Origin of the sequence: Streptomyces olindensis (genome assembly GCF_040645895.1) — a bacterium.
GTDB classification, from domain to species: Bacteria; Actinomycetota; Actinomycetes; order Streptomycetales; family Streptomycetaceae; genus Streptomyces; species Streptomyces olindensis.
In genome coordinates, this window is the sequence record NZ_JBEYZD010000037.1 from 1 (window position 1) to 55625 (window position 55625).

At 73.7% G+C, this 55625-nt stretch carries 54 protein-coding genes and 2 pseudogenes (1 of these 56 running past the window's edge); 25 read left to right on the forward strand and 31 right to left on the reverse strand.

Features of this window, described 5'->3' with window-relative positions:
* Window positions 1–127 precede the first annotated feature (127 nt).
* Both ABZ948_RS23460 and ABZ948_RS23465 read right to left on the reverse strand, forming a co-directional pair.
* Window positions 128–802 (reverse strand): response regulator transcription factor, encoded by a 675-nt coding sequence (locus tag ABZ948_RS23460; protein WP_359762492.1) that lies wholly within the window; start codon window positions 800–802, stop codon window positions 128–130.
* A gap of 99 nt (window positions 803–901) precedes the next feature.
* Entirely contained in the window at window positions 902–1807 is a 906-nt protein-coding gene (locus ABZ948_RS23465) for a hypothetical protein (protein WP_359762494.1), read from the reverse strand.
* A 366-nt stretch (window positions 1808–2173) separates the two neighbouring features.
* On the opposite strand from ABZ948_RS23465, the gene ABZ948_RS23470 reads away from it, so the two are divergent.
* Window positions 2174–4045, forward strand: a complete 1872-nt coding sequence (locus tag ABZ948_RS23470) for a caspase family protein (protein ID WP_359762496.1) — start codon at window positions 2174–2176, stop codon at window positions 4043–4045.
* A 32-nt stretch (window positions 4046–4077) separates the two neighbouring features.
* Here the strand turns inward: ABZ948_RS23470 and ABZ948_RS23475 are convergent, their stop codons facing one another.
* From ABZ948_RS23475 to ABZ948_RS23495, 5 genes are read right to left on the reverse strand one after another with little or no spacing between them, the layout of a single operon-like run.
* A complete protein-coding gene (locus ABZ948_RS23475) occupies window positions 4078–6933 on the reverse strand; it encodes a CHAT domain-containing protein (RefSeq protein WP_359762498.1) in 2856 nt (951 codons plus the stop codon).
* Window positions 6930–7610: an RES family NAD+ phosphorylase gene (locus tag ABZ948_RS23480; RefSeq protein WP_359762500.1), complete on the reverse strand. Its 681-nt coding sequence runs from the start codon at window positions 7608–7610 to the stop codon at window positions 6930–6932. Before ABZ948_RS23480 ends, ABZ948_RS23475 begins: the two co-directional genes overlap by 4 nt.
* Before the next feature lie 3 nt (window positions 7611–7613).
* Entirely contained in the window at window positions 7614–8255 is a 642-nt protein-coding gene (locus ABZ948_RS23485; RefSeq protein WP_359762501.1) for a hypothetical protein, read from the reverse strand.
* On the reverse strand, window positions 8252–9382 hold the full coding sequence (locus ABZ948_RS23490) for a macro domain-containing protein (RefSeq protein WP_359762503.1): 1131 nt from the start codon (window positions 9380–9382) through the stop codon (window positions 8252–8254). Before ABZ948_RS23490 ends, ABZ948_RS23485 begins: the two co-directional genes overlap by 4 nt.
* Before the next feature lie 41 nt (window positions 9383–9423).
* Window positions 9424–10707, reverse strand: a complete 1284-nt coding sequence (locus ABZ948_RS23495; protein WP_435857581.1) for a sensor histidine kinase — start codon at window positions 10705–10707, stop codon at window positions 9424–9426.
* A 170-nt stretch (window positions 10708–10877) separates the two neighbouring features.
* Here ABZ948_RS23495 and ABZ948_RS23500 point away from each other — a divergent pair, with 170 nt between their 5' ends.
* Window positions 10878–11078, forward strand: coding sequence for a hypothetical protein (locus tag ABZ948_RS23500; RefSeq protein ID WP_359762505.1), 201 nt, complete (start codon window positions 10878–10880; stop codon window positions 11076–11078).
* A 34-nt stretch (window positions 11079–11112) separates the two neighbouring features.
* Here ABZ948_RS23500 and ABZ948_RS23505 read toward each other — a convergent pair whose 3' ends face one another.
* Window positions 11113–11508 (reverse strand): guanyl-specific ribonuclease, encoded by a 396-nt coding sequence (locus ABZ948_RS23505; protein ID WP_359762506.1) that lies wholly within the window; start codon window positions 11506–11508, stop codon window positions 11113–11115.
* A gap of 148 nt (window positions 11509–11656) precedes the next feature.
* Entirely contained in the window at window positions 11657–12283 is a 627-nt protein-coding gene (locus ABZ948_RS23510) for a dihydrofolate reductase family protein (RefSeq protein ID WP_359762508.1), read from the reverse strand.
* A 180-nt stretch (window positions 12284–12463) separates the two neighbouring features.
* Here ABZ948_RS23510 and ABZ948_RS23515 point away from each other — a divergent pair, with 180 nt between their 5' ends.
* Window positions 12464–13219, forward strand: a complete 756-nt coding sequence (locus ABZ948_RS23515; RefSeq protein WP_359762510.1) for an SDR family oxidoreductase — start codon at window positions 12464–12466, stop codon at window positions 13217–13219.
* An 89-nt stretch (window positions 13220–13308) separates the two neighbouring features.
* Here the strand turns inward: ABZ948_RS23515 and alc are convergent, their stop codons facing one another.
* Together alc and allB are read right to left on the reverse strand one after the other, a co-directional pair.
* Window positions 13309–14424, reverse strand: a complete 1116-nt coding sequence (alc, locus tag ABZ948_RS23520; RefSeq protein WP_359762512.1) for an allantoicase — start codon at window positions 14422–14424, stop codon at window positions 13309–13311.
* A 37-nt stretch (window positions 14425–14461) separates the two neighbouring features.
* Window positions 14462–15802 carry an allantoinase AllB gene (allB, locus tag ABZ948_RS23525; RefSeq protein ID WP_359762514.1) on the reverse strand — a complete coding sequence of 447 codons (1341 nt, stop codon included), beginning with the start codon at window positions 15800–15802 and terminating at the stop codon, window positions 14462–14464.
* 163 nt (window positions 15803–15965) lie between these two features.
* Between allB and ABZ948_RS23530 the strand changes: the two genes are divergently transcribed.
* Together ABZ948_RS23530 and ABZ948_RS23535 are read left to right on the forward strand one after the other, a co-directional pair.
* The gene (locus ABZ948_RS23530) at window positions 15966–16763 is read left to right on the forward strand and encodes an IclR family transcriptional regulator (protein WP_114256243.1); all 798 of its coding nucleotides are present in this window, start codon (window positions 15966–15968) and stop codon (window positions 16761–16763) included.
* Window positions 16760–17446 carry a DUF6304 family protein gene (locus ABZ948_RS23535; RefSeq protein WP_359762517.1) on the forward strand — a complete coding sequence of 229 codons (687 nt, stop codon included), beginning with the start codon at window positions 16760–16762 and terminating at the stop codon, window positions 17444–17446. The genes ABZ948_RS23530 and ABZ948_RS23535 overlap by 4 nt, the downstream gene beginning before the upstream one ends.
* Window positions 17447–17508: 62 nt before the next feature.
* On the opposite strand, the gene ABZ948_RS23540 is transcribed toward ABZ948_RS23535, so the two are convergent.
* Window positions 17509–17838: a DUF5955 family protein gene (locus ABZ948_RS23540; RefSeq protein WP_435857582.1), complete on the reverse strand. Its 330-nt coding sequence runs from the start codon at window positions 17836–17838 to the stop codon at window positions 17509–17511.
* Between the two features lie 223 nt (window positions 17839–18061).
* Between ABZ948_RS23540 and ABZ948_RS23545 the strand changes: the two genes are divergently transcribed.
* Both ABZ948_RS23545 and aceB read left to right on the forward strand, forming a co-directional pair.
* Complete coding sequence (locus ABZ948_RS23545; RefSeq protein ID WP_359762519.1) at window positions 18062–18676, forward strand: nucleotidyltransferase family protein; 615 nt, start codon at window positions 18062–18064, stop codon at window positions 18674–18676.
* Window positions 18677–18880: 204 nt separating this feature from the next.
* Complete coding sequence (gene aceB, locus ABZ948_RS23550; protein ID WP_359762521.1) at window positions 18881–20506, forward strand: malate synthase A; 1626 nt, start codon at window positions 18881–18883, stop codon at window positions 20504–20506.
* A 4-nt stretch (window positions 20507–20510) separates the two neighbouring features.
* Here the strand turns inward: aceB and ABZ948_RS23555 are convergent, their stop codons facing one another.
* The 3 genes and pseudogenes from ABZ948_RS23555 to ABZ948_RS23565 form a co-directional block, all read right to left on the reverse strand.
* Window positions 20511–20780, reverse strand: coding sequence for an Rdx family protein (locus ABZ948_RS23555; protein ID WP_359762522.1), 270 nt, complete (start codon window positions 20778–20780; stop codon window positions 20511–20513).
* Window positions 20777–21682 (reverse strand): HipA family kinase, encoded by a 906-nt coding sequence (locus ABZ948_RS23560; protein ID WP_359762523.1) that lies wholly within the window; start codon window positions 21680–21682, stop codon window positions 20777–20779. The genes ABZ948_RS23555 and ABZ948_RS23560 overlap by 4 nt, the downstream gene beginning before the upstream one ends.
* 21 nt (window positions 21683–21703) lie before the next feature.
* Window positions 21704–22529: pseudogene (locus tag ABZ948_RS23565) on the reverse strand (hypothetical protein).
* 216 nt (window positions 22530–22745) lie between these two features.
* Between ABZ948_RS23565 and ABZ948_RS23570 the strand changes: the two are divergent.
* The 4 genes from ABZ948_RS23570 to secD all read left to right on the forward strand — a co-directional run bounded on the left by ABZ948_RS23570 (window position 22746) and on the right by secD (window position 27170).
* Window positions 22746–23699: a HAMP domain-containing sensor histidine kinase gene (locus tag ABZ948_RS23570; RefSeq protein WP_359762525.1), complete on the forward strand. Its 954-nt coding sequence runs from the start codon at window positions 22746–22748 to the stop codon at window positions 23697–23699.
* Window positions 23696–24361: a response regulator gene (locus ABZ948_RS23575; protein WP_359762527.1), complete on the forward strand. Its 666-nt coding sequence runs from the start codon at window positions 23696–23698 to the stop codon at window positions 24359–24361. The genes ABZ948_RS23570 and ABZ948_RS23575 overlap by 4 nt, the downstream gene beginning before the upstream one ends.
* 79 nt (window positions 24362–24440) lie before the next feature.
* Window positions 24441–24845 carry a hypothetical protein gene (locus ABZ948_RS23580; RefSeq protein WP_359762529.1) on the forward strand — a complete coding sequence of 135 codons (405 nt, stop codon included), beginning with the start codon at window positions 24441–24443 and terminating at the stop codon, window positions 24843–24845.
* Window positions 24846–24914: 69 nt separating this feature from the next.
* Complete coding sequence (gene secD, locus ABZ948_RS23585; protein ID WP_359762531.1) at window positions 24915–27170, forward strand: protein translocase subunit SecD; 2256 nt, start codon at window positions 24915–24917, stop codon at window positions 27168–27170.
* 19 nt (window positions 27171–27189) lie between these two features.
* Here the strand turns inward: secD and ABZ948_RS23590 are convergent, their stop codons facing one another.
* The 5 genes and pseudogenes from ABZ948_RS23590 to ABZ948_RS23610 form a co-directional block, all read right to left on the reverse strand.
* Window positions 27190–27807: an Rv1733c family protein gene (locus ABZ948_RS23590; protein ID WP_359762533.1), complete on the reverse strand. Its 618-nt coding sequence runs from the start codon at window positions 27805–27807 to the stop codon at window positions 27190–27192.
* 60 nt (window positions 27808–27867) lie between these two features.
* Window positions 27868–28659: a rod shape-determining protein gene (locus ABZ948_RS23595; RefSeq protein ID WP_359762535.1), complete on the reverse strand. Its 792-nt coding sequence runs from the start codon at window positions 28657–28659 to the stop codon at window positions 27868–27870.
* A complete protein-coding gene (locus ABZ948_RS23600; protein WP_359762537.1) occupies window positions 28656–29030 on the reverse strand; it encodes a TraR/DksA family transcriptional regulator in 375 nt (124 codons plus the stop codon). Before ABZ948_RS23600 ends, ABZ948_RS23595 begins: the two co-directional genes overlap by 4 nt.
* Window positions 29031–29101: 71 nt before the next feature.
* The gene (locus tag ABZ948_RS23605) at window positions 29102–29437 is read right to left on the reverse strand and encodes a TraR/DksA C4-type zinc finger protein (protein WP_359762539.1); all 336 of its coding nucleotides are present in this window, start codon (window positions 29435–29437) and stop codon (window positions 29102–29104) included.
* A gap of 308 nt (window positions 29438–29745) precedes the next feature.
* Window positions 29746–30297: pseudogene (locus ABZ948_RS23610) on the reverse strand (DJ-1/PfpI family protein); the annotation flags it as partial.
* Between the two features lie 152 nt (window positions 30298–30449).
* On the opposite strand from ABZ948_RS23610, the gene ABZ948_RS23615 reads away from it, so the two are divergent.
* The 3 genes from ABZ948_RS23615 to ABZ948_RS23625 are packed head-to-tail and all read left to right on the forward strand — an operon-like array spanning window position 30450 to window position 34383.
* The gene (locus ABZ948_RS23615) at window positions 30450–31319 is read left to right on the forward strand and encodes an ABC transporter ATP-binding protein (protein WP_359762541.1); all 870 of its coding nucleotides are present in this window, start codon (window positions 30450–30452) and stop codon (window positions 31317–31319) included.
* Window positions 31316–32296 carry an iron-siderophore ABC transporter substrate-binding protein gene (locus ABZ948_RS23620; protein ID WP_359762543.1) on the forward strand — a complete coding sequence of 327 codons (981 nt, stop codon included), beginning with the start codon at window positions 31316–31318 and terminating at the stop codon, window positions 32294–32296. The genes ABZ948_RS23615 and ABZ948_RS23620 overlap by 4 nt, the downstream gene beginning before the upstream one ends.
* Before the next feature lie 8 nt (window positions 32297–32304).
* A complete protein-coding gene (locus ABZ948_RS23625) occupies window positions 32305–34383 on the forward strand; it encodes an iron ABC transporter permease (protein WP_359762545.1) in 2079 nt (692 codons plus the stop codon).
* On the opposite strand, the gene ABZ948_RS23630 is transcribed toward ABZ948_RS23625, so the two are convergent.
* Window positions 34378–34788, reverse strand: coding sequence for a (2Fe-2S) ferredoxin domain-containing protein (locus ABZ948_RS23630; RefSeq protein WP_359762547.1), 411 nt, complete (start codon window positions 34786–34788; stop codon window positions 34378–34380). The genes ABZ948_RS23625 and ABZ948_RS23630 overlap by 6 nt on opposite strands.
* 139 nt (window positions 34789–34927) lie before the next feature.
* Between ABZ948_RS23630 and ABZ948_RS23635 the strand changes: the two genes are divergently transcribed.
* Window positions 34928–35833, forward strand: coding sequence for a GHMP family kinase ATP-binding protein (locus ABZ948_RS23635; protein ID WP_359762548.1), 906 nt, complete (start codon window positions 34928–34930; stop codon window positions 35831–35833).
* Here ABZ948_RS23635 and ABZ948_RS23640 read toward each other — a convergent pair.
* Window positions 35824–37365, reverse strand: a complete 1542-nt coding sequence (locus tag ABZ948_RS23640; RefSeq protein ID WP_359762550.1) for an IucA/IucC family protein — start codon at window positions 37363–37365, stop codon at window positions 35824–35826. The two genes, ABZ948_RS23635 and ABZ948_RS23640, sit on opposite strands and share 10 nt — an antisense overlap.
* Before the next feature lie 101 nt (window positions 37366–37466).
* Here ABZ948_RS23640 and ABZ948_RS23645 point away from each other — a divergent pair, with 101 nt between their 5' ends.
* From ABZ948_RS23645 to ABZ948_RS23655, 3 genes are read left to right on the forward strand one after another with little or no spacing between them, the layout of a single operon-like run.
* Window positions 37467–38960, forward strand: a complete 1494-nt coding sequence (locus ABZ948_RS23645; RefSeq protein ID WP_359762552.1) for an IucA/IucC family protein — start codon at window positions 37467–37469, stop codon at window positions 38958–38960.
* A gap of 44 nt (window positions 38961–39004) precedes the next feature.
* Window positions 39005–40270 (forward strand): VWA domain-containing protein, encoded by a 1266-nt coding sequence (locus ABZ948_RS23650; protein ID WP_359762554.1) that lies wholly within the window; start codon window positions 39005–39007, stop codon window positions 40268–40270.
* A complete protein-coding gene (locus ABZ948_RS23655) occupies window positions 40270–41061 on the forward strand; it encodes a hypothetical protein (RefSeq protein ID WP_359762556.1) in 792 nt (263 codons plus the stop codon). Before ABZ948_RS23650 ends, ABZ948_RS23655 begins: the two co-directional genes overlap by 1 nt.
* Window positions 41062–41097: 36 nt before the next feature.
* Here ABZ948_RS23655 and ABZ948_RS23660 read toward each other — a convergent pair whose 3' ends face one another.
* A complete protein-coding gene (locus tag ABZ948_RS23660; RefSeq protein WP_359762558.1) occupies window positions 41098–41724 on the reverse strand; it encodes a winged helix-turn-helix transcriptional regulator in 627 nt (208 codons plus the stop codon).
* Window positions 41725–41812: 88 nt separating this feature from the next.
* On the opposite strand from ABZ948_RS23660, the gene ABZ948_RS23665 reads away from it, so the two are divergent.
* The 3 genes from ABZ948_RS23665 to ABZ948_RS23675 all read left to right on the forward strand — a co-directional run bounded on the left by ABZ948_RS23665 (window position 41813) and on the right by ABZ948_RS23675 (window position 44237).
* Window positions 41813–43021: a pyridoxal phosphate-dependent aminotransferase gene (locus tag ABZ948_RS23665; protein WP_359762560.1), complete on the forward strand. Its 1209-nt coding sequence runs from the start codon at window positions 41813–41815 to the stop codon at window positions 43019–43021.
* A 98-nt stretch (window positions 43022–43119) separates the two neighbouring features.
* Entirely contained in the window at window positions 43120–43749 is a 630-nt protein-coding gene (locus ABZ948_RS23670) for a hypothetical protein (RefSeq protein WP_359762562.1), read from the forward strand.
* A gap of 65 nt (window positions 43750–43814) precedes the next feature.
* A complete protein-coding gene (locus tag ABZ948_RS23675) occupies window positions 43815–44237 on the forward strand; it encodes an acyl-CoA thioesterase (RefSeq protein ID WP_359762564.1) in 423 nt (140 codons plus the stop codon).
* Here the strand turns inward: ABZ948_RS23675 and ABZ948_RS23680 are convergent.
* The 8 genes from ABZ948_RS23680 to ABZ948_RS23715 all read right to left on the reverse strand — a co-directional run bounded on the left by ABZ948_RS23680 (window position 44234) and on the right by ABZ948_RS23715 (window position 51670).
* Window positions 44234–45871 carry a serine/threonine-protein kinase gene (locus ABZ948_RS23680; protein ID WP_359762566.1) on the reverse strand — a complete coding sequence of 546 codons (1638 nt, stop codon included), beginning with the start codon at window positions 45869–45871 and terminating at the stop codon, window positions 44234–44236. The two genes, ABZ948_RS23675 and ABZ948_RS23680, sit on opposite strands and share 4 nt — an antisense overlap.
* An 81-nt stretch (window positions 45872–45952) precedes the next feature.
* Window positions 45953–47341: a nucleobase:cation symporter-2 family protein gene (locus ABZ948_RS23685; protein WP_359762568.1), complete on the reverse strand. Its 1389-nt coding sequence runs from the start codon at window positions 47339–47341 to the stop codon at window positions 45953–45955.
* 218 nt (window positions 47342–47559) lie between these two features.
* Window positions 47560–48939 carry an 8-oxoguanine deaminase gene (locus ABZ948_RS23690; RefSeq protein WP_359762570.1) on the reverse strand — a complete coding sequence of 460 codons (1380 nt, stop codon included), beginning with the start codon at window positions 48937–48939 and terminating at the stop codon, window positions 47560–47562.
* Between the two features lie 108 nt (window positions 48940–49047).
* Window positions 49048–49995 carry a factor-independent urate hydroxylase gene (gene pucL, locus ABZ948_RS23695; RefSeq protein WP_359762572.1) on the reverse strand — a complete coding sequence of 316 codons (948 nt, stop codon included), beginning with the start codon at window positions 49993–49995 and terminating at the stop codon, window positions 49048–49050.
* 4 nt (window positions 49996–49999) lie between these two features.
* Entirely contained in the window at window positions 50000–50395 is a 396-nt protein-coding gene (uraH, locus tag ABZ948_RS23700; RefSeq protein ID WP_359762574.1) for a hydroxyisourate hydrolase, read from the reverse strand.
* 2 nt (window positions 50396–50397) lie between these two features.
* Window positions 50398–50910 (reverse strand): 2-oxo-4-hydroxy-4-carboxy-5-ureidoimidazoline decarboxylase, encoded by a 513-nt coding sequence (gene uraD / locus ABZ948_RS23705; RefSeq protein ID WP_359762576.1) that lies wholly within the window; start codon window positions 50908–50910, stop codon window positions 50398–50400.
* Between the two features lie 143 nt (window positions 50911–51053).
* Entirely contained in the window at window positions 51054–51422 is a 369-nt protein-coding gene (locus ABZ948_RS23710; RefSeq protein WP_114256191.1) for a helix-turn-helix domain-containing protein, read from the reverse strand.
* Entirely contained in the window at window positions 51419–51670 is a 252-nt protein-coding gene (locus ABZ948_RS23715) for a hypothetical protein (RefSeq protein ID WP_359762579.1), read from the reverse strand. The genes ABZ948_RS23710 and ABZ948_RS23715 overlap by 4 nt, the downstream gene beginning before the upstream one ends.
* Before the next feature lie 175 nt (window positions 51671–51845).
* Here ABZ948_RS23715 and ABZ948_RS23720 point away from each other — a divergent pair, with 175 nt between their 5' ends.
* The 4 genes from ABZ948_RS23720 to ABZ948_RS23735 all read left to right on the forward strand — a co-directional run.
* Window positions 51846–52931 (forward strand): lytic transglycosylase domain-containing protein, encoded by a 1086-nt coding sequence (locus ABZ948_RS23720; protein WP_359762581.1) that lies wholly within the window; start codon window positions 51846–51848, stop codon window positions 52929–52931.
* Window positions 52932–52985: 54 nt separating this feature from the next.
* The gene (locus ABZ948_RS23725; protein WP_359762583.1) at window positions 52986–54065 is read left to right on the forward strand and encodes a sigma-70 family RNA polymerase sigma factor; all 1080 of its coding nucleotides are present in this window, start codon (window positions 52986–52988) and stop codon (window positions 54063–54065) included.
* A 139-nt stretch (window positions 54066–54204) separates the two neighbouring features.
* Window positions 54205–55134 (forward strand): ABC transporter ATP-binding protein, encoded by a 930-nt coding sequence (locus ABZ948_RS23730; protein ID WP_359762585.1) that lies wholly within the window; start codon window positions 54205–54207, stop codon window positions 55132–55134.
* On the forward strand, window positions 55131–55625 hold the 5' portion of the coding sequence (locus ABZ948_RS23735) for an MlaE family ABC transporter permease (protein WP_359762587.1). 276 nt of this gene lie beyond the right edge of the window; the window shows 495 of its 771 coding nt (coding positions 1–495); it begins with the start codon at window positions 55131–55133; its stop codon lies beyond the right edge, outside the window. Before ABZ948_RS23730 ends, ABZ948_RS23735 begins: the two co-directional genes overlap by 4 nt.

Consider the following 55625-nt stretch of genomic DNA (forward strand, 5'->3'; position numbering starts at 1 on the left):
CCCCAAGCTCTCGGCTGCGCTCGAGCAGGGAGGTACCCCCATGGCCCCGCTCACCGGCGCTGATGAGGTGCCGTCGGTTCCCTGCGACCTGATCCCAACGACAGGCCCTACCCGTGACGGCGGGCGGTCAGCCGCGTTCCTCCTCGTCCAGGAGCCCCGCGTCGTAGGCGAGCAGGGCGATCTGCACCCGGTTGTTCAGGTCGAGCTTGGCCAGGACGCGGGAGACGTGCGTCTTGACGGTGGCGACGCTCATGAAGAGGCCGGTGGCGATCTCGGCGTTGGACAGGCCCCGGCCGACGGCGACGGCGACCTCCCGCTCGCGGTCGTTGAGGACGGCCATGCGGTCGCGGGCGCGCGTGCGGCGGGTGTCGGCGGCGGTGCCGGCCGCGTGCCGCATCAGCTGGCGGGTGACGGTGGGCGACAGGACCGGGTCGCCGGCCGCGACCCGGCGCACCGCCGCGAGGATCTCGGCCGGCGGGGTGTCCTTGAGGACGAAGCCGGCGGCGCCCGCCCGCAGCGCCCGCAGCACCTGCTCGTCGGCGTGGAAGGTGGTGAGGACCACCACCTGCGGGGCGTCCTCGCGGGCCCGCAACCGCTCGGTGGCCGCGAGACCGTCCACCGTCGGCATCCGGATGTCCATGAGCACCACGTCGGGACGGGTGCGGTCGACGAGCGCCTCCACCTCGCCGCCGTCGGCGGCCTCGCCGACGATCTCGATGTCGTCGGCCCCGCCCATCATGAAGGACAGCCCGGCCCGCACCAGCGGATCGTCGTCGACGAGCAGCAGTCTGATCGCAGTCATGGGCCTTACGTAATCACGGTCGGGGGCGGGCCGGGGCGCGGATGTGCGAGGGCTGGGCGCGGACACTCCAGTGGCTGCGCGGAGTTGACGGTCCGTCGGTCAGGCGCGCAGCGTCACCCCGTGCTGGGCGCGCAGGCGGCGGATCTCCCACCAGGCCACCGCCGTCACGGAGGCCGGGCCGCCGAGGACGGCGAGGACCTGGATCACCGGCGGCCCGGGCGGCAGACCGCCCGCGAGCAGGCTGATGACCGCGAACTCCCACACCAGCGTGCCGGTCAGCAGGGCCGGGAGCGCCGCGTGCACGGCCGCGGTGTTGAAGCCGGTGCGGATGGCCGGTCCGGTGGCGAACCCGACGAAGAACAGGAGCCAGACCAGGGGCAGGGCCGCCGCGATGATCAGCCAGGGGGCGGCGCCGGGCGACCCGTTGGAGGCCTCCTGCTTCCGGCCGAGCAGGACGATCGCCCCGCCGAGCAGCGGGAGGGCCGTCACGGCGCCGATGTACCAGCCGGCCGACCGCAGCGCGGCCCGCACCCGTACCCGCATGGCCGACCGCGTCTGCGCCGACGCCCACCGGAACAGCACCGCGATCACGACGGGCGCGCTGAGCAGCAGCAGGGGCGGGGTGACCGCCAGTCGCATGATGTACAGCTCGCGGGCCTCGACGGCGTCCTCCGGGGTGCCGTACGCGGCGAGCAGCAGCAGGGACATGACGGCCGCGACCCAGGCCCGCGTCTTCTGCACGCGCACCACCTGCCGGTCGTCGGCGGTCCGGGGCCCGTGCGGCGGGAACAGCCGGTGGGCGCGGACGCGGGCCGAGCGCGCGAACGAGTAGCACGCCACCAGCGGGACGATCGTGAACCAGGTGCACGGGGCGAGCAGCACCAGCCACATGCAGCCGGAGATCCTCCCCTGCCCCTGCCGCAACAGCTCGCGCACCGAGGGCCATTCGGCACCGCGCAGGCCGCCCCGTCCCGGCCCCCAGGAGCCGGGCCGTCCCTGAGGCACGTACGGGTGAGGCTGCGGTTGGGGCTGAGGCTGCGGGTAGGGCTGCGGAGGGTACGGGTGGGGCTGCGGGTGGCCGTACGGTGCCGGGCCCGGCTGGGGCGGCACGTAGGGGCCGGTGGCCGGAGGCGGCGGGTGGGGTCCGCCGTTCGGCGGCCGGGGCGGCTGGTACGGATTGGTGGGTCCCCCGAAACTCACGTGCGTGTTCCCTCCGTTACGCGTGGTGCTGAAGGCGGCACAAACATCAGCCATCGCCGCGTTCAAGTCAACCGGCCGCGGAGCGAAGGGTCATGGGGTTGCGCGCGGGCGCCCGGCATGCGCCCCGGAAACGCCCTGCCCGCGCCCCGGCACGCCTGAAAGGATCAGCGCATGCGCACCGTGTACGCCCTGCTCGTGGGCATCGACGACTACCCGGGACGGCCGCTGAGCGGCTGCGTCAACGACGTGCGGGCCGCGGAGAACTGGCTGCGGAGCAGGAGCGGCCCCCCGGCGCGCATCCGGACGCTGTACGACGAACAGGCGACGCGGGCGGCCGTGCTCGCGGGCCTGGAGGAGCACCTCGGGCGCGGCGGCCCGGGCGACACCGCGCTGCTGTGGTTCAGCGGGCACGGCAGCCAGAGCCCGACCGCCGACCCGGGCGAGGCCACCGGCTGGTCCCAGGCGCTGGTGTGCCACGACAGCCTCGTGCCGGGCGGGCAGCCGGTGCTGCGGGACACCGAACTCGGGGCGCTCCTGGACCGCGTCGCCGCCCGCGGCACCCATGTCGTCGCGGTGCTGGACTGCTGCCACTCGGGCGGTGCGACACGGGAGGACGGCGCTGTGCCGTCGGGTGCCGCGGTGCGGGGTGTGCCCTGGCAGTCGTGGTGGCGCGGGGCGTCCCGCGAGGGCGGAGGGCCGGGGGCCGAGCCGGGCCGGCACGTGCTGCTGGCCGCCTGCCGGCCGCAGGAGCGCGCCTACGAGCACTTCCTCGACGGCCGGATCCGGGGGTGCTTCAGCCATGCGCTGCTGAGCGCGCTGGACCGGCTCGGCCCCACGGCCACCTACGGCGAGGTGCACGCGCTCGCCGAGGGCGGGGTGCGCGCGCTGAGCCTGCTCCAGCATCCGGAGCTGCGCGGCCCGGAGGACGGCGGTTTCCTGTCCGGCGAGCCGGTGCCGGCCTCGCCGTTCCTGCTGCGGCACACGCCCTGGGGGTGGGAGGTCAACTGTGGTGCGGCGCACGGCCTGCGGTCGGCGGGCGCCGAGTTCGCCCTGCTCGGCGACGCCGGGGCGCGCACGGTCGTGGTGCGGGAGGTGCGCCCCGAGTCGGCCCGGGTCGATCCGGTCGGCTGGCGACCGACGGCGGACGACGAACGGACGGCGCACGCCGTGACGCCGTCGGCGCTGGCGTTCCCGCCGGCCGTCGTGACGCTGTCCGGTGAGGCGGTCGCCGTGCGCCTGGTCGCCGAGGCCGTCGAGACGGTGCCCGCGCTGGCCCTCGCACCTGACGAACCCCAGTCGGAACCAGCGGAGGCGGGCCTCCTGCGGCTGCGGGTGGAGGCCGGGGGCGGCCGGGCGCGGGTGTCGGGCGGGGCCGGTCACCCCCTGCCCGACCTGCCGCTGCGGTCCCCCGCGGACGCGGCCCGCGTCGCCGACTGCCTGGCCCACGTCGCGCGCTGGCACCACATCCGGGACCTCGCCAACCCCGATCCGCTGCTGTCGTCGCTGGTGCGGATCACCGTCGAGGAGACACCGGTGGGCAGCCTGCGGCACGCGGCGGACGGCGAGATCGTCTGCGATTACGCGCCCGACGGCCGGGAACCGCAGGTGCGGGTCGGGATCCACAACTCCTCCGGGCGTGACCTGTGGGCGGTCCTGCTCGACCTGACGGACAGCTACGGCTCGTCCCCGCACCTGTTCGAGGGCGAGTTCATCGGGGACGGCAGGGCCGGTTGGGCCCGGCGTGGCCGGCCGGTGTGGCTGCGGCTGCCGCAGGGGCGCGCTCCGGTGCCGGGCGCCTTCACCCGGGACTGGCTGAAGGTGATCGTCGCGGAGGACGAGCTGAACCTCGCCCCGTTCCGGCTGCCCGCCTGGTCCCCCGCGGCGCCCTCCGGCGCACGCCTGAGCCCGGCGCCGGCCGGTGGGGACGGCGGTCTGCTGCGGCTGGTCGGCGCGGGCACCGAGGGCGGCCGGGACGCGGGCGGTCCGGCGTACGGGGCGAGCCGGTGGGGGACGGCACAGGTCGTCGTCCGCACGCGGGTCTGAGGAGCCGTCACCAGCCGAGGTGGCTGGAGCCGTCACCAGCCGAGGTGCGTGAAACCCGCCCAGGCGGTGAGGTCGTCGCCGCGGATGTCGCCGACCCGGGCCCGCAGCCGGTCCGGCATGCCGGGCGGCGCCGCGCGGCGGTCGTTCAGCATCCACGACTGGGCGCTGCGCAGCGCCTGACCCGGCGGCAGGCCCTCCTGGCTCATGAAGTGGTGGGTCATGTACATCAGCAGCGACGTCGCCTCGTCGGGCACCGGCCACAGGGAGCCGATGACCGCGCGGGCACCCGCGACGAGGAAGGCGGTGGACAGGCTGTACGCCTCGTCGTAGCCGTGCCCGGAGACGTTCGTACGGCAGGCGGCCAGCACCACCAGGTCCAGGCCGCGGTAACGGGTCGCGCCCTCGGTCAGTTCCTCCGCGGCCAACCGCCCGCCGGACAGGGCGAGATAGGCGCTGTGCCGCTCGCCCTGGCGCACCACGCCGTGGCAGGCCAGGTGCAGCAGACCGCCCCGCTGCCGGCGCAGCCAGTCGGTGACGGCCGCGGGCGTGGCGGTGCCGGGGCCGAGGAGGTCGCCGTCCGGGTGGAAGACGCGGTGGACGGCCTCGGCCTCCTCGCCGGCGTGGTGGAGATCGCGGGTCGGGTTGCCGACGACGAGGGTCTGCCGGGTGCCGGCGGCGGGCCGGGCGGCCACCTCGCACAGCAGCCGGGCGGACGGCGTGTAGGAGATGTTCGCCTCCTCGCACGCGTATCCGCGTGAACGGCGCCGGCCCGGCACGCGGGCCGCGTGCCAGGGCACGACACCCAGGTCGCCCATGGGGACGAGCACCAGCGAGGGCACCCGGCCGAAGCCGCGCGGCAGGTGGTCCAGCAGGGGGCGCATCACCGCCGTCCCGGCCCAGGCGCACAGCTGCTCCAGGGCCTGTCGGCTCGCGCCCGGGTCCGGGGCGGGCGCGGGCGGCGGCTCGGCGACGGGCGGGCCACCGGCGTCGCGGCCCGGGGCGCCGGTGGCGCGGTAGGCGGTGAGCGGGGGTGCGTCCAGGGTGAGGTGGGGCAGGTCGAGGGAGCGGGTGGTGCCGTCGGCGGCGACGACGACCGCCGCGCCGGAGCCGGACCGCCGACCGAGGAGTCCGGGCACGGCCCCGTCGCCGGGCACGAGGTAGACGAGCGCGGTCGCGCCCAGCGCGCGCAGCGCGGCGCCGATGTCCGCGGGTGAGGGCACGTCCAGCAGGGCCTGGTGCCGTGGGGAGCCGGCCAGCGCCTCCAGGACCCGCCGGCGCAGCCGGCTGGAGGGCCCGGCGACCGCGGCCTGGGCGGCGAACAGCATCTCCTCCCCCGGCTCGGGCACGCTGCCCGCGCTCTGCCACTCCCGCGCGAGCTCCGGCAGGCCGAGCTCCCTCAGCATGTCGGGCACGGTGGCGGCCACGGTCGCCGCGTGCAGGACGAGTCCGCGCCCGGCGTCGAGGGCCCGTACGGCGTCGCTGTGGGCGCCGTCGGCCAGGCACCAGCGGGCCACGTCGAGGGCCTGGCCGCCCGCCATCCGGGCGGTCTGCGCGGCGTGGGCCGTACCGGACTGGAGCAGGGAGCTCCAGGCCGCCGCGCGCAGGCACTCGAGGCCGACGCGGCGGGAGGCGTCGTAGTTCAGGCGTCTGACGCGGGCGTCGTGCGCGTGCGCGTCGCCCCGCAGGCGGTAGGCCCTGGCCAGGTGGAAGCCCGTGCCGCCCCACAGCGGGTGGTGGGGTCCGCCGGCGAGCTTCAGGGTGTGCCGCAGCCAGGAGATGCCCTGGTCGAGGTGGAGGGCGCGGTCGGCGGGCGGCGCGAACTCCAGGTCGGCCATGATGCAGTGGCTGACGCCCAGCCCGCCTGTGACGCGGATCCACCGGTCGTCGTCGGGTTCGAGCAGTTCCAGCGCGGCCTCCCGCAGGGCCAGGGACTCCAGCATCCCCTGGTGGTCCATGGCGAGCAGGGCCCGCTGCCCCACCGCGAAGGCCGCTTCGCCCAGTCGGTCGGCCTGGGCGTTGACCGGCAGTCCGGCGATCCGGCGACGGATCTCATGGGTGGGCGTCGCGGCGTCCGCCCCTTCGGCGGCGGGTTCGAACCGGCCGGTGCGCTGGGCCCGCAGGTAGGTCAGGGAGCCGCGGGCGGCTTCCAGGTGCGACTCGAACGCGAACCGGTCCACGTGGTCGGCCGGCAGCCGGGCGAGGGCGAGTTCGAGTACCCGGATCTGCTCGGCCAGGGCCGGCTCGTCCTCGCTGCGGAAGGCCTGGTGGATGCGGAACAGGGCGACCTGCGCGCCCATGACCAGCCGCTGGTCCGGGGTCAGGGCCGAGGACTCGGCGAGCCGGGCCATGTCGTCGACGGCCGAGTCGAAGTCGTCCTCACCGCCGCCCAGTTGGCCCAGGTGGGTGCGCAGCCCGGCATGGACCATGTCCAGGTTCTCGCGCATCCGGGTGCCGGGCGGATGCGCGGCCCGGGCCCGCTCGATCCGGGCCAGCGCCGCCTCCAGCCGCGCGGGGTCGGTGAGGTGCCGCAGGCCCCACGCGCTGTGCTTGACGACGACGTTCGCCTTCCACGTCTCGTCCGCCGGCCCGTGCTCCCACATCGCCTGCCACAGTTCCTCCTCCTGCCGCGCGTCGGCGAGCGGCCCTTCGAGCCGCAGCAACGGAAGCAGGCTGAGCACCTGGCCGGCCCGCAGCCCGGACGCGACACCGCCCCGGGGCAGTGCGGCCCAGTCCGCGTACAGGCGGTCGTACGCCTCGCGGCCCGTCGTACAGCCCAGCCGCTCCAGCACCAGCCCGGCCAGCCCGGCGAGATCCTCACCGCTGACGACGCCCCGCGTCCGCTGCTCGATCTCCCACAGCAGCGCCTGCGGGTCGTACGGTGTCGTCACCTCACGCCCCCCGGTTTCTGCGGCCGCGGCGCGGTCCGCGTGCGGTACGGCGCCAGCACGCCGTTGAGCCACCGCTCCCCCTCCTCGGTCCCGAAGTCGACGGCCGGCGCGCCGGTCGGCTCCAGCGCGGGCGCCCCGCCCCGGTCGTCGAAGAGGATCGCGACCCGGTCGGCCGGCTCGCGTTTGGACGGCCACACGAACCCCTGGGCCCAGGGTGCGGTCCGCCGGCGGATCCAGTGGCCCCAGTCGCGGGTCTGGGGGTAGTCCGCGCCCTCGGTGTGGACGAGCCATGCGTCCTGCGCCACGGCGGCGAGATCCGCCCCGGACATCAGCGAGACGACCTCGACGTCGGCGGCCAGCCGCAGGAAGGACAGGCTGCGGCGTTCGAACGCCACGCGCGGCAGCAGCCGGTGGCCGGCGTCGGAGTCGAACGGCAGCGAGCGCAGCAGCACTTCGCAGACGGCGGCACCGACGCCGAAGCCGACGTACAGGTAGCCGTAGCGGTCGTAGGGGGTGCTGTCGAAGCGGCCGCCGTAGTAGAAGGCGTGCGCGGGGCGGTCGTTGTACGCGGCGGGTGCGCGGTGGGTGGAGTGGACGCGGTACACGGGTGTCCCGGCGCGCAGCACGGCCCGGGTCGGTTCGCCCGGCAGGGAGTCGGGCGGCGGGTACTTGCCCATGGGTCAGTCCTCCCCGTCCGGGGCGGCCAGTTCCCGTGCCGCGCCGAGGAGTTCGGTGTCGCGGCCCCGGCCCAGCAGGGCCGCCGGGGTGCCGTCCCACCAGGTGGTGCGGGTCAGCCACCAGTCGGCGGCGCCCCACGGGTCGGTGTCGGCGTGCAGGACGGAGTTGACCTCCAGGACGATCCGCCACGGCATGGTCCCGGCCTCGAACTGGAAGAGGGGCATCCGCCGGTGGCCGTCGGTGCCCGTCAGGGTGATCAGCCGGGGGTCGGCGCCCTCGGTCCACGGCGTGGCGGGTGCCCGGAGCAGGCGGTCGCGGACGGGCCCGAGGACGGGTCCGACCATGGGGTTGCCGTCGAGGACGAGCAGGCACAGGTCGGCCGCCGCGAATCCCGCGTACTGCTGGGCCGGGGGAGCGCCGGTGAACCGCCCGGTGTCGCCGTGCTGTCGCAGCCGGGCGGACTCGTCGGCGGGGAGGGCGTCGAGGAGGGCCCGGGCGGCGAGGGCGGCGGTGTCGCGGTCGTCCGTCCCGGTGCGCAGTCGGGACAGGTGCGCGGTCAGCGGCGGCCGTCGGTCCGGTGCGAGCAGCGCCGACAGTCTGTCCCAGTCGGCCGCGGCGGCGGCGAGCACCATGAAGGGGTTCACCCGCACCCGTGCCCTTTCCCGTCGGCGTCGGCCGACGCGTGGGCGGCGGGGGACCGTTCGCGCGCGCCGAGCGTCTCGGCCAGCAGGTCGGCGGCCAGGGGGCGGCGGACGACGAGGTGGAGGTCCGGGCCGGCGCCGCTGCCGGTGTCCAGTGCGGCCCACAGGGCGCTGACGCTGGTCTGCGGGGGCAGTCCACCGCGGCCCGCGCCGAGCAGGGGGAAGCAGATCGACCGCAACGGCGGCGTGAAGGCGGCGCGTTCCTCGGACAGCAGGGCGAGCGCGCGGGCGGCGGCCGTGGCGACGTCCTGGGCGGCGACGTCGTAGTCGTCGGTGCCGGGCCTCGGGACGGCGACGGCCGCGTGGTAGATGCGGCGGACGCCCCGGGCGGCGAGGGCGCCCGGATCGGTGGGGGCGACCGTGCCGGGCAGGGCGGGACGGCCCAGCAGCCCGTGCGCCGTACGCCAGTCGAGGAGGGCGTCGTGCACCGGGTCGGCGATGACGTCCCCGGCCACGTCGCGCACGGCGCCCGCCCGGCGCAGGGACGCGGAGACGGAGGCCTTGTACAGCGCGGGCAGCGCGAGGTGGGTGTTGGTCGGGGAGACGATCACATCGACGTTCCGGAGGAGTTCGACGGGGTGCACGTGCAGCAGGACGTCCCGGGATCCTACGCGCAGGGAGCGGTGCTGCAAGTGCGGTGCGAGCAGGGGTGGTTGCGTGGTACGGGACCGCCGTGGGGCGGTACCGGCCAGCCAGCACACCTGTTCGGCGATCTGGGCGAGGACCATCTCCTCCTGGCTCTTGCGGAAGCGCTCGACGCTGACGCTGTACACCTGGGCGGCGAGTCTGCGCCGGTCCGCCGCGGGGCGGTCGCGCAGGCCGGGCGCCAGGCCGAGGGAGTAGCCGGCCGCCGCCTCCAGGTCGCCCCCGCCGAGCCGGGCCACGGCCGCGCGCAGCAGGTTCTCCACCTCGACGGGCCAGGCGTCGGTGACGGCGGCGGAACGCGCGGCGGCCGCCCGGCGGAGCAGCGGGACGTCGAGCTCCCGGATCCGGACCAGGCCCTCGGCCCGGACCGTCTTCACCTCCCTCAGCACGGACGCGACCTCGAACTGCGGTGCACCTGGCGACATATGCCCATGATCCGCCGGTCACCTCACCGGCCACAAGTGCCTCACCCCCACGGCAGCCAGGCCCGCACCTCGAACCCGCCCTGCGCGGTGCGGCCGTGCTCCAGGCGGCCGCCCGCGAGGGTCGCCCGCTCCGTCAGGCCGATCAGGCCCTGGCCGGAGCCGGGCACGGGCGGCACCTCGCCCTCGGGCGGCGGATTGCGCACGGCGACGGCGAGCCCCTCGCCCGGTGCGCCGCTGACGGACACGGTGACCTCCGCGCCGGGCGCGTGCTTGCGGGCGTTGGTCAGGCCCTCCTGGGCGATCCGGTAGGCGGTGCGGCCGACGGAGGAGGGAACGGCGGCGGGGTCGTCGACGCACTGGTGGAGGGAGACCTTCATGCCGGCCTCCCGGGACTCGGCGACCAGCGTGTCCAGCGCCGCGAGGGTCGGCTGCGGCCGGCCCGTGTCGTCGGGCTCGGCCGCCCGCAGGACGCCGATGATCTCCCGCAGGTCCTGCAGTGCCTCGTGCGCGCTCTCCCGGATCACGCCGGCCGCGCGCGCCGTTTCGGCCGGGGGTGCGTCGGGCCGGAACTCCAGGGCACCCGCGTGCACGCTCAGCAGCGTCAGCCGGTGGGCGAGCACGTCGTGCATCTCCCGCGAGATGGCCTCGCGGGCCAGCCGCTGCGCCTGCTCGGCCCGCAGCCGCGCCTCCGTCTCGGCCCGCCGGGCCCGGTCCCTGAGGCTCAGCAGCAGGTGCCGCTTGGCCCGTACGAACATGCCCCAGCCGACGATCGCCACGGTGAGCAGCACGGCGAACGGCACGATCACCATGTACGGGATGTCCGCGTCGGGACGCAGCCAGTAGTACAGCGGTGCCAGCGCCGCGTTGACGCCGCCCACCCAGGCCACGTACCGGAAGGGGCGGTGCACGGCGAGCGTGAACAGGGCGATCATGCCCGCGCCGCCCGCGGTGTCCGAGACGAAGGTGACCGGCGTCATCGCCACGGCCAGCCCCAGCGGCCAGCGGCGGCGCAGCCAGACCGCCGCGCAGGCCAGTGCGCCGACCATCTGGTCGATGGCGGCCAGTCCGGGCGATACGTAGGGGTTCTGGTTGAGCGCCTCGACGGCGATCAGGCCCACCACGACGGCCAGCAGGAAGCAGGAGAAGTCGACGACCCAGTCCCGGGCGGTGCGCCGGGGCCGCCGCCCGGCCCGCCGGGCGTCGGGGTCGAGTTCGTGGAGCAGCGCCGACGGGATGAACCATCTTCGCCCGGTGAACAGCGCGGGCGTCTCTCCCCACGGCACCGGGGATACCTGCCCCACGTCGTCACGCTTCACGGTCGACAAATCTACGCAGCCGCGGCCCGTTCCACCTCTCCATGGGGGAGATCGTCGACCAAAGTCGCCGCACCGCAGACTTTCGGCGCGGCCGGCGCAGCCGGAGAGGGAACTTCCGTTCCGGGGTGCTCGCCCCGCGGCCGATGCGCGTGGGGGGTCCGCGGGGCGAGGCTCGGGGGATGAAGCAGGTGCTGGAGATTCTCGGCTTCCTCGCCCTCGTGCAGGGCGTGGCGGGCCTGGTGCACGAGTTCACCGACTGGAACTGGGGCCTCGTGCAACGACTGGGGTTCCTCGACGGTTTCGAGGTCTACGCGAGCGTCGCGCTGCTGGTGCTCGGCGTCGCCCTGTTCGCGGCGGCCGGGAGCCGGAAGTCCGCCTGAGCCGCGGGCGGACTCCCGGCGGTGGCCGGTGGGGTCAGCAGCCGTAGTCGACCAGGTCGAACGACGCGTAGTGGTCGGCCGTGTAGTAGTCCTCCTGGTGCTCCTCACCGGTGACGATGCGCCGCGCGCCGCGCGTGGAGGAGCCGGGGGTGATGACCGTGTACTCGTGGTAGTAGCCGGAGGGCTGGCCGGGCAGGATCCGCTCCCGGTTCTGGAAGACGGTGCCGTCCTGGTCGAACGGGTACGGGCCGCCCTGCTCGATCAGGTCGAGCGTGTCGTGGGCCTGGGACGGCAGGTCGCCGTAGCAGATGCTGCCGACGGCGGTGGGGGCCGCGTCGGCCGTGGTGGCGGAGACGGTACCGCCGACGAGGAGGGCGGACAGGAGGGCGGCTGCTGCGCCGAGCCGCGAGGCGCGTGGGGGGAAACTCATGGGCTCATGATGACGCGCGTAGACAGTGGCATGTCAATGACAAGCCCGGAGAATTTCCCGTCAAGTCCGATGAGTTAGCGGGAAGTTAACCTGCCCTCCGGCGCCCGCCCGCGCTGTTCACCAGGGGCGGCGGGCGCCGGGCGGGGCGCTACGCGTCCTCCGGCAGGGTGTACTCGCCGTACTGCGGGCGGCCCGCCAGGTCGTACGTCTGGATCGAGACGCCCGCGCCGGTGACGCTCCCCCCGGTGTGTTCGAACGCGGTCGGCACGGAGCCCTCCGGGAACAGCCGGAACCCGCTGCCGAGCACGACCGGGAAGGTCAGCAGATGCAGGGTGTCGACGAGATCGAGCGCCAGCAGCGACCGGAGCAGGGCGCCGCTGCCGTGCACCTGGACCTCGCCGTCGGTGCGCTCCTTCAGCGCGGTGACCTCCTTGGCGAGGTCACCGGAGAGCACGGTGGTGCCCGCCCACGCGGGGTCCGTCAGAGTCGAGGAGACGACGTACTTCGGCAGGGAGTTGAGCCCGGAGGCGACCGGGTCGGCGGGGTCGGTCACCTTGGGCCAGAAGGTGGCGAAGATGTCGTACGTCCGGCGTCCCAGCAGGAAGGCGCCCGGCCGGGTGAAGACCTCGCTGATGAACCGGCCGAAGTCCTCGTCGGCGTACGGGAAGCTCCAGCCGCCGTGGGTGAAGCCCCCGCGGGTGTCCTCGTGCGGCCCGCCGGGGGCCTGGTAGACGCCGTCGAGGGTGACGAAGAGGGTGGAGACGAGCTTGCCCATGGCGGGTGCCTTCCTTGCGGGGGTGTCTGCTTGCATCGGTTCAGACTCCGCCGAGGCCCGCAACTCATCGCTGGGCCGTACGGCTCCCGGGCGGGTCGTTTCGCGGACACCCCCGGTGCTCACGATCTCGATGTCCGTTCGCCGCCAGCGTCGCCGGTGGCCGGGCGCTGGGATGGAGCCATGACTTCTCACGGAACTCTCGAAGGAACTCTCGACGGCAAGGTGGCTCTCGTGACGGGCGGGAGCCGTGGCATCGGCGCGGCGACGGCCCTGCGGCTGGCCCGGGAGGGCGCGGACGTGGCCGTCGGTTATGTGCACGGCAAGGAGGCGGCCGAGGACGTCGTACGGGCCGTGGAGGCGCTGGGGCGCCGGGCGGTGGCGCTGCGCGCGGACGCGGCGCAGGCCGCCGACGCGGCCGGTGTCGTGGACGCGGCGGCCGGGGCGCTCGGCGGGCTCGACATCCTGGTGAACAACGCGGGCGTGGGCGTGCTCGGGCCGTTGCAGAGCCTGTCGCTCGCGGACGTGGAGCGGGTCCTCGCCGTCAACGTGCGTGCTGTCTTCCTGGCGTCCCAGGCGGCCGCAGCGCGGATGCCCGAGGGCGGGCGGATCATCACGATCGGCAGTTGCATGGCCCGGCGGGTGCCGGGGCCCGGCGGCACGCTCTACGCGATGAGCAAGGCCGCGCTGGCCGGCCTGACCAAGGCCCTGGCGAGGGAGCTGGGCGACCGCGGGATCACCGCGAACCTGGTCCATCCCGGCCCGATCGACACGGACATGAACCCGGCGGACGGCCCGTACGCGTCCGCTCAGGCGGCGGCGACGGCGCTGGGCCGGTTCGGGACGGCGGACGAGGTGGCGTCGACGGTCGCCCACCTGGCCGGGGCGGCCTACGTGACCGGGGCGGAGTTCGCGGTCGACGGCGGCCACGCGGCGTGAGCGACGTGGGGCGCACCGGTGCTGTCCGGCCGGTGCGCCCCACGGGCCAGGTACGCCCCACGGGCGGGTGGGCCCCACGGGCGGGTGGGTCAGCCGCCCAGCTCCTGGTGGCGGGCCGCCAGCCGGCTCGTGCCCTCCTGGGTCAGGGAGCCGAACAGGCGCAGGCGGGAGATGCCGCCGTCCGGGAAGATGTCCACGCGCGCGTGCGTGCCGACGGCCGGTTCCGGGAGGACGAAACGGTGGTTGGTGTCGGGCTGCAGACGGGTGCGGGGCAGGATCTCCCGCCAGTCGCCGTCCTCGCCGTCCTTGACGGACACGGACGCCCAGCCGGCGCTGTTGCCCTTGAGGTAGGCGGTGTCGATCTCCAGGGCGCGGATCTGCGCCTGGGCGGCGAGCCGGTAGCGGATCCAGTCGTGCCCCTGGTCGCGGCGGCGGCGCGTCTCCCAGCCGTCGTCCATCTTGCGGGAGCGGCCCGGCTGGATGGTGTTGGTGGCGGGCGAGTAGAAGCGGTTGGAGGCGTCCTCGACCTGGCCGCCGTTCTCCAGGGCGACGACGTCGAAGGTGCCGAGCGCCTCCAGCCACGCCGGGTCGGGGACGGTCTCGCCGTACACGCGCAGGCGGGCGATGCCGCCGTCGGGGTGCTGGTTGACCCGCAGGTGGGTGAAACGCTGCTCGACGGAGACGGCGAAGCCGTTCGCCGCGTGGCCGCCGACCGCGGTGCGCGGCACCAGGGTCGTCCACTTCACGTCGTCCCCGAGGAGTTCCTCCGGCGACGGGGAGCCGGCGACGCAGGTGCCCTCGACGGACACGGCCTGCGGGTAGTTGCCCCGGAAGTGGGCGGTGTCGACGACGATCCCGCGGATCACGCCGGGGGCGCCGAGGCGGACCAGCGCCCAGTCGTGGTCCTCGGCGGTGGGCCACGGGTGCTCGGCGGAGGCGCCCCGGCGGCGGCGCGTCTCCCAGCCGTCCATGATCTTGCCCTTGTGCCCGAAGTGCTCGGGGTCGAACTCGGCGCGCCCGGGCACCAGCAGGTTCTCGCGCTGGGCGAAGAACTCGTCGTTGGCGGCGATGACACCGGCCCCGAGGTGCCGGTCGGCGAGGTTGGCGTACTGGGTGAAGGGGAAGTCGGCGGTGCGGTAGTCCGCGTAGGGGTCGCCGCCTCCGTAGGGGTTCGCGTCGCCGGTGAAGCTGGGAATCGCCGTCACGATGATCAGGTCTTCCTTTCGGTGTCCGGGATGGGATTCAGTTGGTCCGGGTGAGGAGCCGCCCCTTCGGTTCGGTGAACTCGCCGTCCGCGACGATCCGCTGTCCGCGCAGCCAGGTGGACTTCACGACGCCGTACAGGGTCCTGCCGGCGTAGGCCGTGACGCGGTTGCGGTGCTGCAGGGAGGCCGGGTCGACGGTGAAGGTCTCGTCGGGGGCGAGGACCGCGAAGTCGGCGTCGCGGCCGGCCGCGATGGCGCCCTTGCGGTCGTCGAGCCCGACCAGTTCGGAGGTCCGCGCGGACATCCAGCGGACGACGTCCTCCAGGCCGTGCCCGCGCCTGCGGGCCTCCGTCCACACCGCGGCGAGGCTCAGCTGGAGCCCGGAGATGCCGCCCCAGGCCGTCGCGAAGTCGTCGGTCTTGAGATCGGCGGTGGACGGGGAGTGGTCGGTGACGACGCAGTCGATGGTGCCGTCGGCCAGCGCCTGCCAGAGCAGGTCCTGGTTGGCGGCCTCGCGGATCGGCGGGCAGCACTTGAACTCGCTGGCGCCGTCGGGGACTTCCTCGGCGGTGAGGGTCAGGTAGTGGGGGCAGGTCTCCACGGTGATGCGGACGCCCTCCGCGCGGGCCTCGGCGATCATCGGCAGGGCGTCGCTGGAGGACAGGTGGAGCACGTGCACGCGCGCGTTCAGCGCCTTGGCCTCGCGGATGAGCTGGGCGATGGCGCTGTCCTCGGCGTCCCGGGGGCGGGAGGCGAGGAAGTCGGCGTACTTGGGGCCGGGTTGCTGCGGGGCGGAGGCGAGCAGGTGGGGGTCCTCGGCGTGCACGATGAGCAGGCCGTCGAAGGCGGCGATCTCGGCCATCGTGCGGGCGAGCGGGTCCCGCTCCAGGTGCGGGAACTCGTCCACGCCGGACGGCGACAGGAACGCCTTGAAGCCGAAGACGCCGGCCTCGTGCAGCGGGCGCAGCTCCTTGATGTTGTCCGGCAGGGCGCCGCCCCAGAAGCCGACGTCGATGTGCGCCTTGTCTGCGGCGACCTGCTGCTTGGTGCGCAGGTGGGCGACGGTCGTGGTCGGCGGGAGGGAGTTGAGGGGCATGTCGACGAGGGTCGTGATGCCGCCGGCCGCGGCGGCGCGGGTGGCGGTCCAGAAGCCCTCCCACTCGGTGCGGCCGGGGTCGTTGACGTGCACGTGGGTGTCGACCAGGCCGGGCAGCAGGACGTGGTCGCCCAGGTCCTCCAGGCGGGCCCCCTCCGGCACGGGGGCGTCGTACGGGAGGACGGCCGTGATCGTGCCGCCGGAGACCGCGACGGATGCGGCGCGGGTCCCCTCGGGAGTGATGACACGCGTCGAGCGGAGCACCAGTTCAGCGTCGGACACCCGAACCCCTTTCTTCAACGTTCTGTTGAAGGAGTCTTCACTCCCGTTTCGGCCCCGTCAAGGGCACACTGCTACTGGGCACGCCAGCACTCCACCCCTGGACTTTTCCACGAAGCGGAATTAAAATCCCGGGAAGCGAAATGCTACCCGAAAGGAACGCCCCGTGCCGACGTCCAGCGCCAGCACCACCGACTCCGCCCGGTCCTCCGCCAACGGCGGGGTCCAGTCCCTCGAGCGCGCCTTCGACCTGCTCGAACGGATGGCGGACGCGGGCGGCGAGGTCGGCCTGAGCGAGCTGTCCGCGAGCAGCGGACTGCCCCTGCCGACCATCCACCGCCTGATGCGCACGCTGGTGGCCTGCGGATACGTACGCCAGCAGCCCAACCGGCGGTACGCGCTCGGCCCGCGCCTGATCCGCCTCGGCGAGTCGGCCTCCCGGCTGCTGGGCACCTGGGCGCGCCCGTATCTCGCCCGGCTGGTCGAGGAGACCGGCGAGACGGCGAACATGGCGCTGCTGGACGGGGACGAGATCGTCTACGTGGCGCAGGTGCCGTCGAAGCACTCGATGCGGATGTTCACCGAGGTCGGCCGCCGTGTGCTGCCGCACTCCACGGGCGTGGGCAAGGCCCTGCTCGCCGGTTTCCCGCCGGAGGAGGTGCGGGCCCTGCTCGCCCGCACGGGCATGCCCGCCGCGACGGACAAGACGATCACGACGCCCGACGGGTTCCTCGCGGCGCTGGAGGACGTGCGCCGTCAGGGCTACGCGATCGACGACAACGAGCAGGAGATCGGGGTGCGCTGCCTCGCGGTCTCGGTGCCCGACTCCCCCACCGCCGCCGCCATCTCCATCTCCGGCCCGGCGGGCCGGGTCACGGAGTCGGCGACGGAGAAGATCGTGCCGGTGCTCCAGCAGGTCGCGGGCGAGCTGTCGGAGGCCCTGGCCAGCCAGAGCCCCGCGTGACGGGCTTACAGCGCTGGCCCGGGCGGTACACCGACCGGCACGGCTCGCAGGACGTCGTCTTCGAGACCGACGGCCGGCAGCTGATCCGTACGACGATCCGGGACGTCCTCTTCGAGGGCTCCGGCATGGACGATCTGGGCGCCCTGGCCGGTGAGCCGCCCGAGGCGATGTTCCGCTTCCTCGACGGCGCCCTCTGCGCCTGCCTGCTGGAATGGCGGCTGCCCCTGCCCGTCGCGCACGCGGGGCAGGGCGTCCGGGAAGGGGTGCTGCACTGCGCCCTGCGGCTGCCGGACCCGGCCGCGGGCTCCGCGCCCGGCCCGGACGGGGAGAGCCTGGTCCTCACGCTGCGCCTCGACGGGCGGGAGTACGGCGGCGGGGACGACTGCGGGGACTTCGAGAACGGTCTGTACGCGATCCAGCGCGAGCTGCCCCCGGGCATCCGGCTCACGGCGTGCATCGCGTGCGCCTGGTCCGACTACAGCCCGGTCGGCCACGGCCTGATGGCCGGTCTGGCCTGCTTCCGGGACGTCAAGGCCCGCTACCGGCGGGTCGACGGCAAGCACGGCCCCCATGGCGTCTTCGCGATCTGGCCGGCCCACACGGAACTGGTCCAGGAGACCTGGCTCTGCCGCGACTTCGAGCCCCGCGCCGCGCACACCGGCTACCGGGGCACGTTCCCGTAGCGCCCAGGCGCCCTAGGGGGTGTCCGGCAGGCGGGACTTTGCGGACACCACCTAGACACCACCTAGCCCTGCCCGCGCACCGGCCCGCCGAAGAGGTCCACCGCCCGGCGGACCTCCGCCACCCCGGGGGACAGCGCGCTCACCGAGCCGATCGCGCCGGCGATCAGCAGCAGGGAGCGGCGCAGCCGCGGGATCTCGGGGATGCCGGCGGCGGCCATGGCGTCCAGGGCGGCGAGTTCCTCCTCGGCGATGCTCCGGTCGGCGAACTCGCCGGGGTGGGCGGCGAGTCGGCGGCGCAGCCGGGACACGGCGGAGCGCAGCTCCGTCACGCGCGGATCCGCCTCGCCCCCGGCCACAGGCCCCTGCCGCTTCTGCTCCACGCTCCGCAACACAGTCCTCCCCCTCGCACCTCGTCGTGCGCGTGCCCTTCCGACGCGAAGTCCCCCACACCGGGCACTCGTCCGCCGCCCGGCCGGTCGGTGCGGGCGACAGTAAACGACGCGGGCCACCGGGCGCCAGTCCATTGCGTCATCGACTTGTTTCGCTGCGTGACTTTCCGGCCCGGGGGCGCGAGAGACCCGGGGCGCGGCAGCCCTGCTGCGGTATGCAGGTTCCATGACGACAAGGGAGACGACGGACGGGACGGGTGCGGTTGCGGGGTTGCTGCTGGCCGCGGGTGGCGGGCGGCGGCTGGGCGGACGCCCCAAGGCACTGCTCCCCCACCGCGGGCGGCCGCTCGTGGAGCACGCGGTGCGGGTGCTGCGCGAGGGCGGCTGCACACGTGTCCACGTGGTTCTGGGCGCACAGGCGGACGAGGTGCGCGCACGGGCCGCCCTGCCGGGCTGCGTCCTCGTCGACAACCCCGACTGGGAGCAGGGCATGGGGACGTCGCTGCGCGCCGGGCTGGCCTCGCTCACCGGCACGGACGCCCGGGCCGCCCTGGTAGCGCTGGTCGACCAGCCCGGCATCGGGCCGGAGGCGGTGGCGCGGGTCCTGGGGGCGTGCACGGGCGAGGAGTCGCTCGTCTCGGCGGCCTACGAGGGGGTGCGCGGCCATCCCGTGCTGTTCGGCGCCGCCCACTGGGCGGGGGTCGCCGCGACTGCGACCGGGGACCGGGGGGCACGCGCGTACCTGAAGGAGCACGAGCCGGCGATCTCGCTCGTCGAGTGCGGGGACGTGGCCCGGCCCTTCGACATCGACACCGAGGCCGATCTGGCCCACCTTGAGTGAGCGGGATGGCACGGAGCGCCACCTTGCCTCGATCCAGAGAATCTCGACATCAACAATCGATTGAACTTCCACTATGAGGAAACTAGTATCCACTGTTCAGAAGCGCCCGAGGGCTCCGCGGGCGCCGAACGCCGTATCCGGGAAGACTGGCACCCGGTGCCGAACCGGCTCGTCTTCACAGCTCGCTGAAGGAAGTGACCGTTCATGTCCGCTCCAGCGCCGTCCCCGCTGGCCATCGTCGACGCCGAGCCCCTGCCCCGGCAGGAAGAGGTCCTCACCGAAGCGGCGCTCGCCTTCGTGGGCGAGCTGCACCGGCGGTTCACGCCCCGGCGTGACGAGCTCCTCGCCCGCCGCGCCGAGCGCCGCGCCGAGATCGCCCGCACCTCCACCCTCGACTTCCTCCCGGAGACGGCCGCGATCCGCGCCGACGACTCCTGGCGGGTCGCCCCGGCCCCGGACGCCCTGAACGACCGGCGGGTCGAGATCACCGGCCCCACCGACCGCAAGATGACCATCAACGCGCTCAACTCCGGCGCGAAGGTGTGGCTCGCGGACTTCGAGGACGCCTCCGCCCCCACCTGGGAGAACGTGGTCCTCGGCCAGCTCAACCTGATCGACGCCTACACCCGGAACATCGACTTCACCGACCCGAAGTCGGGCAAGTCCTACGCCCTGAAGGCGAACGAGGAACTCGCCACGGTCGTCATGCGCCCGCGCGGCTGGCACCTGGACGAGCGTCACCTCGTCGACGCGGACGGCACCCCGGTGCCCGGCGCGCTCGTCGACTTCGGCCTGTACTTCTTCCACAACGCCAAGCGCCTGCTGGGCCTGGGCAAGGGCCCCTACTTCTACCTGCCCAAGACGGAGTCGCACCTGGAGGCCCGCCTCTGGAACGAGGTCTTCGTCTTCGCGCAGGACTACGTCGGCGTCCCGCAGGGCACCGTGCGCGCGACCGTGCTGATCGAGACGATCACGGCCGCGTACGAGATGGAGGAGATCCTCTACGAGCTGCGCGACCACGCCTCCGGGCTGAACGCGGGCCGCTGGGACTACCTGTTCTCCATCGTCAAGAACTTCCGTGACGGCGGCGCCAAGTTCGTCCTGCCGGACCGCAACGCGGTGACGATGACGGCCCCGTTCATGCGCGCCTACACCGAACTCCTCGTCCGCACCTGCCACAAGCGCGGCGCGCACGCGATCGGCGGCATGGCGGCGTTCATCCCGTCGCGCCGGGACGCCGAGGTCAACAAGGTGGCCTTCGAGAAGGTCCGCGCCGACAAGGACCGCGAGGCGAACGACGGTTTCGACGGCTCCTGGGTCGCCCACCCCGACCTGGTGCCGATCGCCATGGAGTCCTTCGACAAGGTCCTCGGCGACAAGCCGAACCAGAAGGACCGGCTGCGCGAGGACGTCGACGTCAAGGCGGCCGACCTGATCGCCGTCGACTCGCTGGACGCCAAGCCGACGTACGCGGGTCTGGTCAACGCCGTGCAGGTCGGCATCCGGTACATCGAGGCCTGGCTGCGGGGCCTCGGCGCGGTCGCGATCTTCAACCTCATGGAGGACGCGGCCACCGCGGAGATCTCCCGCTCGCAGATCTGGCAGTGGATCAACGCCGGTGTCGTCCTCGACAACGGCGAGCAGGTCACCGCCGACCTGGCCCGCAAGGTCGCCGCCGAGGAACTCGCGAACATCCGCGCCGAGATCGGGGACGAGGCCTTCGCGGCGGGCAACTGGCAGCAGGCGCACGACCTGCTGCTGAAGGTCTCCCTCGACGAGGACTACGCCGACTTCCTGACGCTGCCGGCGTACGAGCAGCTGAAGGGCTGAGCGGTCAGCGCTCCGAGTGGCCCAGGGACTTCCCCGGGGCCACTCGGTCGCGTACGGCCTGCTTCACGGCCGTCGGCTCCGGGAAGCCCTGCTCGCGGCGGTCCCAGACGACCTCGCCGTCGACGCGGACGACGAACACGCCGCCCTTGCCCGGCTTCAGGGCCAGTTCCGTCAGTTCGGCCTCGAAGGTCGTGAGCAGCTCCTGCGCCAGCCAGGCCGCGCGGGGCAGCCAGCGGCACTGCGTGCAGTACTCGATCTCGACACGGCCACTCATCCGAGGTGCACCGACCAATCCTGTTCGGCCGCGGGCTTGCCGTGCAGATCGGGGACCTGCCTGAGCCACGCGGGGCGTCCTTGCTGGTTCCTCGCCGTCCGCAGGGCCTCCTCGGCGGCGAGCTCCTCCCGGCTGGGGAAGTCGGTGGGCAGCCACTGCCGCGAGGCGCGCACGCGCGCGTGGAGGTACGCCACGTACGCCTCGCGGGCCTCCCCGGGAGAGGCGAAGTCGGTCAGCCAGGCGTCCGGCACCTCCGCCACGATCTCCCGCAGCAGCTCCCCGGTCACCCTGGGCGCCAGCTCCGCGTCGGCCGCCCGCACGTCCGGGGCGTAGTGGCCGAGGGCGTGGTGCCGGAAGTCGTAGGCCTTGGCGGGGTCGGTGCCGTCCCAGCGGTGGTGGAAGACCAGGGCCGCCCCGTGGTCGATCAGCCACAGGCGCGGGGGCGCGACGCCCAGGGTGGGCCAGATCATCAGGTTGGAGCTGTGGACCGTACGGTCGACGTTGGCGGTCAGGGCGTCCAGCCAGACGATCCGGCCCGCCTCCAGCGGGTCCACGCGGAAGGTCTTCGCCACCTCCGGGGTGAAGTCGCGGGCGCCCGGCAGGTAGTCCATGCCGAGGTTGACGCCCGCGCTCGCCGCGTGCAGCTCCCGCACCTCCTGGTGCGGCTCGCCGGCCGCGATCGCCGGGTCGAAGTGCGCCAGCACCAGCTCGGGGAACCGCAGTCCGAGGGCTCGGGCCAGTTCCCCCACGATCACCTCGGCGACGAGTGCCTTGCGGCCCTGCGCGGAGCCGGTGAACTTCACGACGTAGGTGCCGAGGTCGTCGGCCTCGACGATGCCGGGGACGGAGCCGCCGGAGCGCAGGGGCTTGACATAGCGGGTTGCGACGACCTCTCTCAGCATTTCCCCAGGACACCCGTCTCTTCAGGTGGCCGACCGCCCCTTGCTTCCGGCCTCCGGCATGAAGTGAGCATAGTAACCAAGAGTGACCGCTGGTGAGGAGTGCCCCAGTTGTGCGGCGCCGCGGACGGCCGCGGTGTGCGGGGAGGGCACGGGCTTGACGGAGGTGCGCAGTCGCGAGGTGAGGCGATGGGCGAGGTCGGGACGCAGCGCGCCGCCGCCGGCCAGGAGCCCCCCCCCGCCGCAGGGCGTCGAGCGTCTGAGTGCCGCGGTCTTCCTCCAGCATCGCGGTCACCATGGCGGCGATCGTGTCGATGATCCGGCCGGGCGGCGTGAGGCCGTCCAGGTCACTGGTGCCCAGGGCGGTGCGGCGGGCGTCGGTCACCGTGCCGTCGTTGAGCAGGACGGCCTCGGTGACCTGGGCGCCGATGTCCACCACGAGCAGGGGCCGGGTCAGGTCGGCACCGGCGGCCGTGGCGACGGCCCGCGCGGAGGGGACGGTCAGCACGGTGTGTGGCCGCAGGGTCTCCAGCGCGGTGCGGGCCTCGGTACGGAAGGCGACTCCGCCCAGAACAGGTGTGGTCAGGACGATCAAGGGGCTGCCGAAGCACGGCAGGCGGTGGCCGAGCAGGCGGTGGAGCAGCCGTGCGGTTGCCGGGGTGTCGACGATGGCACCGCGCCGGACGGGGTGGATGACGCCGTCGCCGGGAAAGGTCACCGTGGGCACGTCGAGGATGGTCCTGCGTCCGGACACCCAGGCACGGGTGCGGGCGCTGCCGAGGTCGAGGGCGATGTCCGCCGGGCCCTGGGTCATGCCCCCACCGTGGCCGATGCGCGGTGGGAAACACATCGGGCGCACTACCCATCCGCGGCGATTCGAGGGACCCACCGCGGCGTGGGCGATACAGGGGGCGAAATGGGCATTGGAGCCCATGGCCGAGACTCCGCGGGCGGGGCAGGCTTGGCGTCAGGACCGTCCGGCGCGGTGGCCGCGGCTCATGCCAGGGCTTCGCGGTGACCGAAGGAAGGACAAAGGCCCTGTCATGGAGAGGAAGGCGGCATCGCGGTGTCCCTGTTCTGGCGGATCTTCGCACTCAACGCCGTGGTGCTGGGGACCGCGACCGCGCTCCTGCTGTGGGCTCCGGTCACCGTGTCCGTACCGGTCCTGCTGACCGAGGCGATCATTCTGGTGGCAGGACTGGTCGTCATGCTGATCGCCAACGCGGCACTGCTGCGGATCGGGCTGGCCCCCCTGGACCGGCTCACGAAACTCATGACCACCGTCGATCTCCTGCGTCCCGGGCAGCGGCTGCCGGCCCCCGGCCGCGGCGGCATCGCCGAACTGATCCGCACCTTCAACGCCATGCTGGAGAGGCTGGAACACGAGCGGGCCTCCAGCAGCGCCCGCGTGCTGCTCGCTCAGGAAGCCGAGCGGCGCCGCATCGCCCAGGAACTCCACGACGAGGTCGGCCAGAGCATGACCGCCATCCTGTTGGTGCTGAAGCGGTCGGCCGACGAGGCGGACGAACCGCTGCGCGGTGAGCTGCACCAGGCGCAGGAGATCACCCGGGAAAGCCTGGACGAGGTGCGCCGCCTGGTGCGCCGGCTGCGGCCGGGCGTCCTGGAGGACCTTGGCCTGGTGAGTGCCCTGACGTCGCTGACCGGCGAGTTCGCCACCCACACCGGGCTGCGCGTGGTGCGCCGCTTCGATGCCGGCCTGCCCGGCCTGGATCAGGAGACCGAACTGGTGCTGTACCGCGTCGCCCAGGAGGCCCTGACCAACGCGGCCCGCCACGCCGAGGCCGGCCGGGTGGAGGTGAGCCTGAGCCACGCCGACGGCATGGTGGTGCTGGCCGTGGCGGACGACGGCCGCGGGACCGGCATCGCCCGGGAGGGCGCGGGGATCCGCGGGATGCGCGAACGGGCCCTGCTCATCGGGGCCACGCTGGATCTCACCTCCCAGCCGCAGACCGGTACGCAGGTCCGGCTGGCCGTGCCCGTTCCGAGGAAGCAGCAATGACCACCACCGAAACGCCCACGATCCGCATCCTCCTCGCCGACGACCATGCGCTGGTGCGGCGCGGCGTGCGCCTGATCCTCGACCGGGAGCCGGACCTCGAGGTCGTCGCCGAGGCCGGAGACGGGGCGGAGGCCATCGCCCTCGCCCGGACCCACGAGGTGGATCTGGCCGTGCTGGACATCGCCATGCCCCGGATGACCGGCCTGCAGGCCGCCCGCGAGCTGAGCGGGCTGAAGCCGGATGTGCGGGTGCTGATGCTGACGATGCACGACAACGAGCAGTACTTCTTCCAGGCGCTGAAGGCGGGCGCCAGCGGATACGTGCTGAAGTCCGTGGCCGACCGCGACCTGGTCGCCGCCTGCCGGGCCGCGATGCACGACGAGCCCTTCCTCTACCCGGGCGCGGTCACCGCCCTCATCCGCAACTACCTCGATCGCGTGCGGCACGGCGAGGAACCACCCGACCAGGTCCTCACCCCCCGCGAGGAGGAGGTGCTCAAGCTGGTCGCCGAGGGGCACTCCTCCAAGGAGATCGCCGAGATGCTCTTCATCAGCATCAAGACCGTCCACCGGCACCGGGCCAACCTGCTGCACAAACTCGGCCTGCGCGATCGCCTGGAACTCACCCGCTACGCCATCCGCGCCGGCCTCATCGAACCCTGAAGCAGATCAGGAACGGGACCGCTCCACCCAGGCGGCGGCGACATCGAGAAGCACGAGATCACGAAGGGGGACGGCGAGCATGGCACGCCCCTCGCGCACCGTCCCCCGCGTGGGCGCCCTCAGCCCGGCAGTGGCGATCGCTGTCCTGCTCGCCGTCCTCGCCGTCCTGCTCAGCCCGGCGGCCCACGGCAGCACGTACCTCACCGATGGCGTGGCGCCGGCCTCCGGTGCCGTGCGGGCCGACAGCGGACCGTACGCGGACGACGGGCACTCCGCCGTCCGCAGCGCCCTGATCCGAAGCCCTCGCGACACCCCGGGTGAGCGGTCCGCACCGCCGGTCATCGCCACCCTCGCCTCGGACCGCGGGGCCCGCATTCCGCCGTCGCCCGCCCGCTCCGACGGGCCCGCCGTGAGCCCGGTCGCTTCCGTCGGTCCGGCGAACCGCCACCAGGGGCGGGCACCTCCTCCCCACCCGGGCACCTGAACGTCTCTTCCCCCTCTTTTCGTCGACCGCGGCCTGTCCCGGCCGCGGTGTGCCTGCCGGAGGCCCACTTTGACCCGCGCCCTGCGCATCCGAGGGCTGCTCGCCCTCGCCGCTGTCGCACTGTCGCTGTACATCGCCCTGACCGTGCCCGTCCAGCTCGGACTCGATCTGCGCGGCGGCACGCAGATCGTGCTGGAAACCCGCCCCACCGCCACCACCGACGCCGACAGCGAAGCCACCGACCGCACCCTGGAGGTGCTGCGCGGGCGCGTCGACGCGCTCGGCGTCGCCGAACCCACCCTCGCCCGCTCCGGCAGCGACCGGATCGTCGTCGAACTGCCCGGCGTGCAGGACCCGGCCAAGGCCGCGGACGTCCTCGGCCGCACCGCCCAGCTCACCTTCCACCAGGTCCTCGGCACCGCGACCGGTGCCGACGACGGTGCGAAACCGCTCCCGAAACGGCCCCGCGAGCAGGTGCTGGCCGACGAGTCCGGCCAGTTGCTGCGCCTCGAGGCGGCCTCGCTGACCGGCAAGGACGTCAAGGAGGCCGCCGCGCGGCTCGACCAGCAGAGCGGCGCCGGATGGCAGGTCACCGTCGACTTCGAGGGATCCGGCCGCGACGGCTGGGCCCGCCTGACCGGCCGGGCCGCCTGCCACCCGGCGGGGGACCCGGCCCGGAGGGTCGCCATCGTCCTGGACGACAAGATCATCTCCTCGCCCCAGGTCGACCCCTCGGTCGGTTGCGGCTCGGGCATCAACGGCGGCTCCACGCAGATCACCGGGTCCTTCACCCCCGACGAGGCCAAGGAACTGGCCCTGCTCATTAACGGCGGCGCCCTGCCCGTACCCGTCGAGACCATCGAGCAGCGCACCGTCGGCCCCACCTTGGGCGCACACGCCATCACCGCCAGCGCCCAGGCCGCCGCCGTGGGCACCACGCTGACCGCGCTGTTCATCATCGCGGTCTACCGGATCCTGGGCGCTCTGGCCGCCGTCGCGCTGGTCTGCTACGGCCTGATCTCCTACGCCGCCCTGGCCGCCCTCGGCGCCACCCTCACCCTCCCGGGACTCGCCGGGTTCGTGCTGGCCATCGGCATGGCCGTCGACGCCAACGTCCTCGTCTTCGAACGCGCCCGCGAAGAGTACGCCTCGCGCGACCGGACCAGTCCGCGCTCCTCGCTGGCGGCGGGGTTCCGGGGCGCCTTCAGCGCCATCGCCGACTCCAACATCACCACCCTCATCGCCGCCGGCCTGCTGTTCTTCCTCGCCTCCGGGCCCGTGCGGGGCTTCGGCGTCACCCTGGGCATCGGCGTCCTGGCCTCCATGTTCAGTGCCCTGGTCATCACCCGCGTGCTAGCCGACCTCGCCGTCTCCCGGCACCGGTTCCGCCGCCGCCCGCGACTGACGGGCATCGCCCACACCGGGACCGTTCGCGACCTCCTCACCCGCACCAAGCCCCACCTGATGCGCCACCCCCGGCGGTGGCTGGCCGTCTCCGCCGCCGTCCTGGTCCTTGCCGCATCCGGTATCGCCGTGCGGGGCCTGGACTTCGGTGTCGAGTTCACCGGAGGCCGCCTCATCGAATACACCACCGCCACCCCCGTCGACCCCGACCGGGCCCGCACCGCCCTCGCCGACGCCGGCTTCCCCCGCGCCATCGTCCAGACCTCCGGCGACAACCGGCTCACCGTCCGCACCGACCCGTTGACGAACGCCCAGGCAGCCGAGATCACAGATACGGTCAGCGCTCTGACCGGCCACGCCGACAAGCTCCGCGACGAAGCCATCGGCCCCAGCCTCGGCAAGGAACTACGCCACAGCGCCCTCATCGCCCTCGCCGTCGCACTCGGCGCCCAACTCCTCTACCTGGCGGCACGCTTCCGCTGGCTGTTCGGCGCCTCCGCGGTCGCCGCCCTCGCCCACGACGTGGTGATCCTCATCGGCGTCTTCGCCTGGCTCGGCAAACCCGTCGACGGCGTCTTCCTCGCCGCGCTGCTGACCGTCATCGGCTACTCGGTCAACGACTCCGTCGTCGTCTTCGACCGCATCAGGGACCTGATCCGACGGGACCGCGGGACACCCTTCTCAGCCACCGCCGATCGAGCACTGCTGCAGACCCTGCCCCGCACCGTCAACACCGGCATGGGCGCCGCCTTCATCCTCACCGCACTGGCCGTGCTCGGCGGCGACTCCCTCACCGACTTCGCCCTCGCCCTGCTCATCGGCCTCGCCGTCGGCACCTACTCCTCCATGTTCACGGCCACACCCCTCACCATCGAACTCCACGCACGCACACGCAGCCCGGCTCGAGGAAAGCCCTCCTGAAAGGCGGAAGCGCTCACGGTCATGAGGAGGTGGTCCACCGGCGGGCGGTCTGCTGCCATGCGGTCTCCCATGCGCGCATGCGGCGCCGGTCGAGGACGCGTGCGGTGAGGCGGTGGACGAAGGTGCCGGTGATGAGCACCCCGATGGCGGTGAGGGCACCGGCGCCGAGGGCGCGGTCGCGGATCTCGTCCGGACGCATGGGCGGCTCGGTGAGCGTTCCTTCGGCGTTGGTCCACACCCGTACGCGGTGCCCGGCCGGAAGGCCGGGGTCGACATCGGTGGTGGCGGTGCGGGCGGTGCCGTCGGGTGCGGTGTAGCGAACCTTCACCGGATACCGGGTTTCTCCGGCTTCCGCCGAGCCGGGCTCCGGATGCCTGGGCGCGTCGTCGAGGAGCACGGCCGTGGTGTGACGTCCGGCTCGGGCCTGTTCCTTCACGGCGGCCGTGAGCGTGTCGTGCACAGCCGTGCCGACCGCCCACGCGGCCGGCGGGGCGGTGCTCGCCACCGTGAGGGCGAGGACGAGGCCGATCCATGCCTGGAGCAGGTCGCTCGGGCGGCGCAGCGGGTTGCGCCGCCACCGCCACCACGGGACGGCGCGGATCGGCGGCGGCTGAGCTCGCGGAATCGGGTCGGACACCATTCCTCCAGCCACGAGTCGGGGAACGCCGGCTGCGGGAACCGCCTGGGCGCGGCTCCCTCAGGGGACGGGGTGGGCAGGGGGGCCCAGAGAGGGGTGGTGCTGGGCGGAGCGCAGGGCCTCGGCGGCTCCGCGCACGGCGGCGGTGTGCGGCTGGGGCACCTGCTGTACCGGGCCGTGCAGTCGCACGGACAGCTGGGAGACCAGCTCCGGGCGCAGGGCCCCGCCCCCGGCGAGCAGCGGCCCGCGGTCGAGGGCGTCGACGAACTGCGGCAGGGGATCGTCGCGCATCATCTTCGTGATCACGGCGGTGATGTCTGCGGCCAGGTGCGCTGCGGTGCTCTCGTCCAGGTCGCGGGTGCCCCTCGCCTCCCGTCGTGCCGAAAGCATCTCGCCGTCGGCCAGCAGCGCGACCTCGGTCAGGTGGGCGCCGATGTCGATCACGAGCAGCGGGCGGAACGGGTCGGCCCCCGCGGCCAGGGCGATGGCCATGACGCTGTCCAGCGCCAGCACGGTGCGCGGGCGCAGCACCTGGAGGATGCCCACGGCGGTGGTGTGGTGCTGCCGGTCGCTGAGGACCGGCATGGTGAACGCGATCACCGGCTGGGCGTTCTCCGGGAGGCGGTGGGCCAGCAGGCGGGACAGCAGCCGCGCGGTACCGGCCGGGTCGACGATGGTGCCGCGCTGGACGGGATGGGCGGCGAGGTCGTCCGGGCCGGTGGTGGTGGGCACGTCGATGATGCGGTGGCGGCCGGCCGTCCAGGCGCGCGTGCGGGCGCTGCCCAGGTCGATGGCGATCGCGGGGCAGCGTCGGCAGGCCGGCCAGGGCGGGCGACGAACAGGGGCGATCATGAGCGGACCTCCCTGATGCGGTGGCAGCGCCCGCAGTAGCGGGCCTGCGGCACGATGCGCAGCCGTGCCGGCTCGATGGGGTGGCGGCACTGCCGGCAGATGCCGTAGGTGCCCTGATCCATGCGCTCGAGGGCGGCTTCGACGTCGGCGAGGACCATCCGGGCCGAGGCACACAGCTGGATGTGGACCTCCAGCTGGGCGACCGCGGCCTGTTCGCGGACGCGCTGGGCCCGGGCGGGAGCGCCCTGCCAGAGCTGGGCCAGCTGGTCCAGGCGGAAGGCACGCTGCTCGTCGAGGTTGTCCCGCAGCGCGGCCAGTTCGGCCGCGCTCAGGCCCGCACGGGTGACGGCACCGACGACCTGCTGGTTCACGACTTCACCACTTTCCAGAAATGAAGGGTTTCCAGAAATGAAGGGTTTTCAGAAATGAAGGGCCGTTCTGATCAGCCGGCGCGCTGCTGGCAGGGCACGCAGCACCGCGCGTACGGCAGGATCTCCAGCCGTTCCACCGGGATCGGCCTGCCGCACACCTGGCAGATGCCGTACGTGCCCTGCTGCAGCCGGGCGAAGGCGGCGTCGATCTCTTTCAGCGCCTGTTCGATCGCTCCCCTCTGCACGACCTGCAGATCATCGGCCTGCGGAGCACCGCCGGAGGCTTCGTCGACGGCCTGCAGCTGGGCGAGACGGGTGCTGCGCTCGTGCTCCAGACGCCGGCGTGCCTCAGTCGCACTGAGGCGTTCGACAGCGGAACCGGCGCGGGCGGCGGAGTCCAGCGACATGATGAAACAGTCCCTTCCCACATCAGCCGAGCAGGGAGACCACCGCGTTCACGGGCACTCTCCCCTTGGCCTTCCACCCTCATCGCCCGGGCAGGAGAAGGCCATCGGGCGCAGGCCCCATTTCGCTGGGGACGGACGGTGCAGAGGGTCCAGCCGTGCGCCGGGCCGGCGCGGATCGGGAGCGGGCGGATCCGCAGCCTTCGGGAGTGGCGGATTCGCGGCCTTCAGGAGTGGTGGAACAGGCGGCGGGAGAGCGTGTTGACCTGGCTGCCGGGGACGACGTACTGCGCGGCGGCCTCGCGCCAGACCTGGAGCGGGCTCGTGCCGGTGACTGCCCGGAGCCGCCGGCTGGAATGCCGGAGGCTCATGTTCGACCGGCGAGCGAGTTCGGCGACCGTGACCGGCTCGTCGAGCCGTTCGCGCGTCCGGTCGAGCAGGCCGGACAGACCGTACCGGCCCTCCCCGGGGCCGTCGCCGTCGGCGCCGGACAGGGGATCGGCGATGAACTGCGCCTGCCCGCCCGCGCGGTGTGGGGAGATGACGAGCCGCCGTGCCAGCGCGTTGGCCAGGGCCGCGCCGTGGTCGCTGCGGACCACGTGCAGGCAGAGGTCGATCCCGGCGGCCTGTCCCGCGGAGGTCAGCACGTCACCGTCGTCGATGTACAGCACACCAGGGTCCACCTCGACCTCCGGGTAGCTCTCGGCCAGCCGCCGGACGTACATCCAGTGGGTGGTCGCGCGGCGGCCGTCGAGCAGCCCGGCAGCGGCCAGCACGAAGGCCCCGGTGCAGATGGAGGCGACCCGTGCGCCCCGCTCGTGCGCCGCCCGCACGGCCTCCACCAGGTCCCGGGGCGGGCCCTGGCGCCTTCGCGGTTGCTGCTGCCGGCCGCCGCGCCGGCGGTGCTCACCCTTGCATGGGCCGTGTGGGCCGCGCGGCGGTCACCGTGGCCTGCGGGCCGTCCCGCTCGGCAGCCCCCGGGGCAGGTAAATTAGGTTAGGCTAACCTTCACCCCGTGAGATCTGGTGAAGAACCCGTCGGCGGAAAGCGTCTGCGCGGGCATCGACTTTCGGCGACGCACGTCACCGTGTCGTACGACGGCACGGACGTCGTGCACGACGCGGCGATCACGCTGCGCCCCGGTGAGGTGACCGTCCTGGTCGGCCCCAACGGCAGCGGGAAGTCGACGCTGCTGCGGACGATCGCCCGGTTGCAGCGGGCCCGCCGGGCCGAGATCGGCATCGACGACGACACCGACGGACTCGCCCTGTCCGCCCGGGAGTTCGCGCGGTACGTGGCCCTGCTGACGCAGGGGCGGCCCACGCCCAGCGGGCTGACCGTGCGGGACCTCGTCGAGTTCGGCCGCTACCCCTACCGGGGCCGCTTCGGCCGTCCGGACCCGGACGCGTCGAGCGCGGTGGAGCGGGCGCTCGCGCTGACCGGCGTCACGGAGCTCGCCGAGCGCGGCGCCGACCACCTGTCCGGCGGGCAGTTGCAGCGCGTGTGGCTGGCCGGTTGCCTCGCGCAGGAGACCGGCGTGCTGCTGCTGGACGAGCCGACGACCTACCTCGACCTGCGCTACCAGATCGAACTCCTCGACCTCGTCCGCGACCTGGCGGACGACCACGGGATCGCCGTCGGGGTCGTCCTGCACGACCTCGACCAGGCGGCGGCCCTCGCCGACCGGATCACGCTGCTCGAAGCGGGCCGGATCGTCGCCGACGGCCGGCCCGAGGACGTCCTGACGCCGGAGCGCCTCACCGCCGTGTACGGCATCCGGATCGACGTCGACACCGACCCCCTCACCGGCCGGCTGCGGACCCGTCCGATCGGCCGCCACCACACCCGCACCACCCGAAGCGAAAGGCTCGGCACCACCTCATGAGACGCCTCCTGCTCACCGCGGCCACCACCGCCGCGGCACTCGCCCTCGCCGCCTGCGGCACGACCGAGCCGGCCGCCGACAGCGCGCGGAAGAAGACCTCCGAGGCCATCCGCCTCACCGACTCCACCGGCGCGAAGGTCGAACTCGACGGCCCCGCCGAGAAGGTCGTCGCCACCGAGTGGAACGAGGTCGAGAGCCTCATCACCCTCGGCGTCGACCCCGTGGGCGTCGCCGACGTCAAGGGCTACCGGACCTGGGACACCGCCGTCCCGCTGAAGAACGAGCCCAAGGACATCGGCACGCGGGGCGAGCCGAGCATGGACACCATCGCCTCGCTCTCCCCCGACCTGATCGTGGCCAGCTCCGACCTGCCGGACGCCGCCGTGAAGCAGCTGCGGAAGATCGCCCCGGTCCTGGAGATCAAGTCGGCCGACGCCTCCGACCAGATCGGGCAGATGTTCGAGAACCTCGACCTGATCGCGAAGGCCACCGGCACCACCGACAAGGCCGAGGCCGCCCGCAAGAGCTTCGAGGCCAAGGTCGCCGAGGGCGGGAAGGCCCTCGCCGACGCCGAGCTCGACGGCGCCTCCCTCGCCTTCGCCGACGGCTACGTCACCTCCAACCAGGTCTCCGTGCGCCCCTACACCAGCGGCTCCCTCATCGGCGCCGTCAACGAGGAACTCGGCCTGAAGAACGCCTGGAAGGTCAAGGGCGACCCGGTCTACGGCCTCGGCACCACCGACGTCGAGGGCCTGACCGCCCTGCCGGAGGACACCGAGTTCGCCTACATCGGCAACGACGGCGACCAGGCCAGCAACCCGTTCGCCGGGCAGCTGAAGAAGAACGCCGTGTGGACCTCCCTGCCGTTCGTGAAGGCGGGCGACGTGCACCGGCTGCCCGACGGCATCTGGATGTTCGGCGGTCCCGGGTCGATGGAGGCGTACATCGACGCCCTCGTCGGCGCGCTGACGAAGTAACGCCCGTCATGGCCGTCACCGAAGCGCCCCCCGCCCTCCGTCCCCCGGCGGCCGCGTCCCGGGCGGGCGCGGCCGCGGTGACGGCCGGGCTCGTCCTCCTCGTCGCCGCCCTCGCCGTCGTCGACATCACCCAGGGCACCGCCGCCGTCGGGCCGGCGCAGGTGTTCAAGGCCCTGACCGGGCGGGCCGATCCGTCCGACGCCTCCGTGGTGATCGCCTCCCGGCTGCCGCGGATGACCGCCGGCATCCTGGTCGGCGTCGTCCTCGGCATCGCGGGCGCCGTGCTCCAGGCCGTCAGCCGCAACGTGCTCGCCTCGCCCGACACCCTCGCCGTGAACGCCGGTTCGTACCTGGCGCTCGGGCTGGTCGGCGCCACCGGCGTCTCCCTGCCGCTGCTCGCCTCCTCCGGCGTCGCCTTCGCGGGCGGGCTGCTGGCGGCGGCCGTGGTGCTCGCCCTGTCCGGCCTGGGCACGGGCACCGTACGGCTGGTCCTCGCCGGCACGGCGCTCGCGCTGGGCCTGAACTCCCTGACGGAAGGGCTGCTCCTGCTGTTCCCGCAGCAGACGGAGGGCCTCTACCAGTGGAACCAGGGCAGTATCGGCCAGAACGGCTTCGACGGCGTCCTGCAGTTGCTGCCCGTCGCGCTCGTGGGACTCGCCGGGCTGCTGCTGGTCGCCCGCCGGGTCGACGCGCTCGCCCTCGGGGACGACGCGGCGCGCGGGCTGGGCGTGCCGGTCCACGCCACCCGCGTCACGGTGGTCGTGCTCGCGGCGCTGTTGTCCGCCGCGGCCGTCACGCTCGCCGGGCCCATCGGCTTCGTCGGGCTGTGCGCACCCGCCCTGGTCCGTCCGCTCGCCCGCCGGTTCCGGGCCTTCGTCCGCGCCCGGGCCGCCCTGCCCGCGGCCGGACTGGCCGGGGCCGCCCTGGTGCTCGGCTCGGACGTGCTGCTGCGGTCCCTGATCCCCGCGGACACGGCGGTGGCCGTCCCCACCGGCATCGTCACCAGCCTGGTCGGTGCCGTGTTCCTGGTGGTGACGGCCCTGCGGCTGCGGGACACGGCCGGAGCCGACGCGCCGGACCGGATGCGCGTTCCCAGCCGGACGGCGTTCCTGGGCACGGTGACCGCCCTGGTCGCCGTGGTCGTCGGCGTCACGCTGGCGGGTGTCCTGCTGGGCGACAGCAAGCTCCTGCTCGGCGATGTCGCCAACTGGGCGCAGGGCAGGGCCGGCCGGACCGTGTCCTTCGTCCTGGACACCCGCGTGCCGCGCGTGCTCGCGGCGCTGTGCGCGGGCGCCTCGCTCGCTCTGGCCGGCACGCTCGTGCAGGCCGTGACCCGCAACCCGCTGGCGGAGCCCGGGGTGCTGGGCGTCTCCGGCGGGGCCGCGCTGGGGGCCGTACTGCTGGTGACCACCGTGCCCGCCGCGGGCTCCTGGGGCGTCGCGGGCGCCGCGTTCACCGGCGCGGCGCTGGCCTCCGGCGTCGTCTTCGGGCTCGCCGCCCGGGGCGGCTACCGGCAGAACCGGCTGGTTCTCGTCGGCATCGGCATGGCGGCCGGTTCCACGGCGCTGATCAGCCTGCTCATCGTGCTCACCGACCCGTTCAACGCCACCAAGGCGCTGACCTGGCTGTCCGGTTCGACGTACGGGCGGACCATGACGGACGTGCTGCCCTTGGCGCTCGTGCTGGCGCTGGGTCTGGCCGTCGCGGTCGCCCGGCGCACCGAGCTGGACCTGGTCTCGCTGGACGAGGACACCCCGCGGCTGCTCGGCCTCGGACTGCCCCGGGCGAGGCTCGGCTTCCTCGTGGTGGGCGTGCTGCTCGCCGCGACCGCCGTGGCCTCGGCCGGCACCATCGGCTTCGTGGGGCTCGTGGCGCCGCACGCGGCACGCGCCCTCGTCGGCCGGCGGCACGCGCGGGTGGTGCCGGTCGCCGTCCTGCTGGGGGCCGCGCTCGTCTGCACGGCCGACCTGCTCGGCCGCACGGTCATCGCCCCCGCCCAGCTGGGCGCCGGCCTGATGACGGCGATGATCGGCACGCCGTACTTCCTGTGGCTGCTGGTGCGCGGCCGGGGCGCGGCGAGGTCATGAGCCGTCGGGGCGCCGCCGGTTGAGGGGGCGGAAGACGTACAGGTCGAGGATGTCGGGCAGCGGGGCGACACCGGGACCGCCCCGGCGGACCCACGCGACGACGTCCTCGGTCGCGGCCGGGTCGTTGACCAGCCCGAGCCAGACCGGGCGGGCACCGGCGGCCCGTCCGGCGGAGGACGGCTGGACGACGATGACGTTGGCCTGGTCGCACACGTCCAGGCAGTCGGAGACGCGGACCGGCGCCACGGCGCGCAGGCGCTCGGTCTGGGCCGCGTGATCGATCCCGGTCACCTTGGGGCTGCCGCAGCAGCAGTCCCGGCAGACGACGACGCGGCACGGCACGGGGCCGGGGTCCGGCCCGTCCGGGAGATCGTCGTTCGCCGCGCCGGACGGCGTCGCGGACATGCCGCACCTGCCCTCTCTCCGGGGAGGTCCGCCCCGGTGGTTCGTGGAGGAGCCCACCCCGTGGGTCTCCCGGTTTCCCGGGGGCGATCATTCCATGAGGTGATTTCCCGAAGATCACCGCGGGGAGGGAGGTGAGCCCGTGCTCGACCGCACGAGCCCCCGCGTGCCCTTCGCCGGTGTGCCCCGCGTCGTGTCGGGCGTCTGCCACGGCACGCTCGGCGAGCTGTACCAGGGTCCGCTGCGGGCGGGCCCCGCCCCGGACATCGCGGTGGTGTCGTTCCCCGTCGCCCGGCACTCCCGGGTGTCGTTCACCCCGGGGGCGGCGCCCGGTCCGCCCCCGTCGCCGCCGCTCGGGGAGAAGGCGGCGACCGCGGCCCGTCTCTTCCTGGAGCACTACGGCCTCCGGCTGCCGCCCGGTCAGTGGAGCGCGCGCTCCGAACTGCGGGTGGGTGTCGGCATGGCCAGTTCGACCGCCGACATCGTGGCGACCCTGCGGTGCCTGTTCCGGCTCTTCTCGCTGCCGTACGACACCGAGGTGGTCGTCGGCGTCCTGGCGGCGATCGAGCGCGCCGACAGCGTCTTCCTCGACGAGTTCGCCCTGTACCTGAGCGGCCGGCACCGGCTGGTCCGGCGCCTGGGCACGGACATCGGCTTCCACACCGCCTTCGTGACCGAGCCCGGCACGGTGGACACCGCCGCCGTCACGCCCCTGCTGCTGGAGCACTACCGGCGCCGCGGGGACGCGTACGAGCAGTGCCTGGCCGATCTGCTGAAGGGCTTCGACCGCGGGGACGCGGCGGCCGTGGCGCGGGCCGCGACCACCAGCGCCGCGCTGTCCCAGGAGGTGCTGCCGAAAGCGACGTTCCGGAGTGTGCTGACCCACCGCGAGCGGTTCGGTGCCGACGGCGTCTTCGTCGCCCACACGGGCTGCCTGACCGGCTATCTCTTCGCCCGCCGCCCCGGCTCCCGCGCCAGGTCCGAACTGTCCGCGTTCTTCCGCTCGCTCGGCCACCGGTGCTCCTTCGCCCGGGGCGGCTACGGCTGATGCCTCAGCGGGTTGGGCAGCGGCAGGTAGCGGGCGTCGGCGCCGTCCGCGCCCGTCCAGCGCAGCAGCAGGTTCGTCTTGGCGGGCAGGGTGGGCGAGGCGAGGAGGGCGGGGATCTCCGGGACGTCGTGCCGGGCCAGTTCGCGGCGGACGGCGGGCCAGGGGTCGAAGCCGGGCCGGCGTGCGGCGAGGGCACCGGCGATCTCGGTGAGGTGGTTGACGAGCAGGCAGTACACGAGCCGCTCCCAGCCCGCCTCGCGCGACACCTCCGGCAGCAGCTTCACTCCCTCGGCGTCCCGGTACAGCGCCTGCACGGGCATGCCGTCGGCGTCCACCGCGACCAGGGTGTTCTGCAGATGGGCCTCGACGACGACGCCGTGCCGGGCGAAGGCCGTCAGGGCCGGGGGCACCACCTGCGCCAGGTACGCCGCCCACCAGGCGCCGGGGTCTACGGCGCGGTCGAGCGGGCTGCCGTCGAAGCCCTCGACGAGCCCGGCGGCCAGCAGCGGGGTCGCGCCGGGCAGCAGACGGCCGCGGAAGCCGTCGCGGACGAGGACGGCCAGGGCCTCGAAGGCGAAGTCGGCGGTGCGGTACCCGCGGTCGCTGAGCCAGGCCGGAGGGCCGTCGAACGCCGCGAACGCGGAGCACACCGCCGCGTCGGTGCGGCGCAGGGCGAGCAGGTCGTGGCGCCACAGCCGGCGGATGTCGTTGGTGATGCGCACGTCGAGGCTGAACTTGAGGAAGAGGTCCTGCCCGGGCGCGTAGAGCGTGCGGATCGCGGCCGTCGGCCAGGTGTCGAAGGCGGTGGTGCCGAGCCGGACGAGCCGGCCGTCCGCGAAGGCGCCGGAGAGTTCGGGCGCGGCCAGGTCGAGCTGCCAGGGGTGGGCGGGCAGCAGCCGGTAGCCCGGCGGGGCCGTGCCGAGGGCGTCCAGGGCCGAGGTGTCGCCCTCCTCGACGACGGTGTCCGCGCGCACGCCGAGCAGGGTCAGCGGGAAGCGGGCGTACGCCTCGGGCGCGTACGGCAGCCAGCCCGCGGCGGGGCCGCCGCCGCGGGCCTTGGGGGCCGGGTGGTGGGTGTGGCCGGTGAGGAGGCACTGCTCGGAGCGCAGATAGGGGTCGTCGGGCGGGGTGGCGCGGGTGCGGGCGGCCAGCAGCGCGGCGACGGCGTCCCGGCTGTCGATCATCTCGGCGGGCAGTTCGTGGTTGGACAGCCCGGTGTGCCCGCGCAGTTCCTCGGCGACGAGCTTGACCAGTTCGGTGTGGCCGACGCGGTGCCAGCCGCCCGCCACCCGCACCTCGGGCTCGGCGGGCCGGCGCGTCCCGCGCACCCTCAGCAGACGGTCCCCGCCGGGCAGGCGGTAGACGCGGTGTTCGCCCTCCCGCCGCACCGGCCGGGCCACCTCCCGCAGCAGGCAGTTCAGCAGCGGCACGGCGGCGTACGCGTCGGCACGCCCGGCGAGGCCGGTGGCAGAGTCGTCGCCGTGGGCCGACTCGTCGTCGGCGGGCGGGGGCATGAGGTCCACGCGTTCCACTCGTTCCCTATGGTCCTTCCGGCGTTCCGGGCGGAGATGATCAGTATGCGGTCGTCGCCGTCCCGCTGTGACGCCCCTATTCGTACCCGAGGAGCCCGCCCGTGCACCGTCCCCGAACCGCCGAGGCCGAGGTCGCCGAGGAACTGGCCGTCGTACGGCCCGGCCTCCTGCCGCGGTACCAGGCCGAACTGCCCGGCGCCCGGGCGGCCGTCCTGTCGCGACTGTGGCGCGGTCTCACCCATGACCCGCTGCCCTGGGTCACCCGCGGGGAGCAGGGCCGGGACGGGCTGACCCTGCGCCTGTCGGACGGCCGCCGGCTGCACGGCCCGCGGCCGGATCCGTACGCGACCGGCGCGTACGTCACCGTCGTACGGCTCGACGAGCGGGCGTACGACGATCCGGCGCGGCTGGTGACGGACCTCGCCGTCCCGCACTCCGCCTCCTTCGCGGCCGAACTCGGGCACAGCGTCGCCTCGTTGGCGTTGTCGAGGGCAGGGCAGGACGGTGCGCGGGAGGCGTGGCCGGAGAGCGACTGGGCGTGGGAGCAGCGGATCGTCGACGGGCATCCGTTCCACCCGACCTGCCGGTCCCGGCCCGGTTTCTCGGTGGCCGAGCAGCTCGCCTACGGGCCGGAGCACCGGCCGGTGGTGGAGCTCGGGCTGGTGCCGGTGCGGGCGGAGGAGTGCCTGGTGACGGGGGTGTGGCCGGAGGAGCTGCGGGACGGGGAGCATCTGGTGCTGCCGGTGCACCCGTGGCAGGCGGCGCACGTGCTGAAGCGGACGTGCGAGGAACGGCGTCCGGGGCATCCGCTGATGTCGCTGCGCACGTTCGCCCTGCCCGGCGGGACGCACGTCAAGACGTCGCTCAGCGCCCGGCTGACGTCCTCGGTGCGGGACATCTCGCTGCCGTCGGTCGCCGCGTCGGCGGTGCTGTCGGAGTTCGCCGGAGTTCCGGCGGCGCGCACGGACGGCCTGCTGCACGTCACCCGCACCCTGGGCGCGGCGGCGGCCGGCTCCCCGGACTTCGCGGCCGTCCTGCGGGAGTCGCCGCACGTGTACGCGGGCGGCGGCGAACGGATCCTGCCGGTGGCGGCGCTCGCCACCACCGAGCTGCCCCGCTCCCCCGGCTGGCTGGCCGGTTTCGCGCGGCTCGCCCTCACGGTGGGCCTGCGGCTGCTGGAGCTGGGCGTGGCCCTGGAGGCGCACGGCCAGAACCTGCTGGTGGTCCTCTCACCGGCGGGTGATCCGCTGCGGCTGGTCTATCGCGACCTGGCCGACATCCGCGTCAGCCCGGCCCGTCTCGCGCGCCACCGCATCGCGGTGCCGGAGCTGCCGGCCCGCATGGTCACGGACGACGAACGCACGCTCCGCCGCAAGCTGTTCGGCTCGCTCGTGGCGGGAGCGCTGGCCGGGACGGCCGGGTCGGGTGAGGCGCTCGCGACGGCGCTGGAGACGGCCGTGCGGGATCTTCCGCACACCGCGGATCTCGCCGCGCTGCGCACCGGCCCCGTGCCGACGAAGGCGCTGACGCTGATGCGGCTGTCGCCGCAGACCCCCGGGGACCAGTGGGCGGAGCTGCCCAACCCCCTGCGCTGAGGCTCGTTTTGGAGCCCGCCCCCCTTGATCATTAAGATCCGCCGATGATCACAAGCAAACGGCTGGCGGCGGGCGTCTGCGCCCTGCTCGCCGCGCTGACGGCCGGGCTCGCCTTCCCGGCCGGAGCGGCCGCCGGTGAACCCACGGGCCAGGACGCCCCCAAGGTCGACCTCGTCCTCGACGTGAGCGGCTCGATGCGGGCGCGGGACATCGACGGCCGGTCGCGGATGGCCGCCGCGAAGCAGGCGTTCAACGAGGTGCTGGACGCGACGCCCGAGGAGGTCGAACTCGGCATCCGCACCCTCGGCGCCAACTACCCGGGCGACGACCGGAAGACGGGCTGCAAGGACACCGCGCAGCTCTACCCGGTCGGCCCGCTGGACCGCACCGAGGCCAAGACGGCCGTCGCCACGCTCACCCCGACGGGCTGGACGCCGATCGGCCCGGCCCTGCTGAAGGCGGCCGACGACCTGGAGGGCGGGGACGGCTCCAAGCGCATCGTGCTGATCAGCGACGGCGAGGACACCTGCGCCCCGCTCGACCCGTGCGAGGTGGCCCGCGAGATAGCGGCCAAGGGCATCGGCCTGACCATCGACACGCTGGGCCTGGTGCCGACGGCCGAGCTGAGCCGGCAGCTGAGCTGCATCGCCGAGGCCACCGGCGGCACCTACACCTCGGTGCAGCACCAGGACGAACTCACCGACCGTGTCAACGAGTTGGTGGACCGGGCGGCCGACCCGGTGGCGACGCCGGTGGCGACGCGGGGTGCCGCCGAGTGCGCCGGGGCCCCGACGCTGAAGTCCGGGCTGTACAGCGACCGGGAGGGCTTCGGGCAGCAGCGCTGGTACCGGGTGGACGTGCCGCCGGGCAAGGAGCTGCGCGCCTCGGTGAGCGTGGCCGCGGACCGGGCCGTGAACCCGGGCTACGGCGCGCTGCTGCGCGCGGTCACGGCCAAGGGCCGCGAGATCGTGCGCGGCGAGGCGGCGGGCACCGGCCGCACGGACGTGATCTCGACGGGCCTGCGCTATCCGAAGGCCGGGAGCGACGAGGAGGACGCACCGGCCGAAGCCGTCTGCCTGGCCGTCTCGCACTCCTTCTCGGCGGCCTCCGGCGTGAAGTCCACGCCCGGCCTGCCGCTGGAGCTGACGGTCGACGTCGTGGACGGTCCGGACCGGGCGGCCGACGTGGCCGCGTTCGGCCTCGGCCGCGGCTGGTGGCTGCTGGGTGTGCTGATCCTCACCGGCTTCCTCGCCGGTCTCGTCTGGGGCTGGCTGTCGCGCTGGCGGGTCGCGGTCTGGAGGACCAACTGATGCGTATGGTGCGCGCGTTGAGCGCCGTGTTGCTGACCCTGGGCCTGGCTGCCGCCCCGGCCGCGGCCGACGCCTCCCCGAGCCCGTCGCAGGACGGCGCGTCCGCCCCCACGAGGGCGGGCACGTCGTTCCGCACGGCGACACAGGTCGAGCAGGGGCAGGAGGCCACCGCGAGCGGCTCCACCGGCGACTACCTGTACTGGTCGTTCCCCGCGGACACCGGGCAGCGCCCCACGGTCCGGGCGACGGTGAAGCTGCCGGACACCCATGCCGCCCAGACCTGGCAGATCGACGTCTACGACGGTCTGCGCCGCCGCCAGGCCTGCCAGTACGGGGCGCAGACGCGCACCGCGGCGGCGGACGCGCCCTCCGTGGAGCTGGCCTGCGTGCTGCGCACCGTCCGCGCCTGGTCGGAGCCGTGGGGCAACGACCCTCTGCCCGGCACGTACTACGTCCGGCTGACGGCCACCGGCGTCACCACCGCCGACCTCGGCCTCCCGGTCGACACCGAGGTGCGGGCCGACGCCAAGGACATCGGCGGCCCGGCGGCGGTGGACGGTTCGCTGGGCGAGCCGCTGGTGCCGGGGATCGCCGCGAGGTCCGGTGCGGAGCGGGAGGACGCGGCGGTGCCGGCCGGGCTCGCACCGGCGGACGGCTGGTCCTCCGGCCGGTGGTCGGACCGGTGGGTGTGGACCGCGGCGGGCGGCGTGCTGGCCGCGCTGGCGGGGGTCGCCGGGTACGCGCTGACCCGCGGCTCGGGGCGGCCGTCACGGGTGCCGCCGGGCGCCTGACGCGCCCTCGGAAGGCCCGCCCGTGCGGGCCTTCTCTCATGCCTCGCGCAGGGTCTTGGCGAGAGGGCCGTCACCGCTCACCTCGACCCGGCCCTCGCGTACGGCCCGGGTCAGGCTCAGCTCCCCCCGGCTGAGCGCCGTGCACGTGGCGGTGTCCAGGACGAGCAGGGCGTCGGGCTCGCGCGGGGCGGGCCCGTCGCCGTAGACGGGCCCCTCCTCGGCACCCGCGTGCAGATGGAACCGCCCTTCCTCCAGGCGGACTTCGACGAGTCCCTCGCCCTCCAGCCCACGCAGCAGGGGCAGCGCGAACCAGTGCGCCCGCACGGCGTCCGTCGGCCGGCGCTCCCCGAGTTCGCCCTGCCCCCACTCCCCCAGGGCCTGCAGCACGGGCAGCAACTCGCGTCCCCGCGGCGTCAGTTCGTACACGTAGGCCGCGCCGGGCGGCGGGAGCCTGCGCCGGGTCGCGAGGCCGTCGCGCTCCATGTCCCTCAGCCGCGAGGCGAGTACGTCCGTGCTGACGCCGGGCAGGTCCGCGTGCAGATCGGTGTAGCGGCGGGGACCGGCGAGCAGTTCCCGGACGATCAGCAGGGTCCAGCGGTCGCCGACGACGTCGAGCGCGCGGGCGGCGGAGCAGTACTGGTCGTAGCTTCGGCGAGGTGGCATGCGACGCAGTCTAGACAAGTTGTTGGACTTTCCAAGCTGCTACTTGGTAAAACCAAGCAACACCAGTTTCCGGAGGGGAAGCGCGCGCATGGAGTTCCGGCAGTCGAGCAAACTCAGCGAGGTCTGTTACGAGATCCGCGGCCCGGTCATAGAGCACGCCAACGCGCTGGAGGAGGCGGGCCACAGCGTGCTGCGCCTGAACACCGGCAACCCCGCGCTCTTCGGCTTCGAGGCGCCGGAGGAGATCCTCCAGGACATGATCCGGATGCTGCCGCAGGCCCACGGCTACACCGACTCGCGCGGCATCCTCTCCGCCCGCCGCGCCGTCGCCCAGCGCTACCAGACGCTCGGGCTGGAGGTCGGCGTCGACGACGTCTTCCTCGGCAACGGCGTGTCGGAGCTGGTCTCCATGGCCGTACAGGCGCTGATCGAGGACGGCGACGAGATCCTGATCCCCGCCCCGGACTTCCCCCTCTGGACCGCGGTGACGACCCTCGCGGGCGGCAAGGCGGTCCACTACCTGTGCGACGAGCAGGCCGACTGGTACCCGGACCTGGACGACATGGCGTCCAAGATCACGGACCGCACCAAGGCGGTCGTGATCATCAATCCGAACAACCCCACCGGCGCGGTCTACCCGAAGGAGATCGTCGAGGGCATCCTCGACCTCGCCCGCCGCCACGGCCTGATGGTGTTCGCCGACGAGATCTACGACCAGATCCTCTACGACGACGCCGTGCACCACTCGGCCGCCGCGCTCGCCCCCGACCTGGTGGTCCTCACCTTCTGCGGCCTGTCGAAGACCTACCGCGTGGCGGGCTTCCGCTCCGGCTGGCTGGTGGTCACGGGGCCCAGGCAGCACGCCAGGGACTACCTGGAGGGCCTCACCATGCTGGCGTCCATGCGGCTGTGCGCCAACGCGCCCGCCCAGTACGCCATCCAGGCCGCGCTCGGCGGCCGGCAGTCCATCGGCGAGCTGACCAGGCCCGGCGGGCGGCTGCTGGAACAGCGGGACGTGGCCTGGCAGAAGCTCAACGAGATCCCCGGCGTGACCTGCGTCAAGCCCAAGGGAGCGCTGTACGCCTTCCCGCGCCTTGACCCCAAGGTGCACAAGATCCACGACGACGAGAAGTTCGTCCTGGACCTGCTGCTGCGGGAGAAGATCCAGGTGGTCCAGGGCACGGGCTTCAACTGGCCGACCCCGGACCACTTCCGCATCCTGACCCTGCCGCACGCGGACGACCTGGAGGCGGCGATCGGGCGGATCGGGCGGTTCCTCGGCGGCTACCGGCAGTAGGGGCCGGCTGTCAGTGGCGGGTCGTAGCCTTCGAGGAGGTGGGGCGAGTGCCCCAGGGCCCGCCCCCGGGCCCGGCCCAGGCCGGAGAGGAGCGCGCCGTGACCCGACCGCCGAGCGCCGCGCAGCGGCGTGTCATCGACGCAGCCGACCCGGTGACCGGCCGGCTGCGGGGTACGGAGGCGCAGCTCACGGCACTGGTCAGGCGCGGGCTCGCCTTCCGGCACCCCCGGCCGCCGCACGACCACTTCCTGACGCCCGAGGGGCACCGCGTCCGGCAGGGCATCACACAGGCGCCCCCGCCCGCCGGGGAGACCCCCGCCGCCACGGGCGTGTTCGCGGCACGCACCGGTGGTGAAGCGGACCCTCCGCGGCCCGGGCCCGCCCGGCGCCGTGAGGTGCACAGCGCCTGGCAGGGGCTGCTGGAGCTGCGCCGGATGACCAACCCGGACGGGGCGGTGGACCGGCCGTGCCGCTGGGAGCGCACGCATCTCGTGCAGGCCGCCGCGCTCGCCCTGGAGGCGGCCGGGCACCGTCCGGCCGGCCCGGACGACGGGGGCTACCGGGTGCGGGAGACCCCGCAGCCGGAGGCCGTCGCCGTCCACGAGCCGGACGGCGGGGCGCTGCGCGCCTGCGCGGCCACCCTGGAGGGGGCGGGCTGGCAGGTGAGCGAGCACCGCGAGCCGCGCACGGGGACCCGGTATCTCCTGGCTTCGCCGCGCCGGACGTGATGAGCATGCCAAGATCGGTGGATCGTTGTGCATGACACGAGAATCCGGTGCGAGAAGGGAAAGCCGTGACCGAGCCGTTTTCCGTCCCTGTGACCGTCCGTGGCTACGAGACGGACGTGCAGGGGCACCTCAACCAGTCGGTCTACCTGAACTACGCGGAGCACGCCCGCTGGTCGCTGCTCCAGGCGGCCGGGATCAGCCAGTCCGCCCTCATCGGCAGCGGCGTCGGCCCGGTCGCGCTGGAGACGACCATCCGCTACCTGCGGGAGCTGCTCGCTGGCGACGAGGTCCGGGTGACGTGCGCCTTCGAGTGGGGCGGCGGCAAGACGTTCCGCATCGAGCAGACCGTCGTGAAGTCCGACGGCACGGTGGCCGCGGAGATCACGGCGGTCGGCGGCGTCCTCGACCTCGAAAAGCGCAGGCTGGTCGCCGACCCCGCCGAGGCCTTCAGAAAACTGGCGACCGATCCAGGCCTGTTCGGGCTCTAGGCGGCATCGCGCCAGATCGTCATGTCCAGCGTGAGGAAGGCGAGTTCCGGCAGCCCGGTCGACTTCGTCTGGACCGTGAGCAGTGCGATGTCCCCGGACGCGTGCTTGACGCAGATCTGGCCTCCCACCGGCACCGAGGCCAGCGTCCAGCGACGCTGATCGGCGGGGGCCAGCATGAGCCGGCACTCGTCGAGGGAGACGCCCTCGTCGGTGAACATCTGGATGAACACACTGGTGTCGCTCTCCACCGCGCACCCGGCGTCCTCGCAGTCGAAGCGGATGTCCCCCTCGCGGTCGTCGCGCTGGTACGGCTCCTCGAAGCTCAGCGAGTTCTTCGCGTCCAGCCGCTGGAGCACCAGGCCGACGGGGCGCGGCGTCCCGGAAGCGGTCGGGGTGGGTTCCGAGGCGGGTTCCGAGGCCTGCGGTGTCCGGCCGTCGGCATCCGCGTCGGACCCGGAGGCCGACGGCGCCGCCGTCGACGGGTCCGACGACCGTCCGGACCTGTCCGGTCCCGGCGTCGACGGCGCGCCCGCCACCCACTCGCGGAACCTGTTCCCCGCGTCGGCGACCGTCCACGCCAGGCCCGTCAGCACGAGCGCCCCGGCCGCCACCGCCGCGGTCGTGATCAGCGCGGTACGCCGTCTTCGCGCCCGCCGCTCCCCCGGCCCGGGCGGCAGCGGCTGGGGCTGGGTGACGACCAGCGGCCTCGGCAGGACCCGGGTGGGGGCGGGGGCCGGGGGCGGGACCGTCGGCTCCGGGCCCATGACGTCCCGCCAGACGGCCGGGCCCGCGCCCGCGTCGGCGTCCGTGCCCAGCCGCTGCCGGCACCACGCGACGATCTCCGCCAGGCCGGCCCGGTCCTCCGGGGCGGCGGCCAGGCAGCGGGCGAAGAGCGGGCGGAGCGGCTCGGGCAGCAGGGACAGGTCGGGTTCGTCGTGCACGATCCGGTACAGCACGCCGACCGCGGAGCCGTCCCCGTACAGCGGGCGGCCCAGCGCCGCGAACGCCGCCGTCTGGCCCAGGGCGAAGACGTCGGTCGCGGCCGTGACCTCTCCCGCCGCGGCCTGCTCGGGCGCCATGAAGTGGGGCGTGCCGACCGCGGCGCCCGTGGCGGTGTGCGAGGTGAAGTCGGCGGCCAGGGAGATGCCGAAATCGATCACGCGCGGCCCGTCGGCGGCCAGCAGCACGTTGGACGGCTTGAGGTCCCGGTGCACGATGCCCGCGGCGTGGATGGCCTGCAGCGCCTCGGCCACCCCTGCCACCAGCCACAGCACCGCGGGCACGGGCAGGGGTCCGCGCCGGGCGACGGCCTCCGTCAGGGACGGACCGGGCACGTACAGCGTGGCCGACCAGGGGGGCGTGCCGTCGGCGTCGGCGTCGATCAGTTCGGCGGTGTACGCGCCGCGGACCCGCCGGGCCGCCTCCACCTCCCGTCGGAACCGCCGCCGGAAGGCCGGGTCGTCGGCCAGCTCCGGTCGTACCACCTTGACCGCCACCGGCCGGCCGCCCTGTGTGTGGGACAGGTAGACCCGGCCCATGCCGCCCGCGCCGAGCCGGGCGGCGAGGCGGTATCCGGCCACCTCGGGCGGATCGTCCGCCCGCAACGGCTGGAACACCTCGGTCGCGTGAGTCATCGGCCCGTCTCCCCCTCATCCCCTGGTCCCCGGTCGGCGGTCGGCCGACCGGGGCAGAAGCCTAAGCGGATTCCGACGTGCTCATGACGCGGCCGGTGTCTTCGGTGTGCCCGTGAGCTCCTCGCCCGCCTCCATCGGGTGGGTCACGTCGTGGGCGTCCCGGCCGCTGCGGCCCAGGTGGTTGAAGACCAGGTTGAGCAGTACGGCCGCCACACAGCCCGTCGAGATGCCCGAGTCCAGGACGATCCGCGCCGTCTCGGGGAAGGCGTGGTAGAACTCCGGCGCCGTGATGGGGATGATGCCGACGGCCAGCGAGACGGCCACGATCAGGACGTTGTTGTCCTTGTCCAGGCCGGCCCGGACGAGGGTCTGGATGCCGCTGGCGGCGACCGAGCCGAAGAGGACCACGCCCGCGCCGCCGAGGACCGGGCGCGGTACGACGGCGATCAGCGAGGCGGCCATCGGGCACAGGCCCATGAGGACGAGGAATCCACCGCCGGCCGCGACGACGTACCGGCTGCGGATCCTCGTCATGGCGACCAGGCCGATGTTCTGCGCGAAGGCGCTGCACATGAACCCGTTGAACACGGGGCTGATCGCCGAGCCGAGGGTGTCGGCGCGCAGGCCCGCCGCGATGGTCTTCTCGTCGGCCGGGCGGTCGACGATCTCGCCCAGGGCCAGCATGTCGGCGGTGGACTCGGTCATGGAGACCACCATCACCACGCACATCGAGATGATCGCGGCGAGCTGGAACTGCGGGGCGCCGAAGTGGAACGGGGTCGGGAAGCCGATGACGTCCGCGTCCGCGACCGGGCCGAAGTCCGTGACGCCGAGCGGGATCGCGATCAGGGTGCCGGCGACCAGGCCCAGCAGCACGGCGATCTGCTTGACGAAACCGCGGGTGAAGCGGCGCAGCAGGAGCACGATGAGCAGGGTCACGGCCGCGAGGCCCAGGTTCGTCGCCGAGCCGTAGTCGTGCGCCGCCGGGTTCGGTCCCTGCGCCCAGCCGAAGGCTACGGGCAGCAGCGATATGCCGATGAGGGTGATCACGGAGCCGGTGACGACCGGCGGGAAGAAGCGGACCGCCTTGCAGAAGACGGGGGCCGCGATGAAGCCCAGGAGTCCGGCGACGATGACCGCGCCGAAGATGATCGGCAGGGCGTCGGACTTGTCCTCGGTGGAGGCGACGATCGCGGTCATCGGGGCGACACCGGCGAAGGTGACGCCGTTGACGAACGGCAGCCGGGCGCCGATCTTCCAGATGCCGAGGGTCTGCAGGAAGGTGGCGAGGCCCGCGGTGAACAGGCAGGCGCCGGTGAGGAAGGTCAGGTCGGTGGCGGAGAGGCCGATGGCCGCGCCGACGATCAGGGGTGGGGCGACGACTCCGGCGTACATGGCGGCCACGTGCTGCAGGCCGGTCGTCGCCATCTTGAGCGCGGGGAGTTTTTCGTCAACGGGGTGGTCGGCCACGGCGGCGTCCCTCCGGTCGGTTACACGGCTGCGCCCTGTGGCGCCCGTGGGTGTCAAGGAGGTGGTGCGGGTGGTCGTGCGGGACCGGACATGCGGTGAACGGGGGGCCGTTCCGGGGCGCGCCTGTCGACGCGCCCCGGAGACGGCCGCCGTGGGCCCCGCTCGGGTCCACGGCCACCGGCCGGGAGCCGTCCCTCCCGGCCGGAGTCATCGGGGGGTCAGCCCTGTGCGGCGATCCTCGCCAGGCGCCGGGCCTCGTCCCGCGTGGCGCGGGCGATGGCGTCCTCGTCGGCCGTGAGGAGGCGTCCGTCCTCGACGATCTGCCGGCCGTTCACGAAGGAGGCGGTGACGGGGGCGGCCGCGCCGAAGACCAGGGCGGTCACCGGGTCGGCGATGGAGGCGTGGGCGAGGGTGTCCATCCGCCACAGGACCAGGTCGGCGAGCTTGCCGGGCTCCAGGGAGCCGATCTCCGCCGCCCGGCCGAGGACCTGGGCGCCGCCGTGCGTGCCGAGGCGCAGGGCCTGGCGGGCGTTGAGCGCGGCCTCCCGGTGCGCGCCGAGGCGGTTGATGAGGAGGGCGTTGCGCAGCTCGGTGTGGAGTTCGCCGGACTCGTTCGAGGCGGTGCCGTCGACGCCGAGGCCGACCGGGACGCCGGCGGCGAGCATGTCGGGGACGCGGGCGATGCCGGCCGCGAGGCGGGCGTTGGAGGACGGGCAGTGCGCGACGCCGGTCCGCGTCCGGGCGAAGGCGGCGATGTCGGAGTCGTTCATGTGGACGCAGTGCGCCATCCACACGTCCTCGCCGAGCCAGCCGGTGGACTCGAAGTAGTCGGTCGGGCCCATGCCGAACAGTTCGTGGCAGAACTTCTCCTCCTCCACGGTCTCCGAGCCGTGGGTGTGCAGCCGCACGCCGAGCCGGCGGGCCAGTTGGGCGCCGTCGCGCAGCAGCTCGGTGGAGACGGAGAAGGGCGAGCAGGGCGCGACGGCGACCTGGGTCATGGCGTCGAAGGAGGAGTCGTGGTGCTGCCGCACCGTCTCCTCGGTGGCGGCGAGCGCGCCGTCGAGGGTCTCGACGGCGAAGTCCGGGGGCAGGCCGCCGTCCTTCTCGCTGCGGTCCATGGAGCCGCGGGCGAGGGTGAAGCGGACGCCCATGTCGCGGGCGGCGCCGATGATCGCACCGGAGAGGTCGCCGGAGCCGCGCGGGAAGACGTAGTGGTGGTCCATGGCGGTGGTGACGCCGCCGCGGGCCATCATCGCGAGCGAGCCCTGGGCGGCCGCGCGGACCATCGGCTCGTCGATGCGGGCCCAGACCGGATACAGCGCGACCAGCCAGTTGAAGAGGTTGTGGTCCGTGGCCAGGCCGCGGGTGATCCACTGGTAGAAGTGGTGGTGGGTGTTGACCAGGCCGGGGGTCACGAGGTGGCCGGAGGCGTCGATGCGGCGGGCGACGTTCTCCAGGCCCTCGGGGGCGGGGCCCGCGCCGAGGGATTCGATGCGGTTGCCCGCGATGACGACGTGTCCGGAGGCGTACTCGGTGTCGTGCGCGTCGACGGTCGCGATCGCGCAGTTCTCGATGACGATGCGCCGGTCTGCTGCCATGGTTCGTCCTTTGCGCTGATGTGGAGAGGGCACGGCAGGACCCTGGGAGTTTGAGTGCCGTGGCCGGAGAGAGAGGTTCCCCGGCCACGGGTGCCGAAAGAGGGAACGTCAGAGGTTGGTGAGGTCCGCGGGGATCCTCGCCTCACAGCCTTCCCTGAGGATCGTCGCCTCGATCAGGCCGTAGGGTCGGTCGGCGGCGTAGTACACCTCGTTGTCGTTCTTCAGCCCGAACGGCTCCAGGTCGACCAGGAAGTGGTGCTTGTTCGGGAGGGAGAAGCGGACCTCGTCGATCTCGCTGCGGTGGTTGATGATCCGCGCGCCCATCTGGTACAGCGTCTGCTGGAGCGAGAGCGAGTAGGTCTCCGCGAAGGCCTGGAGCATGTGCTTCTTCACCTGCTCGTAGGACTTCTCCCAGTTCGGCATGCGCTCGTCGTCGTCGGTCCAGTTGAACCGCCAGCGGCCGGAGACCTCGGTGGCCAGGATGCGGTCGTAGGCCTCCTTCAGCGTCGTGTACTTGTCCTTGACGTAGCCCCAGAACTCGGAGTTGGTCGAGTTCATCACGACCAGGTCCTTCAGACCGGAGACGACCTCCCACTGCTCACCGTCGTAGGTGATCTGCGTGAGGCGGGTCTCCTGGCCCTTGCGGACGAAGGAGTGCTTGACGTCGTCGGCGCCGATGAACCGCGAGTTGGCGTCGGAGGCCTCGATCCGCTCCCAGGCGTACTCCTCGATGCGGATGCGGGCCCGGTGGATCGGCTCCTGGCTGGTGACGAAGTGCCGGGCGAGGTGGATGCCGAACTGCTCGGCGGACTCGATGCCGTGTTCCTTGGCGAACGCGTACACCGTGTTCTTGGTGGTGTCGGTGGGCAGGACGTTGGCGTTCGAGCCGGAGTAGTGGACCTCGTCCATGTCGCCGCTCAGCGCCACGGACACGTTCAGGTCCTTGATGTGGTGGGTGGCGCCGTCCCGCGTGATCCTGACGACTCGGTTCTCGGCCTTGCCGTACTGGTTCTGTCCCAGCAGGACAGGGCGGCCCGGGCGGGAATTGACGGTCATGTAGCTAGCTCCCTCGGTATACGGAGTAGCCGAACGGGTTGAGCAGCAGCGGTACGTGGTAGTGCTCGCCCGGCACGACGGCGAACGTGATCGCCACCTCCGGGAAGAACACACCGGCGCCGCTGTCCCGATTCGCGGGGGCGTCCTGCTGCGCATCGGCTTGCTTCTTCTCGAAGTACGGTTCGACCGCGAAGTCGAGCCGTACGTGGGTGGTCCCCTCCGGCAGCGCCGGGAGGTCCTTGCACCGGCCGTCCGCGTCGGTCGCGGAACCGCCGAGCGCCTGCCAGTCCGCCGCCCGCCCGGAGCGGGCCGAGAGCCGGACGGCGACGCCCTCGGCGGGGCGGCCTGCGCTGGTGTCCAGGATGTGCGTGGACACGGACGCGGTGGTGCTGGTGCTCATGATCAGGCTTCCTCTTCCACGAGTCGGGCCAGGCGGATGCGGTTGATCTTGCCCAGCTCGGCGCGGACGATCTCGCGCTCCTGCTCCGGCGCGTTGCCGAGCCGCTCCTTGACCGCGTCGCGCATCTGTTCGCCGGTGCGGCCGGTGGCGCAGATCAGGAAGACGTGGCCGAACCTCTCCTGGTAGGCCAGGTTCAGTTCCAGCATCTCCGCCTTCAGCTCCTCGGAGGCGCCGGCCATGCCGCGCTGTTCCCGGGCCGAGGCGGGGTCGCCGGGCTTCGGGCGGCCGATCGGCGGGTGCCCGGCCATCGCCTCCGCGAGGTCCTCGGCGGTCAGCTCGGCCATTGCGGCGTCGCTCGCGGCGTACAGGTCCTCGACGGTGGTGCAGGGGCGGGCGGCGAGCAGGCGCCGGGCCCACGCCGAGGAGGCGCACACCTCGTGGAGCGCGGCGAGGGCCGCGTGCTCCTCGAGCGCGTTGAAACGGGCCAGGCCCGGCGGCGTGGAAGTGGACGTCACGGGAGCCTCCGTGGCCGCGAACGGCCGTCGTGCTGAACGGGCGTGCCGATAGCTAACGCCCTCCCCCGACAGCACGTCAACAGTTTGTTGAAAATTCCGTGTGACGAAACCCGGCGAGGCGGCGAAACCGGGCAGCGGCCCGGTCAGGCCCCCTTTTCACGGTTGAGGTAGTTGTAGACGGTGAAGCGGCTGACGCCGAGGGCGCTCGCCACGGTCTCCACGCCGTGCCGTACGGAGAAGGCGCCGCGCGCCTCCAGTATCCGCACGACCTCCTGCTTGGCCTTGCGGTCCAGGTCGGCCAGCGGCATGCCCTTGCGGCGCTCCATGGCGGCGAGGATGTGGTCCAGGGAGTCGGCGAGCTGCGGCAGCCGCACGGCGACGGCGTCGCGGCCCTCCCAGGACAGGACGACGTCGTCGGGGCCGGCCTCGTCCGGCGGGATCATCTCGCCGCCCATGGCGTCCACCAGCGGCTTGACGGCCGCGATGAACGGCTCGTCCCCCGGGCCGCTCATGCCTCGCCCTCCCCGACCACGTTGACCTGGAGCGTGATCCGGGTGGCGCCCGCCTCCAGGGTCCTGCGCAGCAGGGCGTCCACGGCGGTCAGCACCGGGTCGGCGGCGCCCTCCGCGGTGTTGCCGAAGGGGCCCACGTCCACGGCGTCCAGCTCGGCCGCCTCGACGACCTCCCGGGCCACCACGGCGTGCGCGGGCGCCTCGTCCAGGTCGAAGGGCTCGGTCGTGAACTCCACTCTCAGTCGCACGCGCTCAACCTAACGCGCGGCACGGAGATTCGTGCAGCCCCTTCGACGACCCCACCGCCCGGGCAACGGGACACGGCTCCGGAACCGGTCACCGCGGGCGACGGACCGGTGCGACGGACCCGTGCCGCTGCCGCGTAGAGCAGAGGACGGATCCGTACAGGGAGGGGACAGGGAGATGGCAGGGCGTGTGTTCAAGGGCGGGCTCAAAGGGGCCAGGGGTACGGCTGTGGCGGTGGCCGCTCTGACCGTGCTGACGGCCTCGCAGGCGCCGGGGGCGGCACCGGCCCGGGCTTCGGCACCCGCGCAACAGGCGTCCGGCGGGCACGGGCCGAGCGTGTCCGGCGACAGTCCGTACCGTACGGACCTGCCGCCGCTGCGGGCCCGGAAGGGCGAGGCCCGCCGGGCGCGGGTGTCCGGCGGGGCGTTGCCGGAGACGGTGTTCGCCGCGTACCGGAACGCCGAGGCGGAGCTCGCCCGCACCGCGCCCGGGTGCCGGCTGCGGTGGCAGCTGGCGGCGGCCATCGGCCAGGTGGAGTCCGGGCACGCGCGGGGCGGCCGGGTCACCGCGGACGGTACGACCGTGACCCCCATCCTGGGCCCGCGGCTGGACGGCGCCGGCTTCGCGCTCATCCGGGACAGCGACGGCGGCGCGTACGACCAGGACACCGTGTACGACCGGGCGGTCGGCCCCATGCAGTTCATCCCGTCGACCTGGGCCCGCTGGGGAGCGGACGGCAACGGCGACGGCCGGGCCGACCCGGACAACGTCTTCGACGCCGCGCTCGCCGCCGGCCGCTACCTGTGCGCCGGCGGCCGGAACCTGTCCGAACCGGCCGACCTGGACCGGGCGGTCCTGGGCTACAACCACTCGCGGGCCTATCTGCGCACGGTCCTCGCCTGGTACGCGTACTTCCTGTCGGGGCACCGGGTGGTGCCGGACCGTCCCGGCACGGCCTCGGGACGACCGGAGCCGTCGCGGCCCGCCGCCGCGCCCGAGCCCGCGCCGCGGCCCTCGGCGACACCGTCAGCCCGCCCGAGCGCGCCCCGGCCGCGGACGCCGGCCAAGCCCGCCTCGCCCACCCCGGCCCGGTCCCGTCCGGCGGGCGGCCCGGCGGCGACGGAGGAACCCGCGCTCCCCCTCCCCGGCACCGGCACGGACCTCCCCGGGACCGGTCTGCTGCCCGGGGACGCCCCGCTGACCAGCAACAGTGCGGACTCGATGGCCTCCACCCCCTCCCCAACCGCCGCTACCGGGCGGTAATGTCGCCACCCGCCGGGCGGCACGGGCCCGGCGGGCGAGCACGAAGGGGCCCTCATGGCGACGGACATGCCTGCGGAGACGCATGCGAACACGCCTGCCGGGAGACAGGCGGCGCAGGACCGCTGGGAGCGCATGTGGAGCCACCGCGAGCAGTTGCTCAAGGTGGCCCGGCGCAGGTCGATGAGCCAGGAGGACGCCGAGGACGCCGTGCACGAGGCGATGCTGCGCGCCGCGGAGCGCCCGGACCTGGACGACGAGCGCCTGGGCGCCTGGCTGACGACGGTCACCATGCGGCTGTGCGTCGACCGCTACCGGCAGGTCAACCGCGAGGCGGAGGTGCGCACCAGCCCCACGCTCGTCGCGCCCGGCCCGGCGCCCGTCGACGAGGTGGTGTGCGACCGGGCGGAGGCCCGCTGGCTGGCCGTGCGCAGCGGGGAGCTGCCCGCCCGCCAGGCGGAGGCGCTGCGGCTGAAGTCCGAGGACCTTGACGTCGGCCAGGTCGCCGTGCAGATGGGGCTGAGCTACCGGACCGTGGAGTCGCTGCTGGCCCGGGCCCGCCGCACGCTGCGCGCCTCGCTGGCCGGGACCCTCGGTGCCGTGCTGTTCCTGCTCGGGCGCGGGCGGCCGCACGGCGGCGGGAAGACCCAGGCGGTGGCGGTGGCCTCGACGGCGGCGACGCTGGTGGTGGCGGGGGTGCTGGTGCTGCCCTACGCGCTCGACGGTGACGGGGACGGCCCGGCTCCGCGGCCGGCCGTGGCCTCCCCGGGCGCGGCGACGGTGCTCCGGCCCGACGGCAGCGACCGGGTGTCCGTTCCGCGGCCCACCGGGTCCCCGGCCGTCCCGTCCCGGCCGGAGCCCCAGGCGTCGCCCGCCGACGGCTCGCTGCTGCCGCTGTCCGTGCCGGACCTGCCGGAGGTCTCCCCGCTGCCGGAGCTGTCGGCTCCGGGGGTGCCGGACGTGCCCGAGCTGCCGGCTCTCCCCGACGTGCCGGTCGAGCCGGCCGTCCCCACGGTCCCGTCCGTCACCGCCGTCCCGTCCGCTCCCCCGGTGCCGTCCGTTCCGCCGCTCCCCTCGGAGACTCCCGCCCTGCCGGGCTCTCCGACGGCCGTTCCCACCCCGAGCGCGCTCCCGTAACGGCGCCCGCTCCCGTAACGGCGCCCGCCGAGCCGCCCGGAAATCCGTCCGAAAAAAATCGGCCTTCGCCGCGACGGACGTCCCGCCCCTCCCCGTAGAGCAGATGTCGGAGCTGCTCCACGGCTGAAGGGTGAACCGGATGGGTGTCGAGATCTGTGTGGAAGGGCTGACCAAGTCCTTCGGTCACCAGGTCATCTGGCAGGACGTCTCGCTGACGCTGCCCGCCGGGGAGGTCTCGGTCCTGCTCGGCCCCTCCGGCACGGGCAAGTCGGTGTTCCTCAAGACGCTCGTCGGGCTGCTGAAGCCGGAGCGCGGCTCGATCACGATCCAGGGCCGCGACCTCACCCGGCTCCGCGAGCACGAGCTGTACGAGGTGCGCAAGCTGTTCGGCGTGCTGTTCCAGGACGGCGCGTTGTTCGGCTCGATGAACCTGTACGACAACATCGCCTTCCCGCTGCGCGAGCACACCCGCAAGCCCGAGAGCGAGATCCGGCGCATCGTGCTGGAGAAGATGGACATGGTCGGGCTGATCGGCGCCGAGGGGAAGCTGCCCGGCGAGATCTCCGGCGGGATGCGCAAGAGGGCCGGGCTCGCCCGGGCGCTCGTCCTCGACCCGGAGATCATCCTCTTCGACGAACCCGACTCGGGCCTCGACCCGGTGCGCGTGGCCTACCTCAACCAGCTCATCGTCGACCTGAACGCGCAGATCGACGCGACCTTCCTGATCGTCACGCACGACATCGCCTCGGCGCGCCAGGTCCCGGACAACATCGGGCTGCTGTTCCGCCGCGAGCTGGTGATGTTCGGGCCCCGCGAACGGCTGCTGGCCAGTGAGGAGCCGGTCGTGCGGCAGTTCCTGAACGGCCGGATGCAGGGGCCGATCGGCATGGCGGAGGAGAAGGACGCGGCGCAGGTCGAACAGGAGCTGGCGCAGCTCACCGAGGCGCCCGTGGTGCGGGAGCCGACGCCCCGCCTGCTGCCGGGCCCCGGCATCGTCCGCCCGCCGCGCTGGCAGGCGATCGCGAGACGCGAGGCCGAGCTGCACCGCAGAGAGGGGGCGGACGCGTGAGCCTGTCACCGACCGGGGCACTGCGGCACTCGGGACACCTGTTCGCGATGGCGCTGGACGTCGTGCGGACCCTGCCCCGGCGCCCGTTCCAGACACGGGAGTTCATCCAGCAGGCGTGGTTCGTCGCGAGCGTCACGATCCTGCCGACGGCCCTCGTCTCGATCCCCTTCGGCGCGGTCATCGCGCTGCAGATCGGCAGCCTGACCCGGCAGCTCGGCGCCCAGTCCTTCGCCGGTGCCGCGTCGGTGCTCGCGGTGCTGCGGGAGGCCTCGCCGATCGTCACCGCGCTGCTGATCGCGGGCGCGGGCGGCACGGCGATCTGCGCGGACCTCGGAGCACGCAAGATCCGCGACGAGATCGACGCCATGCAGGTCCTCGGCATCGACCCCATCCACCGGCTCGTCGTACCCCGGGTGCTGGCCTCGATGCTGGTGGCCGTGCTGCTCAACGGCCTGGTGTCGGTGGTCGGCGTCGCGGGCGGCTACTTCTTC

Bases quoted from the DNA above. Each gene is read 5' to 3' on its own strand.
- ABZ948_RS23575 (WP_359762527.1), top strand. From the start codon at position 23,696: ATGACCACCACCGAAACGCCCACGATCCGCATCCTCCTCGCCGACGAC.
- ABZ948_RS23665 (WP_359762560.1), top strand. From the start codon at position 41,813: ATGGAGTTCCGGCAGTCGAGCAAACTCAGCGAGGTCTGTTACGAGATC.
- ABZ948_RS23515 (WP_359762510.1), top strand. From the start codon at position 12,464: ATGACTTCTCACGGAACTCTCGAAGGAACTCTCGACGGCAAGGTGGCT.
- ABZ948_RS23605 (WP_359762539.1), bottom strand. From the start codon at position 29,437: ATGTCGCTGGACTCCGCCGCCCGCGCCGGTTCCGCTGTCGAACGCCTC.
- ABZ948_RS23480 (WP_359762500.1), bottom strand. From the start codon at position 7,610: ATGGGCAAGTACCCGCCGCCCGACTCCCTGCCGGGCGAACCGACCCGG.
- ABZ948_RS23710 (WP_114256191.1), bottom strand. From the start codon at position 51,422: ATGAGCGGCCCGGGGGACGAGCCGTTCATCGCGGCCGTCAAGCCGCTG.
- ABZ948_RS23620 (WP_359762543.1), top strand. From the start codon at position 31,316: ATGAGACGCCTCCTGCTCACCGCGGCCACCACCGCCGCGGCACTCGCC.
- ABZ948_RS23690 (WP_359762570.1), bottom strand. From the start codon at position 48,939: ATGGCAGCAGACCGGCGCATCGTCATCGAGAACTGCGCGATCGCGACC.
- ABZ948_RS23545 (WP_359762519.1), top strand. From the start codon at position 18,062: ATGACGACAAGGGAGACGACGGACGGGACGGGTGCGGTTGCGGGGTTG.
- ABZ948_RS23720 (WP_359762581.1), top strand. From the start codon at position 51,846: ATGGCAGGGCGTGTGTTCAAGGGCGGGCTCAAAGGGGCCAGGGGTACG.
- pucL (WP_359762572.1), bottom strand. From the start codon at position 49,995: ATGACCGTCAATTCCCGCCCGGGCCGCCCTGTCCTGCTGGGACAGAAC.
- ABZ948_RS23505 (WP_359762506.1), bottom strand. From the start codon at position 11,508: ATGAGTTTCCCCCCACGCGCCTCGCGGCTCGGCGCAGCAGCCGCCCTC.
- ABZ948_RS23470 (WP_359762496.1), top strand. From the start codon at position 2,174: ATGCGCACCGTGTACGCCCTGCTCGTGGGCATCGACGACTACCCGGGA.
- ABZ948_RS23490 (WP_359762503.1), bottom strand. From the start codon at position 9,382: ATGTCGCCAGGTGCACCGCAGTTCGAGGTCGCGTCCGTGCTGAGGGAG.
- aceB (WP_359762521.1), top strand. From the start codon at position 18,881: ATGTCCGCTCCAGCGCCGTCCCCGCTGGCCATCGTCGACGCCGAGCCC.
- ABZ948_RS23555 (WP_359762522.1), bottom strand. From the start codon at position 20,780: ATGAGTGGCCGTGTCGAGATCGAGTACTGCACGCAGTGCCGCTGGCTG.
- uraH (WP_359762574.1), bottom strand. From the start codon at position 50,395: ATGAGCACCAGCACCACCGCGTCCGTGTCCACGCACATCCTGGACACC.
- ABZ948_RS23650 (WP_359762554.1), top strand. From the start codon at position 39,005: ATGATCACAAGCAAACGGCTGGCGGCGGGCGTCTGCGCCCTGCTCGCC.
- ABZ948_RS23655 (WP_359762556.1), top strand. From the start codon at position 40,270: ATGCGTATGGTGCGCGCGTTGAGCGCCGTGTTGCTGACCCTGGGCCTG.
- ABZ948_RS23725 (WP_359762583.1), top strand. From the start codon at position 52,986: ATGGCGACGGACATGCCTGCGGAGACGCATGCGAACACGCCTGCCGGG.
- ABZ948_RS23680 (WP_359762566.1), bottom strand. From the start codon at position 45,871: ATGACTCACGCGACCGAGGTGTTCCAGCCGTTGCGGGCGGACGATCCG.
- ABZ948_RS23660 (WP_359762558.1), bottom strand. From the start codon at position 41,724: ATGCCACCTCGCCGAAGCTACGACCAGTACTGCTCCGCCGCCCGCGCG.
- ABZ948_RS23580 (WP_359762529.1), top strand. From the start codon at position 24,441: ATGGCACGCCCCTCGCGCACCGTCCCCCGCGTGGGCGCCCTCAGCCCG.
- ABZ948_RS23595 (WP_359762535.1), bottom strand. From the start codon at position 28,659: ATGATCGCCCCTGTTCGTCGCCCGCCCTGGCCGGCCTGCCGACGCTGC.
- ABZ948_RS23460 (WP_359762492.1), bottom strand. From the start codon at position 802: ATGACTGCGATCAGACTGCTGCTCGTCGACGACGATCCGCTGGTGCGG.
- ABZ948_RS23560 (WP_359762523.1), bottom strand. From the start codon at position 21,682: ATGCTGAGAGAGGTCGTCGCAACCCGCTATGTCAAGCCCCTGCGCTCC.
- ABZ948_RS23500 (WP_359762505.1), top strand. From the start codon at position 10,878: ATGAAGCAGGTGCTGGAGATTCTCGGCTTCCTCGCCCTCGTGCAGGGC.
- ABZ948_RS23630 (WP_359762547.1), bottom strand. From the start codon at position 34,788: ATGTCCGCGACGCCGTCCGGCGCGGCGAACGACGATCTCCCGGACGGG.
- ABZ948_RS23510 (WP_359762508.1), bottom strand. From the start codon at position 12,283: ATGGGCAAGCTCGTCTCCACCCTCTTCGTCACCCTCGACGGCGTCTAC.
- ABZ948_RS23730 (WP_359762585.1), top strand. From the start codon at position 54,205: ATGGGTGTCGAGATCTGTGTGGAAGGGCTGACCAAGTCCTTCGGTCAC.
- ABZ948_RS23625 (WP_359762545.1), top strand. From the start codon at position 32,305: ATGGCCGTCACCGAAGCGCCCCCCGCCCTCCGTCCCCCGGCGGCCGCG.